The 57,671-nt window shown below is 63.8% G+C and carries 50 protein-coding genes (1 of these 50 running past the window's edge); 28 read left to right on the top strand and 22 right to left on the bottom strand.

Annotated elements, in window-relative coordinates:
- The first annotated feature begins 122 nt into the window (after positions 1-122).
- Together NDK18_RS14905 and NDK18_RS14900 are read left to right on the top strand one after the other, a co-directional pair.
- Positions 123-284 (top strand): hypothetical protein, encoded by a 162-nt coding sequence (locus tag NDK18_RS14905; protein ID WP_250626204.1) that lies wholly within the window; start codon positions 123-125, stop codon positions 282-284.
- 70 nt (positions 285-354) lie between these two features.
- A complete protein-coding gene (locus NDK18_RS14900) occupies positions 355-2,265 on the top strand; it encodes an alpha/beta hydrolase family protein (RefSeq protein WP_250626203.1) in 1,911 nt (636 codons plus the stop codon).
- Positions 2,266-2,287: 22 nt separating this feature from the next.
- On the opposite strand, the gene NDK18_RS14895 is transcribed toward NDK18_RS14900, so the two are convergent.
- Entirely contained in the window at positions 2,288-2,821 is a 534-nt protein-coding gene (locus NDK18_RS14895; protein ID WP_250628218.1) for a gamma carbonic anhydrase family protein, read from the bottom strand.
- A gap of 102 nt (positions 2,822-2,923) precedes the next feature.
- On the opposite strand from NDK18_RS14895, the gene NDK18_RS14890 reads away from it, so the two are divergent.
- The 4 genes from NDK18_RS14890 (at position 2,924) to NDK18_RS14875 (ending at position 6,904) form a co-directional block, all read left to right on the top strand.
- Positions 2,924-4,963, top strand: a complete 2,040-nt coding sequence (locus NDK18_RS14890; RefSeq protein WP_250628217.1) for a M3 family metallopeptidase — start codon at positions 2,924-2,926, stop codon at positions 4,961-4,963.
- 186 nt (positions 4,964-5,149) lie between these two features.
- Positions 5,150-5,431 carry a hypothetical protein gene (locus NDK18_RS14885; protein ID WP_250628216.1) on the top strand — a complete coding sequence of 94 codons (282 nt, stop codon included), beginning with the start codon at positions 5,150-5,152 and terminating at the stop codon, positions 5,429-5,431.
- 39 nt (positions 5,432-5,470) lie between these two features.
- On the top strand, positions 5,471-6,238 hold the full coding sequence (gene xth / locus NDK18_RS14880) for an exodeoxyribonuclease III (protein WP_250628215.1): 768 nt from the start codon (positions 5,471-5,473) through the stop codon (positions 6,236-6,238).
- A complete protein-coding gene (locus NDK18_RS14875) occupies positions 6,239-6,904 on the top strand; it encodes a YecA/YgfB family protein (RefSeq protein WP_250626198.1) in 666 nt (221 codons plus the stop codon).
- A 3-nt stretch (positions 6,905-6,907) separates the two neighbouring features.
- Here the strand turns inward: NDK18_RS14875 and NDK18_RS14870 are convergent, their stop codons facing one another.
- On the bottom strand, positions 6,908-8,122 hold the full coding sequence (locus tag NDK18_RS14870; protein ID WP_250628214.1) for a glycoside hydrolase family 172 protein: 1,215 nt from the start codon (positions 8,120-8,122) through the stop codon (positions 6,908-6,910).
- A gap of 109 nt (positions 8,123-8,231) precedes the next feature.
- On the opposite strand from NDK18_RS14870, the gene NDK18_RS14865 reads away from it, so the two are divergent.
- The 3 genes from NDK18_RS14865 (at position 8,232) to NDK18_RS14855 (ending at position 11,804) form a co-directional block, all read left to right on the top strand.
- A complete protein-coding gene (locus tag NDK18_RS14865) occupies positions 8,232-8,927 on the top strand; it encodes a helix-turn-helix domain-containing protein (protein ID WP_250628213.1) in 696 nt (231 codons plus the stop codon).
- Between the two features lie 92 nt (positions 8,928-9,019).
- Positions 9,020-10,864, top strand: coding sequence for an aspartyl protease family protein (locus tag NDK18_RS14860; protein ID WP_250628212.1), 1,845 nt, complete (start codon positions 9,020-9,022; stop codon positions 10,862-10,864).
- Between the two features lie 106 nt (positions 10,865-10,970).
- Complete coding sequence (locus NDK18_RS14855) at positions 10,971-11,804, top strand: pirin family protein (protein ID WP_250628211.1); 834 nt, start codon at positions 10,971-10,973, stop codon at positions 11,802-11,804.
- Between the two features lie 74 nt (positions 11,805-11,878).
- Here NDK18_RS14855 and NDK18_RS14850 read toward each other — a convergent pair whose 3' ends face one another.
- From NDK18_RS14850 to NDK18_RS14840, 3 genes are read right to left on the bottom strand one after another with little or no spacing between them, the layout of a single operon-like run.
- Positions 11,879-13,729 carry a hypothetical protein gene (locus NDK18_RS14850; protein WP_250628210.1) on the bottom strand — a complete coding sequence of 617 codons (1,851 nt, stop codon included), beginning with the start codon at positions 13,727-13,729 and terminating at the stop codon, positions 11,879-11,881.
- A 26-nt stretch (positions 13,730-13,755) separates the two neighbouring features.
- Complete coding sequence (locus NDK18_RS14845) at positions 13,756-14,664, bottom strand: ABC transporter ATP-binding protein (protein WP_250628209.1); 909 nt, start codon at positions 14,662-14,664, stop codon at positions 13,756-13,758.
- 16 nt (positions 14,665-14,680) lie between these two features.
- Complete coding sequence (locus NDK18_RS14840) at positions 14,681-15,091, bottom strand: GntR family transcriptional regulator (protein WP_250628208.1); 411 nt, start codon at positions 15,089-15,091, stop codon at positions 14,681-14,683.
- Positions 15,092-15,204: 113 nt separating this feature from the next.
- Between NDK18_RS14840 and NDK18_RS14835 the strand changes: the two genes are divergently transcribed.
- A complete protein-coding gene (locus NDK18_RS14835; RefSeq protein ID WP_250626190.1) occupies positions 15,205-15,888 on the top strand; it encodes an HAD family hydrolase in 684 nt (227 codons plus the stop codon).
- A 73-nt stretch (positions 15,889-15,961) separates the two neighbouring features.
- Here the strand turns inward: NDK18_RS14835 and NDK18_RS14830 are convergent, their stop codons facing one another.
- From NDK18_RS14830 to NDK18_RS14780, 11 genes are all read right to left on the bottom strand, one after another.
- Complete coding sequence (locus NDK18_RS14830) at positions 15,962-19,099, bottom strand: discoidin domain-containing protein (protein WP_250628207.1); 3,138 nt, start codon at positions 19,097-19,099, stop codon at positions 15,962-15,964.
- Positions 19,100-19,102: 3 nt separating this feature from the next.
- Positions 19,103-19,924, bottom strand: a complete 822-nt coding sequence (locus tag NDK18_RS14825; RefSeq protein ID WP_250628206.1) for a carbohydrate ABC transporter permease — start codon at positions 19,922-19,924, stop codon at positions 19,103-19,105.
- Positions 19,921-20,799 carry a carbohydrate ABC transporter permease gene (locus NDK18_RS14820; protein WP_250628205.1) on the bottom strand — a complete coding sequence of 293 codons (879 nt, stop codon included), beginning with the start codon at positions 20,797-20,799 and terminating at the stop codon, positions 19,921-19,923. Before NDK18_RS14820 ends, NDK18_RS14825 begins: the two co-directional genes overlap by 4 nt.
- Positions 20,796-22,079 carry a sugar ABC transporter substrate-binding protein gene (locus NDK18_RS14815; RefSeq protein WP_250628204.1) on the bottom strand — a complete coding sequence of 428 codons (1,284 nt, stop codon included), beginning with the start codon at positions 22,077-22,079 and terminating at the stop codon, positions 20,796-20,798. The genes NDK18_RS14820 and NDK18_RS14815 overlap by 4 nt, the downstream gene beginning before the upstream one ends.
- Positions 22,076-23,551, bottom strand: coding sequence for a glucoamylase family protein (locus NDK18_RS14810; RefSeq protein ID WP_250628203.1), 1,476 nt, complete (start codon positions 23,549-23,551; stop codon positions 22,076-22,078). The genes NDK18_RS14815 and NDK18_RS14810 overlap by 4 nt, the downstream gene beginning before the upstream one ends.
- A 128-nt stretch (positions 23,552-23,679) precedes the next feature.
- Positions 23,680-25,200 carry a tryptophan halogenase family protein gene (locus NDK18_RS14805; protein WP_250626185.1) on the bottom strand — a complete coding sequence of 507 codons (1,521 nt, stop codon included), beginning with the start codon at positions 25,198-25,200 and terminating at the stop codon, positions 23,680-23,682.
- Positions 25,201-25,295: 95 nt separating this feature from the next.
- On the bottom strand, positions 25,296-28,334 hold the full coding sequence (locus tag NDK18_RS14800) for a TonB-dependent receptor (RefSeq protein WP_250628202.1): 3,039 nt from the start codon (positions 28,332-28,334) through the stop codon (positions 25,296-25,298).
- A gap of 260 nt (positions 28,335-28,594) precedes the next feature.
- The gene (locus NDK18_RS14795) at positions 28,595-29,635 is read right to left on the bottom strand and encodes a LacI family DNA-binding transcriptional regulator (protein WP_345777084.1); all 1,041 of its coding nucleotides are present in this window, start codon (positions 29,633-29,635) and stop codon (positions 28,595-28,597) included.
- A 215-nt stretch (positions 29,636-29,850) separates the two neighbouring features.
- Positions 29,851-31,392, bottom strand: a complete 1,542-nt coding sequence (locus NDK18_RS14790) for a PepSY-associated TM helix domain-containing protein (RefSeq protein ID WP_250628201.1) — start codon at positions 31,390-31,392, stop codon at positions 29,851-29,853.
- Positions 31,389-31,658, bottom strand: a complete 270-nt coding sequence (locus tag NDK18_RS14785) for a hypothetical protein (RefSeq protein ID WP_250628200.1) — start codon at positions 31,656-31,658, stop codon at positions 31,389-31,391. The genes NDK18_RS14790 and NDK18_RS14785 overlap by 4 nt, the downstream gene beginning before the upstream one ends.
- Positions 31,655-31,927, bottom strand: coding sequence for a hypothetical protein (locus NDK18_RS14780; protein ID WP_250628199.1), 273 nt, complete (start codon positions 31,925-31,927; stop codon positions 31,655-31,657). Before NDK18_RS14780 ends, NDK18_RS14785 begins: the two co-directional genes overlap by 4 nt.
- Positions 31,928-32,133: 206 nt before the next feature.
- Here NDK18_RS14780 and NDK18_RS14775 point away from each other — a divergent pair, with 206 nt between their 5' ends.
- Genes NDK18_RS14775 through NDK18_RS14765 form a run of 3 tightly spaced genes read left to right on the top strand, consistent with a single transcriptional unit; the run spans position 32,134 to position 34,045 of the window.
- Positions 32,134-32,829: a glutathione S-transferase family protein gene (locus NDK18_RS14775; protein WP_250628198.1), complete on the top strand. Its 696-nt coding sequence runs from the start codon at positions 32,134-32,136 to the stop codon at positions 32,827-32,829.
- 33 nt (positions 32,830-32,862) lie between these two features.
- A complete protein-coding gene (locus tag NDK18_RS14770; RefSeq protein ID WP_250628197.1) occupies positions 32,863-33,504 on the top strand; it encodes a dihydrofolate reductase family protein in 642 nt (213 codons plus the stop codon).
- Between the two features lie 10 nt (positions 33,505-33,514).
- Positions 33,515-34,045 (top strand): dihydrofolate reductase family protein, encoded by a 531-nt coding sequence (locus tag NDK18_RS14765; protein WP_250628196.1) that lies wholly within the window; start codon positions 33,515-33,517, stop codon positions 34,043-34,045.
- A 468-nt stretch (positions 34,046-34,513) separates the two neighbouring features.
- Here the strand turns inward: NDK18_RS14765 and NDK18_RS14760 are convergent, their stop codons facing one another.
- Entirely contained in the window at positions 34,514-35,038 is a 525-nt protein-coding gene (locus tag NDK18_RS14760; protein WP_250628195.1) for an MFS transporter, read from the bottom strand.
- Positions 35,039-35,479: 441 nt separating this feature from the next.
- Between NDK18_RS14760 and NDK18_RS14755 the strand changes: the two genes are divergently transcribed.
- From NDK18_RS14755 to NDK18_RS14740, 4 genes are all read left to right on the top strand, one after another.
- Positions 35,480-38,146 carry a TonB-dependent receptor gene (locus NDK18_RS14755; RefSeq protein ID WP_250628194.1) on the top strand — a complete coding sequence of 889 codons (2,667 nt, stop codon included), beginning with the start codon at positions 35,480-35,482 and terminating at the stop codon, positions 38,144-38,146.
- Positions 38,143-40,782 (top strand): beta-mannosidase, encoded by a 2,640-nt coding sequence (locus tag NDK18_RS14750; protein WP_250628193.1) that lies wholly within the window; start codon positions 38,143-38,145, stop codon positions 40,780-40,782. The genes NDK18_RS14755 and NDK18_RS14750 overlap by 4 nt, the downstream gene beginning before the upstream one ends.
- A 30-nt stretch (positions 40,783-40,812) precedes the next feature.
- Positions 40,813-42,189 (top strand): MFS transporter, encoded by a 1,377-nt coding sequence (locus tag NDK18_RS14745; RefSeq protein WP_250628192.1) that lies wholly within the window; start codon positions 40,813-40,815, stop codon positions 42,187-42,189.
- 64 nt (positions 42,190-42,253) lie between these two features.
- On the top strand, positions 42,254-42,853 hold the full coding sequence (locus tag NDK18_RS14740) for a short chain dehydrogenase (RefSeq protein ID WP_250626172.1): 600 nt from the start codon (positions 42,254-42,256) through the stop codon (positions 42,851-42,853).
- Positions 42,854-42,868: 15 nt separating this feature from the next.
- Here NDK18_RS14740 and NDK18_RS14735 read toward each other — a convergent pair whose 3' ends face one another.
- The 3 genes from NDK18_RS14735 to NDK18_RS14725 all read right to left on the bottom strand — a co-directional run bounded on the left by NDK18_RS14735 (position 42,869) and on the right by NDK18_RS14725 (position 47,488).
- Positions 42,869-45,187, bottom strand: a complete 2,319-nt coding sequence (locus NDK18_RS14735) for a CocE/NonD family hydrolase (RefSeq protein WP_250628191.1) — start codon at positions 45,185-45,187, stop codon at positions 42,869-42,871.
- A 132-nt stretch (positions 45,188-45,319) separates the two neighbouring features.
- Entirely contained in the window at positions 45,320-46,177 is an 858-nt protein-coding gene (locus tag NDK18_RS14730) for a LytR/AlgR family response regulator transcription factor (protein ID WP_250628190.1), read from the bottom strand.
- Positions 46,178-46,267: 90 nt separating this feature from the next.
- A complete protein-coding gene (locus tag NDK18_RS14725) occupies positions 46,268-47,488 on the bottom strand; it encodes a carboxylate--amine ligase (RefSeq protein ID WP_250628189.1) in 1,221 nt (406 codons plus the stop codon).
- A gap of 274 nt (positions 47,489-47,762) precedes the next feature.
- On the opposite strand from NDK18_RS14725, the gene NDK18_RS14720 reads away from it, so the two are divergent.
- The 4 genes from NDK18_RS14720 (at position 47,763) to NDK18_RS14705 (ending at position 51,042) form a co-directional block, all read left to right on the top strand.
- Positions 47,763-48,872, top strand: coding sequence for a sensor histidine kinase (locus tag NDK18_RS14720; protein WP_250628188.1), 1,110 nt, complete (start codon positions 47,763-47,765; stop codon positions 48,870-48,872).
- Entirely contained in the window at positions 48,869-49,609 is a 741-nt protein-coding gene (locus NDK18_RS14715; RefSeq protein WP_250626167.1) for a LytR/AlgR family response regulator transcription factor, read from the top strand. The genes NDK18_RS14720 and NDK18_RS14715 overlap by 4 nt, the downstream gene beginning before the upstream one ends.
- A gap of 157 nt (positions 49,610-49,766) precedes the next feature.
- Positions 49,767-50,003, top strand: a complete 237-nt coding sequence (locus NDK18_RS14710; protein WP_250628187.1) for a hypothetical protein — start codon at positions 49,767-49,769, stop codon at positions 50,001-50,003.
- Between the two features lie 124 nt (positions 50,004-50,127).
- Positions 50,128-51,042: a M14 family metallopeptidase gene (locus NDK18_RS14705; protein ID WP_250626165.1), complete on the top strand. Its 915-nt coding sequence runs from the start codon at positions 50,128-50,130 to the stop codon at positions 51,040-51,042.
- Between the two features lie 13 nt (positions 51,043-51,055).
- On the opposite strand, the gene NDK18_RS14700 is transcribed toward NDK18_RS14705, so the two are convergent.
- Positions 51,056-52,141 carry an MvdC/MvdD family ATP grasp protein gene (locus tag NDK18_RS14700; protein WP_250628186.1) on the bottom strand — a complete coding sequence of 362 codons (1,086 nt, stop codon included), beginning with the start codon at positions 52,139-52,141 and terminating at the stop codon, positions 51,056-51,058.
- 62 nt (positions 52,142-52,203) lie between these two features.
- Positions 52,204-52,377: a hypothetical protein gene (locus NDK18_RS14695; protein ID WP_250626163.1), complete on the bottom strand. Its 174-nt coding sequence runs from the start codon at positions 52,375-52,377 to the stop codon at positions 52,204-52,206.
- 413 nt (positions 52,378-52,790) lie between these two features.
- On the opposite strand from NDK18_RS14695, the gene NDK18_RS14690 reads away from it, so the two are divergent.
- The 7 genes from NDK18_RS14690 to NDK18_RS14660 form a co-directional block, all read left to right on the top strand.
- Complete coding sequence (locus NDK18_RS14690) at positions 52,791-53,486, top strand: transposase (protein WP_250628185.1); 696 nt, start codon at positions 52,791-52,793, stop codon at positions 53,484-53,486.
- Positions 53,487-54,019: 533 nt separating this feature from the next.
- Positions 54,020-54,487 (top strand): SPFH domain-containing protein, encoded by a 468-nt coding sequence (locus tag NDK18_RS14685; protein WP_250626161.1) that lies wholly within the window; start codon positions 54,020-54,022, stop codon positions 54,485-54,487.
- A gap of 63 nt (positions 54,488-54,550) precedes the next feature.
- A complete protein-coding gene (gene rsmG, locus NDK18_RS14680; RefSeq protein WP_250628184.1) occupies positions 54,551-55,183 on the top strand; it encodes a 16S rRNA (guanine(527)-N(7))-methyltransferase RsmG in 633 nt (210 codons plus the stop codon).
- Positions 55,184-55,237: 54 nt separating this feature from the next.
- Positions 55,238-56,065 carry a ParA family protein gene (locus tag NDK18_RS14675; RefSeq protein WP_250626159.1) on the top strand — a complete coding sequence of 276 codons (828 nt, stop codon included), beginning with the start codon at positions 55,238-55,240 and terminating at the stop codon, positions 56,063-56,065.
- Between the two features lie 9 nt (positions 56,066-56,074).
- Positions 56,075-56,941, top strand: coding sequence for a ParB/RepB/Spo0J family partition protein (locus tag NDK18_RS14670; protein ID WP_250626158.1), 867 nt, complete (start codon positions 56,075-56,077; stop codon positions 56,939-56,941).
- A 20-nt stretch (positions 56,942-56,961) separates the two neighbouring features.
- On the top strand, positions 56,962-57,492 hold the full coding sequence (locus tag NDK18_RS14665) for a sigma-70 family RNA polymerase sigma factor (protein ID WP_250626157.1): 531 nt from the start codon (positions 56,962-56,964) through the stop codon (positions 57,490-57,492).
- A protein-coding gene (locus NDK18_RS14660; protein ID WP_250626156.1) for a DUF3379 family protein crosses the window boundary here: on the top strand, positions 57,489-57,671 show its beginning. Its footprint extends 552 nt past the window's final position; 183 of the gene's 735 nt are visible here — the first part of the coding sequence; the start codon lies at positions 57,489-57,491; its stop codon lies beyond the right edge, outside the window. The genes NDK18_RS14665 and NDK18_RS14660 overlap by 4 nt, the downstream gene beginning before the upstream one ends.

The following is a 57,671-nucleotide window of genomic DNA, read 5'->3' as shown; positions in this document are numbered from 1 at the left end:
CGCTCCAGCCTACGCGCTACGTCAAGGGATCGATGCTCCGGCGGCGTGAAGGCACACTCACATCGCATTCGCAGGCGCATGTCAGGCCTTTGAAGAAAAATCCTCCGACGCTCGAGGCCTGCATGATGAAGAGCAAACGCGACTACGGAAGCTACGATCCCGCCAGCGCCAAGGCTGCCGCCAGTCGCGGTACGCCGTCGCAACGCCCCGCCCCCATGGCGGCGCGAGCACCGGCGCCGCGCAAGACCCGGGTCCCCGCCGACCGCAGGCCACGCCAGGCCTGACAGAACGGTCTATTTACACACCCCGCCAACCGACCGCTAAAGTAGGCGCATCCGGTACCGGGGGGTCCAGATGTTCGCAACCGTAGCTTTAGGCCTGGCAGCCGCCTGGGCTCATCCTGTCGTGGACGCCACCACGCAGCAGCTGATGCACCGTGCCGATTTCGAACAGGTGGTGATTTCGCCTGACGGCGCGCACCTGGCCGTTGCCTCGCACACCAACGACGGCACCATGATCACGGTGATGAACCGGCAGACGCTGGCGGCGGAGTTCCAGATCAATCCTGGAAGCCGGGGCGAGGTTTCGTCCCTGGACTGGCTGGGCTCGAGCCACCTGATCGTCGCTGCCAGTCGTGCTGACCGGGCCTACGGCGTGGCGCTGGGCGAGCCCACCTTGTACCTGGTCACGATCGGCCAGGCACACCCGATCCGGCTTCCCGTTTCCTTCGCCGGCATGATCGAAGGCAATGACCACGAGATATTGGTGGAATCGTGCGACGGCTACGACGACGGCGAGTGCAAGCTGAAGATCAGCCGGGTGGACATCAACCATTTCACCGCCACGGGCACGACCGTGGCCGTGGCGCCCGCGGGCAGCTCGGATGTGACGCTGGACCACCAGGGCAAGGTCCGCTTCGCCGTTGCCGTCGACAAGGAAGCCAACGAAAAGCTTTTCGTCCATGGCGATGATGACAAGTGGACCGTGCTCAACGACAGCAAGAGCAGTGGCGCCTACGTGCTCCCGATGGGCATTTCCCGCGACAACACCACGGCGTTCCTGATCACCGAACACAAGGACGGCCCGGACAGTATCGACGCCTACGTGCTGTCTTCCGGCGCACGCAAGGAGCTTCTACGCGACAAGGTCTCCGATCCACTCGGAGTGATCTCTTCCACCGACCAGCTCGAGCCGATTGGCACGTGGTTCGGCCCCGGCGTGCCTACGGCGCGCTTCTGGAATGAAGACGACAACGAAGTGAAATGGCGGAAGATGCTGAACCAGGCCTTCCCCGGCATGCAAACCGAGATCACCAGTGCCAGCGAACGCGGCGACGTGATGGTGGTACGGACCACCGGAGACCGGGACCCCGGCACCTACTACCTACTCGACCGCGGAACAAACAAGGCAAGGATCCTGTTTCATGCCAAGCCGTCGCTGGACCTCGCCAGCCAGCTGCCGGCCACGCCAGTCACGGTGACAGCGCGCGACGGACTGCCGTTGCACGGCTTCATCACCCTGCCACCCAAGGGCGCCGCACCGCCGCCGATGGTGGTGATGGTGCACGGCGGCCCGTTCTTCATCCGCGATTCGTGGGGCTACGACGAAGAAACCCAGGTGCTGGCACAACATGGTTATGCGGTGCTGCGCGTGAACTTCCGTGGCTCGTCGGGTTTCGGCAAGCCCTTCATGCAACGAGGCTATGGCCAGTGGGGCACGGGGATGCAGGACGACGTCACCGACGCTACCCGCTGGGCCATCAACCAGGGCCTGGTCGACGGTCACCGCGTGTGCATTTATGGCGGCAGCTATGGTGGGTATGCCGCCCTGATGGGCGCCATTCGCGAGCCCGGGCTCTACCGCTGTGCCGCGGGACTTGCGGGGGTGTACGACTTGAACCGCCTGTATTCCTGGGGCGATATCTACCGAAGCGACTACGGCTTGAAGTACCTGCAGACCGTGCTGGGTACCGACAAGGCACAGCTGTCGCAAAGGTCGCCCAGTGACCACGCGGCGGATATCACCATCCCTGTCTTCCTGGCCCATGGCGACCTCGACGGCCGCGTGCCGATCAAGCATGCGCGCGAGTTGCGCAAGGCCATGACGAAGGCCGGCCACGAACCGCTGTACACCGAATACGAATATGAAGGCCATGGCCTGGCTCTCGAGGCCGATAGAGTCGACTTCTACGGCAAGTTGCTGATGTTCCTGGATGCCAACACGGCGCCCGGCGGCGGCAGCTCGGTGGCGGGCGCTTCGCCCTGATGGGCGCTACGATGCGGCGCCCTCAACCGGCCAGGTAGTCGTCCTTGAGCTTCACGTAGTTGGCCGCGGAGTACACCAGCATCTCCACCTGCTTCTCGGTGAGCAGCCGCACGAAGCGTGCGGGGTTGCCCACCCACAGTTCGCCCTTGCCCACCGCCTTGCCCGGCGAAAGCACCGCGCCGGCGGCCAGGAACCCGTAGTCGCCGACGGATGCCCCGTCCAGCACCGTGGCGTGCATGCCGACCAGGGCGAAATTGCCGATGGTGCAGGCGTGGATCACGGCGGCGTGGCCGATGGTGACGTCGTGTCCGATGATGGTGGGGAAGCCGCCCGGCGTGTAGGGGCCATCGTGGGTGACATGGACGATGGCGCCGTCCTGGATATTGCTGCGGGCGCCGACCCGGATGTGATGGACATCGCCCCGCAGCACGGCGCCGGGCCATACCGAGGCGTCGTCGCCCAGTTCGACGTCGCCGATCACGGTGGCGGCAGGATCCACGTAGACGCGTTCGCCCAGGCGCGGAAGGATGCCGCGGTAGCTGCGGAGATGATTCATCGGGGCATTCTACCGCCGCCGCGGCGCTTGATTTCGCAGCCTGCGGTCGCCACGCTGACCATCCGGGCGCGCGGTGCGCCCCACGGACCGGAAACCCAAGGCATGACCACGGAAAACCCCCTGCTCAGCGACGAGACACTGCCGCCCTTCCCGGCCATCCGGCCCGAGCACGTGGAACCGGCCATCGATGCCCTGCTGGCCGAGTACCGCCAGGCCATCGATGCGCTGGTGCTGGCCGGTGGCGGCAGCTTCCAGGACGTGATGCTGCCGCAGGAGCGCCTGGAGCAGCGCCTTGGCCGGGCATGGTCGCCGGTAAGCCACCTGCATTCGGTGGCCGACACCGAAGCCCTGCGCGAAGCCCATGGCCGCGCGGAAGAAAAACTCACCGACCACGCCATTGAGCTGGGCCAGAACCGCGAGCTCTTCGCCGCGGTACAGGGGGTGGCGGCGCGCGGCGATTTTGCCGGCCTGCCGCGTCCGCAGCGTGCCGCCGTGGAGCACGCGCTGCACGATTTCCACCTGTCAGGCGTTGCCCTGGAGGAACCGGCCCGTTCACGCTTCCGCGAGATCGGCGTGGAGCTGTCGAAGATCACCACCGAGTTCTCCAATGCAGTGCTCGATGCGTCGGAGGCGTGGCAGAAGCACGTCAACGACGAGCGCGACCTCGCCGGCATCCCGCCGTCGGGCGTGGCAGTGCTCCGCCAATACGCCCAGGAGGCCAAGCTCGACGGCTATCTGGTCACCCTCAAGCAGCCCAGCGTGCAGGCGGTGATGACCTACGCCGACAAGCGCGAGCTTCGCGAACAGGTGTACTGGGCCTACCAGACGCGGGCATCGGACCAGGGCCCGAACGCGGGCAAGTTCGACAATACCCAGCGCATCGAACGGATCATGCAGCTGCGTCACGAGGCCGCGCAGCTGCTTGGCTTCGCCAACGCCGCGGAGGAATCGCTGGCCACCAAAATGGCGACCTCGCCGCAGGTGGTGCTCGATTTCCTGCGCGACCTTGCTGCCCGCGCCAAACCCGTGGCCCAGAAGGAGCTGGTGCAGCTACGCGAATTCGCCACGCAAAGCCTGCGCCTGGACGGCCTGGAACCCTGGGACGTGGCTTACGCCGCGGAGAAACTTCGCCAGCAGCGCTACGCACTGGATGAAGAGCAGTTGAAGCCTTACTTCGCCTTGCCCGCGGTGATCGCCGGCCTGTTCCGCCTGGCCGGCGAGCTGTACGGCATCGCGCTGGCCCCGAACGACGACGCGCCCAAGTGGCACGACGACGTCCGCTATTTCGACGTGCTCGACACTAACGGCACGGTGTTCGCCGGCGTCTATCTCGACCTCTATGCCCGCTCGGGCAAGCGCGGTGGCGCGTGGATGGATGTCTGCCGGGCACGCTTCCGGGACGGCGATGAGCTGTCCCTGCCGGTAGCCTTTCTCACCTGTAATTTCCCGCCGCCCACCGGCGACATGCCGGCCTTGCTCACCCACGACGACGTCCTCACCCTGTTCCACGAATTCGGCCATGGCCTGCATCACCTCCTGACGGAGATCGACATCCCGTCGATCGGCGGCATCGAAGGCGTGGAATGGGACGCGGTGGAACTGCCCAGCCAGTTCATGGAGAACTTCGGCTGGAACCGCGAAGCGCTGAACCTGTTTGCCCGCCATTACCAGACGAACGAACCGCTGCCGGACGAACTCTACGAGCGCATGCTGGCCGCCCGGCACTTCCATGCCGGCCTGTTCCTGGTGCGCCAGCTCGAGTTCGCCCTGTTCGACTTCCTGCTGCACCTGGACTACGACCCCGGCCACGGCGCGCAGCCGATGAACGTGCTGGAAAAAGTGCGCCACGAGGTGGCGGTACTGCATCCGCCGGCCTGGCAGCGTTTCCCGCACGCGTTCACGCATATCTTCGCGGGAGGGTATGCGGCCGGGTACTACAGCTACCTCTGGGCCGAGGTGCTCTCGGCCGACGCCTTCGGCAAATTCGAGGAAGCCGGCGTGGTCGACCGCGCCAGCGGCGATGCCTTCCGGCGCGAGGTGCTGGCCGTGGGCGCGTCCCGCCCGGCCCTGGAATCGTTCGTGGCATTCCGTGGGCGAGAGCCCAGGCCCGATGCCTTGCTGGCCAGTTACGGGCTAGCCTGAAAACCCTCCCCGGCGGGACTCAACCCACACGTTTAGGGGGTCAGAGTCATGACTCTGACCCCACACCTGATGTGACGTTCGTCGGTGAAAGCGTTTCGCTGCCGATTTTGCACCGCCCCTTCATCTGACACGGCGTAGTTTTGGCGCCGATACCGCGGCACGGCCGCGGGTCAAGGGAGGGGTGTCATGGCAAGAAACCTGTCACGCGCGGCTACGCTGCTGACGCTGGCCTTCATCGTGCCCATGGTGCACGCGGCAACCCCGACTCAAGGTTCCATCATCCGCGGCTTTGCGGTGGGCCTGCTCGCCTTCGTCCTGCTCGCGCCTACGGCGCTCGGGGTGGCCATTGGCCTGCTGGGCAACCCGCGTGAGCGTTGGCTGCGCGGCGCGTTCCGGGGCGGTGCCACGGGCCTGGGTTCGATGGTGGTGCTGTTGGTGGTGCTTGGAGCGCTGATCCGCGTCACCTGACCCTGCCGTGTTGCCATACACCGCCGCTACAATGCGGCCATGAAAATCGCCTCCTGGAACGTCAATTCGCTCAAGGTCCGCCTGCCCCACCTGCAGCAGTGGTTGGGCGAAAGCCAGCCCGACATCGTTGCGCTGCAGGAAACCAAGCTCGAAGACAGCAAGTTCCCGACGGACGAGATTGCCGCCTTGGGCTATCGCAGCGTGTGCTCGGGCCAGAAAACCTACAACGGCGTAGCGATCCTGGCTCGCGGCGAGATCACGGACGTGGTAACCGACATGGTCGGCCACGACGATCCACAGCGGCGCATCCTGGCCGCCACCGTCGACGGCATCCGGGTGGTCAACCTTTACGTGGTGAACGGCAAGGCCGTCGGCGACGAAAAATACAGCTACAAACTGGATTGGCTGGCCCGGATGCGCGATTTCCTGGCGGCCGAACTGGCGCGTCATCCGAAGATGGTGGTGCTGGGCGACTTCAACATCGCACCCGACGCCCGGGACCTCTACGACCCGGTGGCTTGGGGCGAGGACATCCTCGCCTCGCCGCCCGAGCGTGCCGCACTGAAGGCCATCACGGACCTCGGATTAACCGACAGTTTCCGGATTTTCGAAGAAGATGCGGGACATTTCAGCTGGTGGGACTACCGCCAGGCTGCGTTCCGGCGCAACATGGGCCTGCGTATCGACTTGATCTTGATCAGCGATGCTCTCAAATCACTGGCATCGGCCGCTGCCATCGAACGTACCCCGCGAACGTGGGAGCGCCCGTCCGACCACACCCCGGTGGTCCTGGAGTTGAACGTCTAGATGAATACCTCAACCGATTGGCCCAGTTCGCTGGACGATGCCGAACTCGAGGAGCTTGATCGCTACCTGCGCGCCCACTGCGGCGACGGCGATCTCCTGCTCGATGGCGTCCACGGCATGTTGTCGGCCATCGCCGTCGGCCCGGTCCCGGTCACGCCCACCGAGTGGCTGCCCGAAGTGCTGCACGACGCCTTCGACGACGAAGACGAGGGCAATCGCGTGCTGGCGCTGCTGGCCAAGCTCAACGACTCGATCCTGGCCGAGCTCGAGGTCGACGCCTACGAGCCGATCCTGGGCGAGATCGACCTGGATGCAGGCCCGGTGCTGTCGGCCGCGGGCTGGTGCGAGGGTTTCAGCCGCGGCATCGACATACGCGCGAGCCTCTGGGAAACCCGCCTGGCCGGTGATCCGCAGCTGATGGAACTGCTCGGCCCCGTGATGGCCCTGGCGGTGGACGAGGGCATCCTCACCGCCGATGCGGAGTTCGAGAAACTCACCGACGACGAATACGACGAATGCCTGTCGCAGGTGCCGATGGTGCTCGCCGCGGTCAACCAGTACTGGCGGCAGAAAACACCGACCGAAGAAGAACTGGCCGCAGCGCCCGGTCCGGAAGACGACGACCCGGCCCCGCCCCGCCAGCGCAGCGGCGAGTGGGTGCACTAGCCTCTACGGTTTGACGGTGCTCGTCCCCGCCACCCGCTCGGCCACCGGTGCCAGCGTGGTGCCGGCCGCCTGCCCAGGTGAATCCAGGTAGTAGTACGCCGTCGCCGCGATGTCGTCCTGCCGGTAGTAATTGAGCCAGCCATCGGGTGCATTCGCGGCCGCCGGATCGATCTTGCCGCCCTCGAGCAGCTTGATGAAATGCTCCCGGCCGCCCGGGTCCAGCGTCACCGGCTGCAACGGCACGCCGGCCTTCTTCAGCGCCATCACCTGCTTGCGCGGTCCGCCGCCGATCTGCTGCAGGCGCACTTCGCACTCACGCTCGAACATGATCGGATCGGGCACGTGCAAGCGATAGAACAGCCAGTGGTTGGTCTTCTTGTCGGCAATCGGCGCGCCCTGGTATCGCTGGACGTACGGGCCCAGACCCCAGCCGCTGCCGAGGTAGTCCTCGCTGCCGGTACCAGCAAGCGTGGGATGGTCGGTATCGCCGTCCAGGAACACCTTCACCTCGCCCTCGCCCCACCAGGTGTCCTGGTAAGCCGGGTTGCCCAGCACCGCCACCGACGTGCCCAGGAAGCGCCCGCGGCCGGTCACGCGCGGCATCAGGCGCATGTCCTGGCCGAGCTTGGTCGGGTTCTCGCGGCGCCAGCTGGCATGGAAGTACAAGGCATCGTCGGGCACGGTTTCACGGGTGAAGTCGATGTCGTAGAACACCATGTTCAACGGCACGCCACCCTCGTTGCGCAGCACCACGCGTGCGCCGCGGCGGAACGGCATGGGTACGGTGGCAATGAACGAGCGGCCCTCGGGACTGGCGAACAGCGCATTTTCGAACCGGTGCGGCGCTTCCAGCGCAACGCCGAAGAAATCACCCAGCGGCACGTCCACCGCCGGCGTGTCGGCGCCATCCCAGAACATCTGCAACCGCAAGGCACGCAGCATCCGCGGCGAGCGGTCATCCACCGTCATCCAGACCCGACGGATAACGCCTTCACCGTCGATGCGGCCCAGCTCCAGCACGCCGCCGGCAGCGATGGAATCGAAGGCGTGGCCCTTGGCGCCGTGGTTCTCCAGCGCACCGCGGCCTGGCTCCCCGTTGCGATTCTCCGGGCTGAGCCAGCCGGTCTTCTGCGGCTTGTACTGGTACAGCGACTGGGCCGATGCGGACCCGGCCAGGGCCAGGGCGGCGCAGGCAAGCAGGCAGCGAAGCAGCATCATTGTCTATCCCAGTAGTCACATGGACGGCCACGACCAACAGGCCGATCATCGGCGCAACCACTGATCAATGGAACCCCAAGCCCTTCGCCCATCGCGAATGGACGATCCGATGCACGCCTGCTCCCATCCCTACGCCCACGCACCTGCCGGCCGGCAACGCCACGCGCCGAGCCATTGCCTGGAGCGCCACTGCCATGACACCGCCTTTGCCACGGTGCTCCTGAGCGGTTCCTACCTGGAAGCCGGCGATGAGGGCCGGTACACCGTGCAGGCCGGCGATGTGCTGGTGCACCGCGCGTTCGAATCACACCTGGACTGCTTTTCCGCGCGCGGCGCGGACGTACTCATCATCCCCATGCCCGCCACGGCCCGGTTCCCCGTTTACGGCCGCGTGAGCGACCCCGACGCCCTCTTGCGCATTGCCGAACGTTCGCCCGCCGAGGCGTGGCCGGCATTCGCCGAGGCGTTCGTGGCCGATACATCGGGCCATGACGACTGGCCGGACCTGCTCGCCCGGAACCTCCGTGAGCAGCCGGATATCAGCTTGGCCCAGTGGGCCGAGGACATGGGCCTGCGCGTCGAATCGGTCAGCCGCGGCTTCCGCAAGGCCTACGGCAGTTCACCGAAAGCCTACCGCGCCCAGGTAAGAGCTCGGGCAGCATGGGAAGCCATCCGTGGATCGTCGCTGGCGTTGGGTCGGCTGGCGACGGAACTTGGCTTTTCCGACCAGGCGCACATGAGCCGCGCGGTAAGCGGCCTCACCGGACACATGCCACGCGCCTGGCGCATGGCTGCGGTGGCCTGAACGGCAAAGCGGCCCAGGTCAACTGGATTCAAGACGACACGCGCGATGGGCATCTACTGTCGCAGCCAACCATCCCCCGACCCGGATCAACCATGCGCAAGACCTTCCTCGCCCTCGCTGTTGCGTTCTCCCTGTCACCCTTCGCTGTGCTGGCCGCCGATCACGCGGCGCAGGTGCTCGCGGCCAACGAAACGGCAACCGCCGGCAATCAATGGCAGGCAAAAGATGGCCTGGAGCTTCGCTATGCCTACTCGGGCCAGGGACTCACCGGCCAGGTCACCTCGATACAGGACATCAAGCGCGGCCGTTTCGTCGATCGTTCGGATATTGGTCCAACCAAGGGCGCAACCGGTTTCGATGGCAAGACGGCCTGGGAGGTGGAATCGTCGGGGACAGCCACGCCCCAGGAAGGCGGCGATGTTCGCCAGCTCGCCGTCAATGAGGCCTACCGTGTGCAGAACCTGTGGTGGCGCAGCGACCGGGGCGGTGCCACGGTCACCGATGCCGGGCGCAAGAGCGACGGTGGCAAGGATTACGACGTCCTTAACGTCGTCCCCAAGGAAGGCAAGCCGTTCGATGCCTGGTTCGATCCCGTCACGCACCTGCTGGCGCGTACGGTGGAGGTGAATACCACCCTCACCATCACCACCCACTACTCCGACTACGCCGCCACCGACGGTGTGCAGCTGGCGCACACGGTGGTGATTGAGGATGGCAGCGGCGTATCCGGCCAGCAGACGATGAAGCTGTCGTCGGCGACCTTCTCCGCCGCTTCGAATGACACAAGCTTCGCGCTGCCCAAGACCGACCTGCACGATTTCGAGCTTGCCCCGGGCACCACGCAAACCACCGTGCCGTTCCTGCTCGCCAACAACCATGTCTACGTCAAGGCATCGTTCAATGGCAGCAAGCCGCTGAATGTCATCGTGGATACCGGCGGCCACGACATCCTGGTGCCTGATTCAGCAGCCGCGCTTGGCATCAAGGTGCAGGGCGCGCAAACGTCCACGGGCTCCGGCAGCGCCGTGGCCCTGAGCGGGCTGGCGCGCGTGCAGTCCATCCGCGTGGGCGGGGCCACCCTGAAGGATCAGCCCATCAGCGTGCTCAAATTCTCCAACGCCGCCGAAGGCCTCGACGAGCAGGGCATGATCGGCTACGAGTTCATCTCCCGTTTCATCACGCGCTTCGACTACGCCCGTCACGAACTTACCTTCATCGACAAAAAGCACTTCGATCCCAGCGACGCGGGAACGCCGGTGCCGTTCCGCTTCTACCACCAGTTTCCCGAAGTGCTGGGCAGTTACGCCGGCATTCCTGGTCGATTCGGCATCGATACCGGCGCGCGTAACGTGCTGTCGCTCACCAGCCCGTTTGCCGAACGCAATCACATTCGCGACCTGGAGAAGAACGGCGCCGAGGCGATCACCGGCTGGGGCGTGGGCGGCGCGAGCCGGGGCTATGTGTTCCGGGGCAAGGACCTGAAGCTTGGCGATGTCACGGTGAAGTCGCCGCTGGCCGAATTTAACCTGGACAAGGGCGGCGTCGGCAGCATCGAGGCCTTCCCGAACAATATCGGTGGCGGCCTGCTCAAGCGCTTCGTGGTCACTTTCGATTACGACCACCAGGTGATGTACCTGAAGCCCATCCCCGGAAAGATCGACGACCTGGACACGTTCGACCGTTCCGGCATGTGGCTGAACTCGAGCGGCAAGGGATTCGGCGTGGTCAACGTCGATGACGACGCGCCAGCGGCGAAGGCGGGAATTGCCGCTGGCGACATCATCGTGGCGGTGGATGGCAAGGCAGCGTCGTCCATGCACCTGTACGACCTGCGGCGGCGCCTGCGCAACGAGGCGCCCGGCACGGAAGTGGCGCTGACCGTCGAGCGCCATGGCAAGCCGCGCAAGGTCACCCTGGTGTTACGCGACCTGATCTAACATTGTCCAGCGTCCTTGGCCGGAAACAATGCGTTCGTGCCGGCGGCCTTCCCTGTGGCCGCCGGCAACGGCATCTTGGCCTGATGGACATCAAGAGGGCCTTGCCATGACAGACCGTGAAATCAGCCGCCGCGTCCGCGGCATGGATACCTCCGACGGTGCCGGCGTGAAGTTGAAGCGCGTGATCGGCCAGCCTGCACTGGATATGGTCGATCCCTTCCTGCTGCTCGACGAATTCCGTTCGGACCAGCCGGGCGACTACATCTCCGGCTTCCCCGAGCACCCGCACCGCGGCTTCGAGACGGTCACCTACATGCTCGCCGGCCGCATGCAGCACGGCGACAACCACGGCAACCGCGGCGACCTGGAAGCGGGCAGCGTGCAATGGATGACCGCCGGCCGCGGCATCCTTCATTCGGAGATGCCGCAGCAGGAAGACGGCCTGATGTGGGGCTTCCAGCTGTGGGTGAACCTGCCCGCCAGCGACAAGATGACCGCTCCGCGATACCAGGACATTCCGCCAGGCGACATCCCCACCGCCACGCCGGCGCCTGGTGTCACCGTGAAGGTGATCGCAGGCTCCTTCGATGGCGTGACCGGGCCAGTCTCGGGCATCGCCACGGCACCGGTGTACCTGGATCTGTCGCTCGAGCCAGGCGCGCACGTGGCCGTGCCGCTACCCACCGGGCATCACGCCTTTGCCTACGTCTTCGACGGCAAGGAAGCGAAGGTGGGCGCTCAACGCCTGGCCCGCAGCGAACTGGGCGTACTTACCGAAGGCGACAGCGTGCTGATCGGCGCCACCGATGCCGCCACCCGCGTCCTGCTGGTAGCCGGCAAGCCCCTGGCCGAGCCCGTGGCCCGCTACGGCCCGTTCGTCATGAACACCCCGCAGCAGATCCACGAAGCCATCGCCGACTTCCGCGCCGGCAAGTTCTGACCAACCCCCACTAGGGGTCAGAGTCATAGGTCGATGGCGCCTTAATGACTCTGACCCCTAGTAGTTTCTTGGCATCAGGCTATGGAAGGTCGTAACGCAACGGCAGCTTTTTCGCGCTCGGCAGCTGGATATAGAAGCCAGAGACTGGCCAGGGCCGGTAGGCCGATGGCTGCGCAGGCGATGATCCACGCGGCGCGAGTGCGAGAGCCGATATCCAGGCGCTGCACCCGCCAGCCGGCCAGGACGGCTGCCAACACGCACAGCAAAATCGCCAAGGCTACCGATCCTGCCGGGGGCGGAAGTACCTCCGACATACCCAGCGGAGGCGTCGGCTCGAACAGGTGCTTGGCGACGCGATCGAGCCAATCCATCGCCGGTGACAGCCACCAGTCGGCATACCGGTACCAGGCAGGGAAGTCGTAGGCGAGCGTACGGGTGGCGACATTGGTCACGCCGCCATGGGCATCCACCAGCACAAGATCCTGGTGGCGCGATACCGGATAGAACAGGCCGCCACCGGTGAACGCGAAGGACACCAGCAACCCATCGTCCACGGTGGTGACGTCCACTCGGCCAAGATCCGCCACGCTGCCCGGTACGGGTATACGTGCCATCGGCGCCTGCGGCCACGCTGCGCGAACCAGGGCGTCGGCACGGTCGAATACATACAGTGCACGGCTACCTTGCAGCAGCACGCGCGAACCTTCCACGCTCGGCGCCCCCTGCACGGTTTCGCCGTTGGGCAGGCGCAACCAGGGTTCAGCAGCATTCTCGTCAGCCACGTGGCGGTAGACCGTGTCGCCGGCAATGAAAATCGTGTACTTGCTGGCGATGCCGGCCGGTGGATCGTGCGGCACCGCGATCGTAGGAAAGGGCGCCTGGCTGAGTCCCACGCCCAGTTCACCGCGCGCACCGTGATCGTCGGCAAGGCCGCGGCCAACCATGCGCATATGGTCGTGGCTGAACGTCCATAGCGTATCGGTATGCGTATCGGCCCATTGCAGGGGAACGATATTGCTGAGCTGGCCGCGGACCGGATTGTCCGCATAGGGCATACCCATGGCGATCACACCATCTTCGGTAAGGCCATCACGCCACGCCTTCGCCTGTGGCAGGGTGCTCGCCTGCAGGCCGGCCGACATCAGCGACCGCGGCGTCGCTTGCTGCGCCTTGACCACGCCCCCGTCCGCTGCCCCTCCATTGGTCGGCGAGGTACCGGCGGCCATCCAGGCCATTTGCATCCCCAGGCTTAGCGCCATCCATGCCACGACGTACGTCGCCATCTGTAGCGGCAGGGCCAGCAGCACGGTGGAGACGGGGCCACGAGGGCCATCCAGACGATCAGGCCGGAAGCTCACCGCAACCATCGCTGCAAGCCAGCCCAACGCCAGCAGCTGTACCACGATGTTTGCGGCGCCGTCAGCACGCGCCGTCAGCAACAGCAAGAGAAATACCAGCCCGCTGGCGGCGTGACGCCGGTTGGCGAGCATGCCGTAGGCACCCACGAAGTAACCGCAAGCGGCGATCAGCCATGCCGCCAAAGGGAACCACGCATGGCGGGATTCGACCAGGCGCGCCGTCATCGTCGACTGCCAACCCAACATCCCGAGCACAGGCAGCGACACCGCTACCAAAAGCACGACGCCCCCGGCGCCGAACAGGCCGCCGGCGATGCGCCAGGGCGGTAATGGCCGGTGCAGCAAGGCCAGCCATGTGCTGGGACGCCGGTACGTGCCCATCTGGTACGCGCCCAACAGCACGCCCAGCGCTGCATAGGCGATGGCGATCAACCGATAGATTATGAGCGACGCTTGCGCCAGGTCGGTCAGGCGGGAAAGGAAACCCAGGACCAACAGATGGACGAGCGCTACCAGAAGCGCAGGAAGACGGAAGCGCGCAAGTTCGGCGCGGAAGAAGTCATGCATGGTTTTTACCTTGTCGAATCTTGCTCTCAGGCCGCCTTGGGCATGGCATGGTGGCGGGATAGGAAACCGTTGATGGCGCTGTCCAGACCTACCGGCATGCGCTCGATTGAGCGCGCACCGTGTTCGCGCAGGAACGCAGCGAAGCTGTCGCCCTGGTCGAACACCAGGTAGTGATGCAGCCCATCGATGCGATGGGTGCGAAGCAGCCCAGGTATCAACGCTGGGTCCGGGCCGCGGAACGGCATCTCGGCGATCCAGCAGGCCACGCGGGCGCAGAATTCTTCCGGCGGGGAGACATGCCGCAGCGCACCGCGCTCCATGATTACCAGGTTGTCCGCCACGCGCTCCACCTCGTCCATTTGGTGCGAGCAGTACACCACCGTGCAGTTTTCCCTCTCCTGGGAATAAAGCATGGATTCGAGGAAGGCCCGCTTGGCCACCACGTCAAGGCCAAGCGTGGGTTCGTCCAGGATCAGCAGTTCCGGCGATTGCGCCAGCGCCAGTGCAAGGTTCAGTCCCGCCCTCTCACCGCGGGAAAGTTGCCCGACCTTCTGCTTCGGCACGATGTTGTAGTGACCGGAGACTTCGTCGTACGCGGCCTGGTTCCATCGTGCGTAGTGGCGGCGCTGCATGTGCAGCACGTCCCGCACGGCCATCCATGGCGGCAAGGTGTGCTCTTCGTTGACGAAGCCGATCCGGCCGCGATCGGCGGGTGACAGCGACTGGCTGTCACAGCCCAGGATGCTCGCGCTGCCGAGCGAGGGCTTCTGAAAGCCCAGCAACACGCGGAACAAGGTGGATTTGCCGGCGCCGTTGGCGCCGACGATGGCGTGGACGCTGCCCGGCTCCAGGCGCAGGTCCAGGTGGTCGATGGCCAACTTGTCGCTGTAGCGCACTACCAGCTGGCGGGTATCGATGACGGGGGTGTCGGTCATGGGTGGGAAGTCCGTATCAGGCGGATTTGCGTGGGCCAAGCACACGCAGCGCGATGTCGAGGCGGCCCAGCGCCTCGGCGGGAGTGAAGCCAAGGGCAGCCACTTCGTGGACGAAGCGCGCCACGGCCTCTTCCATGCGGCGCTCGCGTTCGTCTTCGGAAAGCCGCTGGCGCGGGGCCGCCACGTAGAGGCCCAGGCCTTGCCGGGCCTCCAGCCAGCCTTCGGCCGAGAGCTCGGCATAGGCCTTGGCCACGGTGTTGGGGTTGACCGTCAGCTGCTGTGCCAGCCCGCGCACACTGGGCAACTGGTCGCCCGCCTTCAGTTCCGCCGTGGCGATCTTCAGGCGTACCGCATCGACGATCTGCTTGCTGATGGGGCGCGCATCGCCCGGCGCGATCTGCAGGGCGAGGGGTCGGACTCGGGTCATGGTCAGGGCCTTCTGTACTGTGAGTACTAGTACAGTATCAATCCGCACTCCGTGTCAATAGTCCGCAAGGCACGTCGCGTTAGGATGGTCGCTCCCCTGCTTTGGATTCCCCCATGCCACGCAGCAAGACCGCCTTTCTATTCGATCTCGACGGCACCCTTGTCGATAGCGTCTACCAGCATGTGTTGGCCTGGAAGGAGTCGCTCGACGCCGAGGGCATCGACCTGTCCGTCTGGCGCATCCACCGCAAGATCGGCATGAGCGGCGGACTGTTCACCCACATCCTGCTGCGCGAAACGGGCCTGGAGATTACCCACGACCGCGTCGAGCGCCTGCGCATTGGCCATGCCGCGGCCTACGGACGGCTCGCCGCCGCCGGCAGCGTCAAGCCGCTACCCGGTGCGAAAGCCCTGCTGGCGTGGCTCACCGACGCCGGCATCCCGTGGGGCATCGCCACCAGCGGACGGATGGAAACGGCGGCGCACAACCTCGAAGCACTGGGCGTGGATCCGTCGAAGGTGCCCGTGGTGACGCGCGACCAGGTACGCCATGCCAAGCCGGACCCCGATCTCTTCGTGACCTGCGCCGAGCGCCTGGGCATGGACATCCGCGAAGCGGTGGTACTGGGCGACAGCATCTGGGACATGCTGGCCGCGCAACGCGCCCGGTCGCTGGGCATCGGCCTCCTATCGGGTGGCTATGGCGAAAACGAGCTAGAACGCGCCGGCGCATACCGCGTATTCGCCGATCCCGCCGACCTACTCCTGCACATCGACGAAGTCGCCGCGCGCAGTTAACCCCCACTAGGGGTCAGAGTCATAGTGAGAGCGGCGTGCGCGTCGTCACTATGACTCTGACCCCTAGTGGAGGTTAGTGCGTGACGGTGACCTGGGCGGGGAGGCTGTGGAGGGTGAGTTCGCCGTTTTTCCAGGTGGCGGGCTTGCCGTCGACGGTGGTGGCGCCGGGGGTGTCCTTGCCGGGCCAAGGGAACACCAGGCCGCCAGGGGGCAGGTCGATGCCTTCGTCCACTTGCAGGTGCACGCCGTCGCGGTCACGGCGGAGTGTGTAGCCGAGCTGGCCGCGGGTGGTGCGCAGGCCTTGGATGCCGATGCCTTCGCCGTCGAGCCAGCTCATGGGGATGCCGGCGGCGAGCACGATCGACTGGTCCGCATCACGCTCGTAGGCAAACATGTCCAGCACCGAACGCACGTAGTCCGATGCAATCCATGCGTGTGGCATGTCACCGACGAAACGCGGCTTGCGGGGATCGCGGCCAACGACTTCCGCCCATTGGTTCCATGCCGACGGGCGACGCGAGGTGAAGAAGAAATCAAGCAAGCCCTGCACGCGGTCGCGCCAGCCCAGGCGCACGAAGGTAGCGACGGTGCGCAATTCGTACGGCGTGTAGTCTTCCCAAGCGGCCTTGCCGTCGCGGCGCGCCACGAAGCCCTGCCAGTATTTCTCGAACGTGCCGTCCACCAGTGCCTTGGGCAGCCGCGCCTGTTCCCCGCCCGGGGAAATGGCGATGGTGGTGGAGGTGGCGTCGAAATCGCCCAGCTCCGCGGCGCCGGGGATGAAGCCGATGCCGTGCTGCTTCACGGCAAGGTCGATCGAGGCGTGCAAATCCTGGCGGAACGCGTCGCGTGACTGCGCAAAGCGCTGTTCGTCGTCGGTCTTGCCCAGCACGTGGGCCATGTCCACGGCGTCGTCATAGCCCTTCATGGCCCAGAAGTCGTCCCAGTACGAATGCATCGGCTTGGCCGAATAGCCTTCGTGGCTGATCGACGCCGGCATCAGCCCGTACAGCGCGCGCCGGTCGGGCGCGGTGTTGGTGGCCGTACTTTCGCTGGCGCGCAACTGATCCATGTAGACCACCGCGCGCCGGATGTTCGGCCACAGCGATGCCAGCATGGCGTTGTCTCGCGTATAGCGGTAGAGCTCGGCGATGCTGAAGATGAGTTCACCGTGGCTGTCGTTCTCGGGTACCGGATCCGAACCGCGTGCGTCGACGCAGCACGGCACCTTGCCGCTGGAAAATTGATGCGGGGCATACCATTGCACGAAGTCGCGCGCGGTGTCCTCGTGGCCCATGCGCAGCAGGCCCTCGGTCATCATCGCGCCGTCGCGCACCCAGGTGCGCGCATACGAACGCGTGCCCGGTTGCAGGGCCGGACCGTCGCGCGACAGCAGGATGTGCGCCAGCGCGGTGCGGGCGGTATCCACCACCGCCTGCGCATGCGCCGGCACCGTGATCGATACGCGATTGAGTTTCTCGCGCCAGTCGTCGGCCACGTTGCCCAGGGTGTCGTCCAGCCAGCCGTCGGCAGCAGGTGCAGGTGCGTGGGCGGGATCGACGATCAGGCCGATATCCCGGCTTGCTCCAGGCGCGAGCGTGAGCTTGTACAGCAACGCGCCCTGGGCAAAGCCGAAATCGTCGTGCAAGGTGTTGACCTTCGGCTCTTCGCCCGCAGCCAACCGCTCGGCAAGATTGCCGGCATCGAAGCTTGCCGCTACGAACGCGTCGGTCGTTTGCAGGGGTTGCAGGTAGCGGTTGCCGTTGACGGTGAGCGTGCGTCCATCCCAGGCGAAATCGTGGATCGGGCTGGTGCCGCCGGGGGAATTGAGGAACTGCGTGGGCGGGTTCACCTGGAAAGGCCGGGCGAGCAAGGCCAGCGTGACCTCGCGCGCCTGCATCGAGTTGTTGTGCACGGTGTACTTCACGGCCGTGACCGAATCGCCGTCGTCCCTGGCGCCGAAGGCCGTGGTCTCGAGCGAAAGATCGCCGCTGTGCCAGATCACCGTGGGAATGGGCAGGTAACCATCGGCCAGGCTTTGCCGGCTGGTCACATCGGCCCAGGTCACAGCGCCCTGCCCTGTCAGCAGCATCGGTTCGATCGAGAACCCGCCGCGCACCACTTCAAGCGCGCCGTCCTCGGACAGCAAGGCGGAGCTGGTGCTGTCGCCGTCCACGCCGAGCAGAGTCCAGTACGACTGCTCGCCGGAGAAACCCCGCGGATACAGGCCGCGACGCACACCCTTCGCCTGCGCCTGGAAGAAGGCATTGGGCGTGGCGCCCCAGGCAAGGTCTTTAAGCGTCAGGCGTGAAAGCCCGTATGGCTTCGGTCCATCGCCATGGATGGCCACGCGCAGGTAGCGGGCGGAGGTTTCCGGCAGGAAGATCGCATCCTGCCCGCCGTTGCCATCGACCACCGTGCGCCCGGTTCGCCACATGCGCCCGTCGTCGGACACGTCCACGCTATAGCGCGACGCGGCGTGGCCCGGCTCCCAATCCAGCACCACGCCGCCGAAGTCGCGCTGCACGTTGAGGTCGATGGTGTAGCTCGGATCCTTGCCGCGCGAGGGATCGTTCCGCCACGCGGTGCCAAGGCTGCTTTCCAGCGGCGCACCAGCTGGAAATCCCGACAAGGAAGAACTAGCCGTGGCTACGGGCGTGGGAAAGGTGGTGGCCTCGGGCGGCAGCGGCGTAAGCGAGAGGTTGTCGAAGCACACATTGCCGCGGCCGCCGTGCGCGTTGTACACCATCAGTTCCACCGCGGCCGTATGGCGCAGGGTGCGGTCCTTGGTCGGACCCCAGGCGAATTCCACCTGCCGGCGCCGCGCCTGGATGTATTCCCAGGCATTGGCGGGAACGAAATCCTGCCGCTGGTACCACCACACGTTGTCGCCGCTCTCGTCGATCAGCTTCAGCTGCAGGGTATTGGCGGGCATCTGCCCGTGCACCTGCACGGACAGGGCGAAGTTCGGCGGGAAGTCGATCGGCAGCATGCGCTTGATCGAAGCCGACCCCGACACGCCATGAAAATCGAAATCCAGGCACAAGGCCTTGCCGTCCACGCCTTGGTCTTCACGCAGCGACGCTGCGACATCGTCGCTATGCAGGGCCTGCCAGCCGGCCTTGCTTTCGAAGCCATCGAGCAGGCGTTGCGGTGCAGCTTGCGCGCTGCCGGCAACGATAAGCGCGAGCAGCACCGCTTGGCGAAACTTCATCCGTTATCCCTTGACGCTGCCCAGCAGGAGGCCTTCCAGGTAATAGCGTTGCATGGCCAGGAAGAGGGCGAGCACGGGTACTACGGTAACCACGGAGCCGGCCATCATCAACTCCGAATCTTGCACATGTTCACGTGAAAGCGATGCCAGTGCGATGGGCAGGGTGTAGTGCTCCTGGCCCGTCAGCGCGATCAACGGCCACATGAAGTCGTTCCAGGCTGCCAGGAAAGTGAAGATGGCAAGCGTCACCATGATCGGCTTCAACAGCGGCATCACGATCTGGATGAAGATCCGCGCCTCGCCCGCACCGTCGATGCGCGCGGCCTCGAGCAGGTCGTCCGGGATGCCACTTGTGTACTGTCGCACGAGGAAAATGCCGAAGATCGTGGCCAATGCCGGCACGATCACCGCACCATAGGTGTTGATCAGGCCGATGTATTTGAGCAGCAGGAACAGCGGCAACATCGCCACCTGCGCGGGAATCACAAGGCCCCCCACCAGGGCCTGGAACAGCCGCTGCCGGCCGGTGAAGCGCAGTTTGGCGAAGGCATAGCCCGCCATCACATTGATCAGCACCGAGAACACGGTGATCGCGGCCGATACCAATAAGCTATTGGCGAAGTACCGGCCCATACCGGCGTGCACGAACAATTCCCGGTAGTTGTCGAAGGTGAAATGGCGCGGCAGCAGCGGCGGCGGCAGCGAACTTGCCTCGCCCGGCTGCATGAACGACACCGACAACATCCACACCAGCGGGAACAGCGCCACCACCGCGCCGCCCAGCAGCAGGCCGTTGACCAGCGCCTTGGCCATGCGCGGGCTCATGCAGCCACCTTGCGCCGGGACAGGCGCAGCATGCCGGCGGTGACCACGAACATGATCACGAACAGCAGGAAGGCCACGGCCGAGGCGGAACCTAAGTTCCACCACTTGAAGCCTTCCTCGTACATCAGGTACAGCACGCTGGTAGTGCTCTGCAGTGGGCCGCCCTCGGTCATCACGTAGGGCTCGGCGAACAGCTGGAAGTAACCGGAGACGGTAAGGATGCTCACCATCAGAAGAGTCGGCGCCAGCATCGGCAGGGTGATGTGCCGGAACTGGCTGGGCACCGAGGCGCCGTCGATGCGGGCGGCTTCGTAGAGATCCGCCGGGATCGCCTGCAACCCCGCCAGGAAGATGATCATGTTGTAGCCAAAATTCTTCCATACGGCGAAAAGGATGATGGTGGGCATGGCCCAGTGCGGGTCTCCCAGCCAGTCGATCGGATCGATCCCAAGCCCGCTGAGCCCATAGTTGGCCCAGCCGTACTTGGTGTTGAACAGGTATCGCCAGATCACCGCCACCGCGACCACGGTGGTCACCACCGGTGCGAACAGCGCGGTTCGGAAGAACGGTTTGAACCGTGCCAGCGGTGAATTAAGCAGCAACGCCGCGCCAAGCGAGGTAGCGATCGACAGCGGCACGCCCACGATCACGAAATAGAACGTGTGGCCCAGCGCCGACCAGAACAGCGGCCGGTGCAGCAGATCCCAGTAATTGGCCAGCGCGACGAAACGCAGGTTGCGCACGTCCGCCAGGGCATAGAGGTCGTAGTCGGTCAGGCTAAGCAACAGCGCCGCGATCACCGGCAGCAGGAAGAACAGGCCCAGGACGATCAGGGCGGGAGCCAGGAACCACCAGGCGGCGTTCTGGCGGCTCACGGGGCATGCTCCCTGGCGTGGTCCAGCACCCAGCGGCGCTTTTCCAGGATGCGATCAGTGCGGCGGTCGATCTCGGCGGCGGCATCGTCGATGGAGATCTGCCCGGCCACCGCTTGCGCCGCCACCAGTTGCATCTCGGTGGCGATGCGCTCCCATTCGGGCACGGCGGGCGACGGCACCACGCGCTCGAGTTGGTCACGGAAGGCACGGGCCTTCGGATCGTTGGCGAGCGTTCCGCCTTCCCACGACGAGCGCCTGGGCGGCATGTCGCCCAGGAGGTCGTAGAACTGTCGCTGGATATCCGGCCTTGAGAGAAATTCCACCAGCTCCCAGGCTTCTTCCTTGTGTTTTGAGCTGCGGAAGATCACCAGGCTCGAGCCGCCGGCGTTGGATGCCCCCGGGCCGTCTATGCCGGGAAGCGCCGCAGTGGACCAGTCGTCCTGGTCCTTCGCATCGATGCGCTTGCGGAACTCACCGATGTTCCAGGGCCCGGAGAGGTAGAACGCGTACACGCCGCGACCGAATTCCGTCCAGGGGTTGCCCGCCTCGACATTGGTGATGGTCGGCGCCTGCTTCGCCTTGAAGGTATCGACGTAGAAGGCGAGTGCACGCTTGAATCCCTCGCTGCGGAAATTCCCGTAGCGGCCGCCATCGCGCAGCAGCGGCTGCTCCGATTGCAGCGCAAGCGACATCAGGGGTTCGTATTCATTGGTGGGAAGCAGGACGGCAAAACCCTTGCCATCGCCTCGCGCACGGATGGCCGCCAGCTGGCGGCGCCATTCGTCCCAGGTACGCGGCGGACCGTCGAAACCGACTTCTTTGAGGATATCCACCCGATAGAACAACAGCCGCGTATCCACGTACCACGGCACGCCCCAGAGCTTGCCATCGATGGTATTGGTGGCCCAGATGCTGGGGAAGTAGTCGGTCTTGTCCACGACCTTCGACGCGGCCACATAGCCATCGAGCGGCTCGATGGCGTTCAGCGCCTGCATTTCCGGTAGCCAGGTATTACCCAGCTGCGTGATATCCGGCATCGAGTTGCCGGCGAAGGCGGTGAAGAGTTTCTGATGGGCAGCGGTGAGCGGCATCTGCTGCACGTGCACGCGAATGCCGGGGTGTTCGCGTTCAAAGGCGGGAACGAGTTTGGCCATCGCCTCGCCTTCGCGGCCGATGGTCCAGAAATCGATATCCACCACGCCGGCGCTCTTGTTCGCGCAGGAAGCCAGCAGCACCGCCGCCAGCACGACCCATGCGCGATGGCCGGGGGCGAACCTCACTTTGCCCCGGTGGCCGCGCCGTCAAGCCAACCGCCGCGGAAACCGGCGCGCTCCAGGCCCTTGCGGATGTAGGGGTTCTTCTTCATCACATCCCAGACGAAGTTGCTGCGATAGTTCTCGATCATCAGCAGCATCGGGCCCTGGTCGATGCCGATGTGCACGGTATCCACCCAGCCCACGCCCGGTACCAGTTTACCCGTGCGCAAGTCGGTGGGCGTCTGGAAAGTCAGGTTGAAGGCGTCGACGAACCCATACTTGTTGTAGATGTACTTGCCCCAGCGCTTCTTCATTTCCTCGAGCGCCGGAATAACGATCTCCGGGGCGAAGGCGATGGAAGCGCCCGCGGCCATGGGCACGATGGTGCCATCGTCGGAGATGTAGTCGCGGCCGGCGCCGCGCGCGGTATAGCCGTGGAATTCCCGGTGCTGGTCGCCGCCTTCCACGATGATGCCGCCCGGGCCGTTGCTGGCCGACAGGCCCCAGACATTCTTGCCGTAGCCTTCGAATTTGCCGGGATTGGCGATCGCGTAGGCCTGCTGTGAATACGCGGCACGCCGGCTGTTCTCGAAATAATCCAGGTTCTTCTCGCGGTTCCAGTCGTCGCGGATGCCGCGCATGTCCACCCACACCTGGCTGAACTGATGGCCGAAGAGCGGTGCGAAGTTCAGGAAGGTCTGCCCGTAAAACTCTCCCCAGGTGGCGTCGTACGTGTGCGTCCAGGCATTCCAGGCGCCATCGGCCACCGGGTGCGTGGGCGAGCCCAGCGCAAGGATGTACACCAGCGAACCTTCGTTGTAACCGCGCCAGTCGCTTTCGATGAACTTGCCGCCCGGTGTCCAGCCCATGCTGATGAGCGGGGCGTGGTTCTGCATCCAGGGCCAGTCGACGTTGCGGTAGAGCTTGTCGGCCAGTTCGCGGATCTGCGCTTCCTGCGGATTGTCGCGGTCGTAGTACGACTGCGCGAACAGCACGCCGCCCATCATCAGCGTGGTGTCCACGCTGGACAGTTCCACCCAGCGCGAAAAACGCTTGCCGGTTTTCATGTCCAGGAAGTGATAGAAGAACCCGTGGAACCCGGTGGCACCATCTTCGCTGTCGTCCTGGGTGGCCTCATCGAAGAACTTCAAGGTGGCGAGCGTGCGCTCGGCCGCCTGTTCGCGGGTGATGTAGCCACGTTCAGCGCCGACGCCGTAGGCGGTCAGGCCGAAACCCACCGAGGCGATGGAAGCAAACGAATCACCAGGGTAGTGGTCGGGTACCAGACCCGTCTTCGGATCGGCCGCATCCCAGAACCAGGCAAAGGTACGGCGTTCAAGATCGTCAATGCTCGCAGGCACTTTATTGACTTGCATAAGCTTCGAATCGGCCTTGTGAGCCTTGGCGGGATGGTTGGCCGGGGCGGCCGTAGCGCCCGCGCAAGCCACCAAGGCGGTGAGGGCGAGGACAAGCGTAGAGGACTTCAGGATCGACATGGGGGGGAACCTTCTTCGGGGCGCTGCGTCGGGGAACGTCGAACCCATGAAAACGTTTACATCAGCAGTGTGAATATAGCCTCTTAAGGCCTCCACGGAAACTGCAAGTTATGACGCAGGCCGACCGCTCAAGCCACTTTTTCGGCAGGGCAATGCTGGGCGATGAATTGTGAATGCATGGGCATCGCGTCGGCGCACTGTCCCACCACGTTCTCGATGCTGGCCATGAAGCCGGCAAGGTCGCTATCGGGCATCTGGTCCACCAGGGGATGATGCGTGCGTGGCACGATGCCCTGCCCCACCATCACCTGCACCCAGCTGACATCGGCGAACATTTCCTCGGCGTTGCGGAAGAAACGGCCACTGTCGGCGAAGAGGTTGATGTTGTCCTGCAGGCTTTGCGGGATATCCATCGTGCGGCACTGGTTCCAGAAATCGGTGTCGGTGCGCTCGGTGGCCTTGTAGTGCAGGATCAGGAAATCGCGGATGCGTTCGGATTCGAACGTCACCTGATCGTTGTAGCGGTCGATCAATACCTGCGAGAAATCCCGTTCCGGGAAGAGTTTCAACAGCCGCGTGATACCCGACTGGATCATGAAGATGCTGGTGGATTCGAGCGGTTCCATGAAACCGCTGGCCAGGCCAATCGCCACCACGTTCCTGTTCCAGGGCTTCTTGCGCAAGCCGGTAACGAAGCGCAGCGGGCGTGGATCGGCCAGCGCCTCGCCATCCAGGCGCGAGAGCAGTTTTGCCGCGGCCTCGTCGTCGGAAATGTGCTTGCTGGAGTACACATAGCCATTGCCCGTGCGGTGCTGCAGCGGAATGCGCCACTGCCAGCCGGCCTCGCGCGCGGTGGAGCGCGTATAGGGCGTGGGTTCGCCGACATTCGCGCACGGCACTGCCATGGCGCGGTCGCAAGGAAGCCACTGGGTGTATTCGTCGTAGCCTGTTTTCAGCGCCTGTTCGATCAACAGGCCGCGGAAGCCCGAGCAATCGATGAAGAGCTCGCCTTCGATGCGCTCGCCGCTTTCAAGCTTCACCGCGTCGACGAAACCCGAGATCGGGTTCAACTCGACGCCCAGGATCTTGCCCTCCGTACGCTTGACGCCCAGCAGCTCGGCGTAATTGCGCAGGTATTTTGCGTATAGCCCGGCGTCGAAGTGATACGCGTAGGCCACGCTCCCCAGGGGCGAATTGGCCGGTACATCAAGCCCGGGAGCCATGAACTTGTTCTTCACCGCCGCCATGGAATTCACCGAATACGGGCCAAGATTCGTCTTCGCCATGCCCTTGTGCATGGCCTTGATCCAGTATTGGTGGAACGGCATCAGGCCAACCTCATGCCCCATGCTGCCGAAGCCATGAATGTAGCTTTCGCCCATGCGCAGCCAATCGACGAACTGGATGCCGAGCTTGAAACTGCCGAACGTCTTGCGGACGAAATCCGCCTCGTTGATGCCCAAGAGGTTGTTGAAGAGCTTCAGGTGCGGGACGGTGGCCTCGCCCACGCCGATGATGCCGATCTCGTCCGATTCGATCAGGCGGATCGATACGCTCTTGCCCAAGGTGCGGGAAAGCGCGGACGCCGCCATCCAGCCGGCCGTACCGCCGCCGACGATGACGATATTCCTGATGGCCGGATCAGTCATGGCATGAAGTCCTTCGGGAGAGACGGTTACATGGTGCCACTTAAAACGAGGCCCGCGCGATGGCGGGCCTCGTCCTTAAGCGGTTGTCGCGGCGTTTAGAACTTCAGGCCCACGGTGAACCTCGCCGTGCGCGGCACGAAGACGATATTGCCGTGCTTGTCGTAGGTCACCGGGTTGCTGTTCAACACACCGTTCGAACCGTAGTTGGTAACCACCGCGGCAGGATCGAAGTTCTTCCAGTTGAACACGTTCAAGATGTCGAAGCGCATATAGGCCGCAACATCGCCCCAGATCTTGAAGTCCTTGGTGGCCTGCAGGTCGACGTCGCGGTAGCCGAAGATATTGCCACCGAACAGGAATTTGCTGCCACCGGGGACGAAGGTCTTCGGGATGCCAGCTTCGCCGTTCGGTCCGATCAGGCCGTAGTTGGCAACGGCGTTATACGGCGTGGGCGTGGCCAGCGTGAGCTTGGCCGAGAAACTGAAACCCCACGGGCCGTCGATCGCGCCGGTAGAGACAAAGCGATGCTTGGGCGCCGCGTTCGACAGGATGAATGGATAATTGCCGATAAGCTCTTCGTCGAACGAGTAGTGCTCGTTGATGTCCCGGTTCTGGTAGGCGCGGGTGTAGGTATAGGCGAACGTCGTGCTCCAGCCCGACTCCTTCGTGTACGGCTTGCTGGCCGACAGCAGCACCTGGGTAGTACGGGTACGGATGCCGTTGTTGCCGATGATCAGGCTGCCGAAGCCCGGCACACCGTTGTTCCACGGCTGGCCACCGTTCTGGAAGAACGAGCCATCGGGGAAGCGGTTGCCCAGGGTGAAGGCGAAACCGTCGTAGCTGAGCACGCGGGTGACGGTGGCGTCGGTCTGCCAATCGCCTACCTGGTTGCTCATGCCCAGGCTGTACTGGTCGGAGTACGGGGCCTTGAGCTTGTTGTTCATCATGTCGATCTCCTGTCCGGTGTTGGACGAGGAGAACTGCGACTGCAACAGCTGCAAGCCATTGGTGCCCAGGTACGCCGGGTTCCAGGCAATGCAGTTGGACGCCGTGAGGTCGCACGGGCGCTCGGCGGTGTTGAAGTTCACCTGCTGGATGGGAATGGCCGACTTGGTCTGCTCCAGCTGCAGGTAGTCGTACAGGTTGCGGTCGTACGAACGGCCCGCACCGCCGTGGATCACGTGCGCCTCGTCACCGAAGAGGTCGTACGAGAAGCCCAGGCGCGGCTGCCATTCCTTGTTGTAGGGATGGCGATTCTTGCCGTTGCTGATGTAGTCGTTGATGTTGACGCCACCCTTGGCCAGGGTCTGCGCGTAGGTCTGGCCGGGGAACTGGCCCTGAGCCGCCGGGTCGAGCTGGTTGAAGGCATCGACGACGTTGGCCGGGGTCACCCAATCAACGTAAGACGGCGTGCGCTCCAGGTCCCAACGAACGCCAAGGTTCAGGGTGAGCTTGTCGGTAACCGCCCAGTCGTCCTGGATGTAACCACCGTACTGCTTGCTCTTGGTTTCCGAGATCGGGTTAAGGCCAGCCACCGGGTTGGAGAAGTTCACCTGGTACGGATCAGCCTGCGTACCCGTGTCAGTCACGTCGTAGGAGAACTGCGGATTGACGTTGCCGGCATCCTGCGCGTGCAGGGTCACTTCCTTGTACTTCCAGCCCAGCTTTACGGTGTGGTCGCCGTGCCACGACAAATCATTGAAAGTGATGTCGTCGGACAGTGACGGACCTTCCTGTCCCTTGATCTGGGTGGCCAGCGGACCGGCAGAGCCCGTATTGAGCACGCCGTTGTTGTCGCCTTGGGGGCGATAGTTGTACACCGCGCCGTTGCCGAAGTTCAACGGCGTCGGATCGTTGGAGGCATTCTCGTAGGTGGCGTTCAACTCGTTGAAGTAGTTGTCGCCGCTGTGCTGCCAGCGGAACAGGCCGCGGGTGTCGTGGTTCTCGGTAACGATCGAGGCGGAGCGGGCCTGGCCCGTGCCGATGTTGTCGGCCTGGTCCTCGCGGCGCACCTGGGTGGAGATCTCGATACGGTCGCGATCGGTCAGCTCCCAGTCGATCTTGCCGAAGTACAGCTTCTCGTTGAACGGCAGGTCAGCCGGTCCGAGCTCGGCGGCGGCGGAAGCCGGCAGCAACTGCGCGATATTGGCCGGCGCCTGGCCGCCCGGCGTGACAGTGATGGGCGTATCGAATTTCTTTTCTTCATAGGCGATGAAGAAGTGCATCTGGTCCTTGATGATCGGACCACCAAGGGCAAAGCCGTATTCCTTCTCCGAGGAACGAGCCTTGTCGGCGCCCGGGGCCTCTTCGCCCGCGGTGCGGCTGCGGTACTTGTCGGAAGTGTAGGTGTCGAACACCTCACCGTGGAATTCATTGGTGCCGGACTTCGTCTCGGCGGTCACCGCGGCGGACGACACCTGGTCGTACTCGGCCTTGTAGTTGGTGGTGATCACCTTGTACTGGCCAATCGCCAGCTGCGGGAACGGGTTACCCTGGCTGTTGATCTGGCCGGACACGCCGCCTTCCTTCACGTAGCTCTTCTGGCCAACACCGTCGATGAACACGTTCACCGAGCTGTTGTTCATCGCGCCGCCACGCAGGCTGGTGTGGCCGGCGGAGTCGACGTTGAACGCCATGCCGGGCACGGTATCGGCGAACTCCAGGAAGTTGCGCGACACCTGCGGGATGGTCTGGATCTGGTGCAGCGAGATGGTCTGGCCCACTTCCGGGGTCTTGACCTCGTTGAGCGTGCTGGCCGAAACGGTCACGCCCTGCAGGCTCGTGGCGTTGGCGGCACCAGGAGCTGCGGCAGCTTCCGCGGTGAGGTTCAACGTGGCGGTGGAGGCCACCGTCAATGTCACCTGCTTCTCGGTGCCCGGGCCGGCATCCACGGTATAGGTGGCCGGCGGCAGGCCGATGATGCCGTAGGAGCCATCCGCGCCCACCGTCGCTTTGCGCACCAGGCCCGTGTCCGGGTTCTTGACCGTTACGGTCGAGCCCGGTGCGGCCTTGCCGCGCAGGTTGGCGGTGGCCGTCTGCGCGAAGCCGACGGTCGGCGCGATGGCGATCGCGGTCACGGACGCGGCGATCACGCTGGCCAGGATCTTCTTGCGGAACTTAACTGCGGTGCTCATGGCTCCCCTCCCAAAATGGCGATACTTGAAGTGTCTTGTTGTCTGGCCCAGGTCGGGCGGGTATCAGGCATCGGCGCCAGTCCCGTCGTCATCGACGGCGAACGCCTGTTTGTTGTTGTGTCTTGCTGCCTCATGCCTCGGTGCCCTCCCCATGCCGCGGGTCAGTGGTACGTCGGTCCTGTCGGTGCTGCCGGTCCTTTATTTCTTGTCTTACTGAATTCAACTGGCGGCGCTGTCCCGTTAAGGGATGCGACGCCCGGTCAGGCGCCGGTGGGCGGTGCGTGTCGTCGTCGCGACGGCGCCGAACCGCCGCACGAGGCGCGGACCACCAGCTCGGTGCCGGCCACGTGGCGCGGCGGCACCACCATGTCCTCACCCGATTCGATCATCTGCGCCAGGCGCTCCATAGCCGTCTCGCCGAGCTCGGCGATGCGCACGCGCACCGTGGAGAGCGGCGGCGATACATAGCGCGCCATCGGGATATCGTCGAAGCCGCCCACGGCGATGTCGCCGGGAACGTTCACGCCGGCCTCGGCCAGGGCGGAAAGGCAGCCGATGGCCATCATGTCGTTGGCCGCGAAGATCGCGTCCGGACGGGGATTCATGCCCAATATCGCCTGGGCGGCGCGGAAACCGGACTCTTCGCTGAAATCGCCGTTGATGATCAGCTGGTTGGCGCCCAGGCCATTGGCCTCCAGCGCCTCGCGGTAACCGTTCTCGCGCTCGCGCACATCGTTGTTGGCCTCGGGGCCGGCAATGAAAACGATGCGGCGGCGGCCGTGGTCCACCAGGTGCTGCACCATCGCGCGGGCACCGCCGCGGTCATCGATGTCCACCACGGCGTGCCGATGCCCGGGCACGTGGGTATTGATCAGTACCGCCGGCGTGGGCGTGGGCATGTTCTGTTCGATGAAGGCTTCATCGGCGTGCGGCGTCATCACCAGGAAGCCATCCACCCGTCCCTGCATCGCGCGCAAGGCCGTTGCCGCTTCCTCGGCGTCGCCGTGGGAGCTGGAGACCAACAGGTGCAAGCCCCGGGCGCGCGCGGCGAGGTCAATGCCGCGGATCAGTTCGGAGAAGAAGGCGCCGTGCAGATCCGGCAGCAACGCACCGATGGTATGGGTGCGGCGGGTAATCAGGCTGCGGGCGGCGCTATGGGGTACGTAGCGCAGGCGCGCAGCCACTTCACGGATGCGCTGCTGGGTTTCGGCGGTGACGCCGCCATGGCCGTTCAACGCGCGCGACACCGAGGCCACGGACACGTTGGCCATGCGGGCGACATCTTTGATCGTCACACTCACGCGTTCGAAACCCCGATGCGACCCTATCCGGGTGCTGTGGCGCGGAACGTAAACGTTTTCATGGGGGTTTGTAAAGCAATCGAAAAATGGCCGTTGGTGCGTTGCCACGTAAACGCTTACATGGACCTGCAAGAACCTGCAGGTTTAGCGATAACTGTCTGATTTGAATGATGTATAGGGCACGTGAAAAGGCTGCTGCACTGCAACGCGAAATGTTAGCCGGCAACAGCCCACACACTGTTCATATCGCCGCTTCGCGCACGTCGCGCGGTGGCCCGGGCCAGGCTTGCGAAACCCACGGCCATGCCGATGCAAGTGATGTTCACCGCCAGGGCCGCCCCGCCGCCTTCCACGCGCAGGCCATGCAAGGCGATATCGGCAATGGCCACTGCCAGGCTCAGGGCGGCCGTCAGCCACAGCAGATCCACTGCCGCGCGTGCGGGCCGTCGCCACAGCGTCCATCCGAACGCGGCGGCCAGTGCCACGAAAAACACCGGCTTGACGATCATCGTGGCGTCGGCGCCAGAAGCTGCCGCCACCAGGTTGGCGCAGAACGTCACCGCGATGGCTGCGCACGAGCCCAGGCACAGCCCCACCGTAGCCGTCGCCATCGCGCGCACCTTCAGCGGCTGATCGGCTGAGCGGCGCTTGCGCCGCGATTCGATATACAGAAGGTTGCCCGAGTAGAACAGGAAGGCACCGGCCAGCCCCAGCAAGAAGTACAGCCACTTCACCGCGGTGCCGCCGAAGGTGCCGAAGTGCAGGCCAAAGATCGCCGCATAGGTCGCATGGTTGGCGTCGCGCGCGCCAGTCACCTGCACGCGCAGCACGCGTCCGTCCACCGCGCTCAGGGCCACGCTTCCGTATTCGCCCAACGTTTTTCCTGAGCGTCCGCGCACTTCCACCGCTGCGTTGCGATCGCCGTACTGCAGGTAACGCATGTAATCGGGATCGAAGCCTTCCGCCCCCGAGGCCAGCGCCACGGCGCGCGCCTTCTCCACGGCCACATGCGGTGGCAGCATCGGCGCTTGCACCTTGCTGGCGGTGATCGTTGGGCTGGCGCCTGTAAGCGAATCTTCCAGCGGCACGAGCTTGCCGTCGAAGGCCATCACGTTGAAGGCCACCATGGCGATGGTCATCAGGCAGATCAGCGCGCCGGTGATGGCGAAGATCACATGGAAGGGCAGGCTAAGGATGCCGATCACGTTGTGGGCGTCCTGCCACAGGCGTTTGAGGTTCCTGCCCGGACGCAACGCGAAGAGGTCCTGCACCAAGTGCGGCAGATGGATAAGCACGCCGCTCAGCAGCGCCACGCCGTAGACGATGGACACCAGGCCCATCAGGTAGATGCCAAGCTCCGGGATGCCCAGCGTGTAGTGCAAGGAATAGACGAAGTCGGCCAGTCCTTCGCGCTCATCGTCCTCGCCTCGCGGCTTGGCATCGTCCAGGCCCTGAACGTGCCAGTCCTTGTCGAACCAGTACACCGCCACTTCGTGCGAAGGATGATCGCCGGGCAAGGTCATGCCGATCTGCGCGCGCGCGGCCGGATGTTCGTCCACGATCTTCGCCATCAGCGCATCGCCGCGCGCGACCAGGTTGGTGGACACCGCCGGCGGATGCGGCACCGCCCAGGTATCGATCTCATCGTGGAATACGCTCAACGCACCTGCGTAGAACGCGATGAACAGCGCGAAGCCCGCGATCAGCCCGGTCCAGGTGTGCAGCTCCGTCAGCCGACGGCGCGTTTCTGCCCTCACGAAGGCAGGCCCGGCAGCGTGCGCTGGGCGATCCACAACGCCGCGAAAGCCGCCAGGTTCGCCACAGCCATCCAGCCCCAGGCGCGCGAGGCGGTGCGATACAGGAAGGCGGCCAGGATCAGCACCATATAAAGAGGAAAGAACACGACCACCGCCGGCACCAGCACGCGGATGCTGCCGCCAGGCCAGCACAGCACGGCAAGCCCGGTAAGGGCGATGGCCAGTGTCAGGCCCAACAGGACGCCGGCGAGGCTGCGGCCGATCACGGTTGCCGCTCCCGGGCGGAGGCGGGTTTAAGCCACCACGCCACGTAGGGAAGGGTGATCCCGCCGAGCATCAGCGCCGACAGGGCGCCGAAAATGCCGGGAAGGGTGTCGATGGAGGCGATCGCCAGCGCCAGCGCCGCCACGGCAAGGACCCAGCCGGCCATGCGCGCAGCCCGCCCGGCACGCCGGGCCAGCAGGCGCTGCTGGGTGCTGGCGATGTACCAGAAGGCCGCGGCCGAGGAGGCCAGGAGGATGGCGAAAATGATCATAACGAGAATTATTCTCGTTTAGAGGTCGCTTTTCAAGAGCACGGCCCCTCGAAAGCGCGTCGGCGGCCCTTCGGGACGACTGCCCCACAACTATTTTGCTTTGCCTGTCGATCCAGCGCTCTGCCGTTCGACGTAAGGACAGAACCCGCGCTCCAGTCCATGGGCATGCGGAGGTGGTACCCACCGCTACAAACTGGGATGGACTTATGTCGCAACGTGAGTCACTGAATCGGGCCGCATCAGCGAAGGATGGTGAAGCGATCACCGTCTTCGGCGAAGGACGGGGGTTCCGGGTCGTCTGGCTGCTGGAGGAGATGGGGCTGCCGTACCAGCTCAGGCCGGTGGATCTGTTGGCCGGCGTCGAGGATGACGCAGAGTTCCTGGCGATCAATCCCGCCGGCTTCATTCCAGCGATGCGGGACGGCGACGTCACGATGGTCGAGTCCATTGCGATCATGGAATACCTGATGGCCCGCTACGGGCCGACGCCACTCGCACCCGGACCGCACGACCCTGCCTTCCCCGCTTACCAGCAATTCCTTCACTTGGGCGAAGCCGGTCTCGCCGCCTCCATCTACTTCGTCGTTGGCGCGCGCAATTTCGCGCCAGCGTCCGAGCGGCAGAACTGGAGCGCTGGCCAGGCGCTGGAAGTTTTCGAGAGCCGGTTGATGCTGGTCACGCAGCAGCTTGCGCGCACGCCCTATCTTGCCGGCGAGACGTTCACGGCGGCTGACATTTCGGTGGCCTATGCCCTGGGGTTGGCCCGAAGAAGTGGAGGCATCACCCTCGGCGAGGCAGAGCAATCCTATATGGCCCGCATGAGCGCACGCGAAGGCTACCAGCGGGCCATGAATACATGTCACGCCACGAGGGCGTGGCTTGCTCAAGCGCCCATTCAATGATGTGAAACACGACAGCCAACCTTGGAGACAACCATGAGAAAGCTAGTGCTGAAGATGTCCATATCCCTGGACGGCTTTGTCGCCGGACCGAACGGCGAGCTCGACTGGATGTTCCGGTCGTCGGCCCCCGATTCCAGGGCGTGGACCCTCGGTACGCTTGCCGAAGCTGGCGCACACATCATGGGCAGCCAGAGCTACGGCGACATGGCGGCGTTCTGGCCCTATGCGGAAACGCCGATGGCAGCGCCGATGAACGACGTCCCCAAGGTGATTTTTTCGAAAACGGGAATCAAGGACGGTGCGCTGGCGGATCGGCTGACGAAGACGTTCGCCGAAGCTAAGGCACTCAGTGCGAAGCAGCATGGCGTTACGCCAACAGATGCCGTTCTTAAGTCGTGGACCGAACCCACGGTGGCACGTGGCGATCTCGCGGAGGAAATTCGCCGGCTGAAGGAACAGCCGGGCAAGATCATCCTTGCCCATGGAGGCGCCCGCTTCGCGCAAAGCCTCGTCGCCTCCGGGCTGGTTGACGAGTATCGACTGGGCATTCATCCCATCTTACTGGGCCAGGGCTTTCCACTGTTCTCCAAACCGCATAGCCCGGTCGATCTGAAATTGATCAGCATGACCACTTTCAGCACGGGCGTTGTGGGGGCAATCTACCGGCCGGCATAGGAGAATTTCCATGGCTAAACTTATCTACGGATTGAACCAGTCCCTGGATGGCTACATCGACCACCAGGCATTTGCGCCGGGTGCGTCGCTCTTTCGCCACTTCATAGAGCAAGTGCGCAACCAGACCGGCATGGTGTACGGCCGCGGCATGTACGAGGTCATGCGTTACTGGGACGAAGACTTGCCCGATTGGGATGCGGCGGAACGCGAGTTCGCAGCGGCGTGGCAAAGCAAACCGAAATGGGTCGTGTCACGCTCGCTTAAGTCAGTCGGCCCGAACGCCACCCTTGTCGCCGATGACGTCGAGGCGGCGATGCGGCGGTTGAAGACAGAACACCCCGGGGAGATCGAAGTCGCCGGCCCAGACCTGGCGCGAAGCCTGGGCGATCTTGGCCTCATCGACGAGTATCAAATCTACCTTCACCCCGTCGTGGTTGGCAGCGGCAAACCGTTCTTCGCAGGCCCTAGGCCGCCGCTGCGCCTCGTGGCCAACGAGTTGATCGTCGAGAACGTGATCAGGCTGACGTACGTTCCTGGCTAGTGGCGCGGCATCGGCTACTTTTGAGCATCATCCGATCGGCTTTGCCATCCAACTTTGAGACCATTCGGATGGAACTGCGCCTGATGTTTCTGGGATCATTCGTGGGTTGCCAAGACATCGGCAACCGGGTGTAGAAACCCATCACCAAGTCGGGCCCCGCAACTTCGGTTGCGGTGTTCGATTATTCCGTCATTTGGCGGGCGACCAGGCGGGCGTAAGCCCGGCCGGACTTGGTGCGGTTTTCTACCCTGGCTCGCCCGCCGCCCTCACCCTTAAAGCAGGCAAGATGCGTGGCGAGTCATTGAGGGCGAATGGACGCGCCTGGCGTGCTCACGCGTGCTCTGCACCACCGGTAACGTTCGACACCAGGGGCACTGGTGCGACGCCGGGCGCGTTCATTCGCCTGATTCGTTGGGATAGCTAGAACAATGTCGACCAGCCGCCAAGGAGACGTAAAGATCATGCACCTTACGCCTTCCTTCCGACGAGTTGAATCGACGCGCATACGCGGTTCCTGTTCAACAGAAGAGGAACGAACGCGAAAGCCATTCCAAGAAATGCCAAGGCAAGAACCACTAGCGAGTCGACGCTCACCAGAAGTAGCGCCGCCAACGCGGCGCCCAAGGGGTCGGCTCCCCAATTGACGAATCTCGACGCCGACGCAACGCTTCCAACCATATGCTGCGGGGATCGCTCCTGGCGAAGAGTGGTCTCTGCAATGACATTCACCAAAATCGCCACTTCCCATGCCACGAAAGTCACGCAGATAAATGCGGGCGCGTACCTCGGGACGAAGGCAGCAATAATCAGCGGAATTCCAGTTGGGAGCAGACTGGTCATGGACCATATCGCTGCTTGATAGGCGCCATAGCGACCAATAACAAATGGCGCGACGAATGCCCCCATGCTGCCACCAACTGCTGTGATGAAGAAAATCGCAGCGACGCCGGCAACGGAAATACCCGGCACTTTCAGTGCGTAGAAGGTGAACACCGCGAAGAAGGCCGCAATTGTAGGCGGTCAACCGGTACGCGATTCAGGTCGGAATGCTGCTTCAAATAGCTTCCTTGAATGCCACGGCGGATTTGCGATGCAACACCTGATGCGTACGGCAGCGCGACTATAGATCGATCTAACCCTCGATCTGCTTATGCCGCAATGCAACATGTGAAGCGCATGTATATGTGCCGAAAATCAATAACCTGACTACGTCACATTTAGTTTATCTCGTGGCAAAAAATCGTTGACATCGTTGTCATCGGCCCGGAAGAATCGACTCATGGGGTGGCCGATAAGGGGCTCCCGGGGCCTGTTCCGTCGGCGTCCCCACGACCGGGCGGCAGGCAGGCAACACATCACGCAAGACCGATCGACGCGACCACTGGCGACTTGAAGCCCGTGCGCTCTCGTTCGGCCCGAAAAACGGAGATCCACATGCGCCTTCGCTACAACGCCCTTTCCCTCGCCGTCGCCGGCCTCCTCGCCTCGGGCGGCTCGTTTGCCCAGGACGCCACCAGCCAGCCGGTGCCAGCGCCCGCCTCGTCCAGCACCGCTCCAGTTCCGCCGGCGGCCAGCCAGGATCCGAACGCTGCCAAGGGCGCCACCCCAGGCCAGGCGCAGACGCTTTCCACGGTCACCGTCACCGGTATCCGCGCCAGCTTGCAGAAGTCGCTGGAGCTGAAGCGCAACGCCGACTCGATCGTCGACGCCATCTCCGCCGAGGACGTAGGCAAATTCCCCGACACCAATGTCGCCGAATCGCTTTCGCACCTGCCGGGCATCAGCGTGGACAGGAATTTCGGCGAAGGCGACAAGGTAAGCATCCTGGGCACGGACCCCGCGTTGAACCGCTTGCTGCTGAACGGACAGACGCTCGCTTCCACCAACTGGACGAGCGATCCGAACAACCCGGACAGCCGCAGCTTCGATTACAGCCTGCTTACTTCGGAAATCATCGGTAACGCGCAGGTCTACAAGACACCGCAGGCGAAGATCGACGAAGGAAGCATCGGCGGCACGGTGATCGTGAACACGCGCAAGCCGCTGGACCTCAAGCCCAACACGCTCACCGGCACCGTGAGCTACGGCTACAACGACCGCGCCGATACCGGCAAGCCGAATGCATCGGCGCTCTATAGCTGGCACAACGACGAAAAAACCTTCGGCATCCTGGGATCGGTGATGCATTCGGACCGAATCATCGACCGCCAAGGCACGGAAGTTTTCGGCTATCAGAGGGTCAACGACCCTACCGATACCAATCCTGACCATCAGTTCGCACCAGGCGTGGTGGCGCCGGGCGCCACGGGCGTCTATCCCACGGCGATCAACAGCGCCTGGTTCCAACAGGAGCGCAAGCGCGATGGCGTATCCACCGGCATCCAGTGGAAGCCCAACGAAGGTTTCGAGCTGAATTTCACCGGGCTGTATGTCACCGAGAAGTTCAACAACTACAACCAGAGCCGCTACGGCGACTGGTCCGGTAGCGCGCCCGCCGCCACGGCGCTTGGCATCACCAACGGCGTGGCAACCAGCGGCACGTACGGCGCCACCGCGCCCACTTATCTGGATGGTTACGAGCGCGAGTCGAAGGTAAACACCGGTACCGCGCAATTGCGCGCCGACTGGTACGGCGATGGCTGGACGGCCTCGAGCCAGGTGGGCTACACCGGTTCCACCGGCGGTTCGCAAGGCATCTATAACGTGCAGTTCCAGGGCATGGGCGGCTACAGCTGGAACCTGGACGGCCAACACCCGCAGATCAACTACAACACGCCGCCCACCGATGCGAACGCGATGCTCGCGCACGGCGCGGGCTTCAGCTATGCGCCAAGCTACGATCGCGAACGCTATTTCCAGGCCGATTTCAGTCACGACGTGTCGTGGGGACCGATGAACCAGGTGGAGGTGGGCGTGAAGGCGTCCAACCACTACAACGGCCAGACCGGCTACGCCGCCACCATTCCCTCGCCTGATGGCAGCGGCGTGACCCTGGGCGACGTGGCGGGTAGCGGCACACCCGATGGTTTCCTGGATGGGCTGGACGGTACGCCTTCCATGAAGGACTGGACCACCATCAGCAAGCTTGGCCTGAAGCACTACGTGCAAAGCCTGGGCACCGATGCGCCGATGGACCCGAAGGCCACCTATAGCATCCAGGAACAGAACCGCGCCTTCTACCTGCAGGGTGATTTTGCCGGCGATAACTACCGCGGCAACATTGGCGTGCGCTACTACCACACGCGCGACACGGTGAACGGCTACAACAGCATCGGCGACAACACCTACGCCCCGGTGGACAAGCACAGCGCGTACAACGGCTGGCTGCCCTCGTTCAACATCGCCTACGATCCGATCGAGGATCTGACCCTGCGTTTTGCCGCTTCCAAGGCCATCGCCCGGCCGCGCTACCAGGAGATGACACCTTATGTCGCGCTGGACGACCGCACGCTCACGGGGTCTGGCGGCAACACGGACCTGAAGCCCTACAAGTCGACCAACTACGATGCCTCGGCCGAATGGTATTTCTCGGAGAACAGCCTGGTGTCGGCTGAATTCTTCTTCCGCCGGATCTCCGGGTACATCCTGAACACCAATGTGCCCGAGGTGTTCTTCAACCACACCAACAATGTCAACGACACTTACCAGATGGAGATCCCGGTGAACGCCGGGGTGGCCAAGGTGAAGGGCGTGTCGCTCACCTACCAGGGGAATTTCGGTGGCGGTTTCGGCATGTTGGCCAACTACACCTACTCCGATGCCAGCACCAGCAACGACTTCCCGCTGCCGTACAACTCGAAGAACTCGTTCAACCTGAGCCCCTACTTCGAGCAGGGTCCCTGGAGCGCGCGGGTGACCTACAGCTGGCGCTCGGCGTACTTCACCCAGATCGCCCAGTTGCAGTCGCAGCAGATCACGGGCATCTTCCGTGAACTGGATGCTTCCATCGGCTACCAGGTAAACGACCACATGCGCGTGTCGCTGGACGGCACGAACCTGCTGGACGAAACCTACTTCGTGTACAACAACACGCCGGCCCAACCGCTTAACGCGTACAAGAATGGACGGACCTATATGCTGAGCCTTGGCTTCAAGCTATGAGATCCCACAGGGGGACGCTACTGCTGGCATGCATGTGGCTGGTCGGGGGACCGGCCCTCGCCGACGGCGTGACACGCCAACCGCTGGACCAGGGCTGGCAATTTCGTCTGGCCGCAAGCTCGACCGCAGCCAAAGACCACGCCGACGCCACGACCTGGATGCCCGCGCAGGTCCCGGGCAGCGCGCAGACGGACCTGCTTGCCCTGGGCAAGGTGCCTGATCCTTACTACCGCGACAACGAAGCCGCCCTGCAATGGGTCGGTCTAACCGACTGGGATTACCAGCTCACCTTCGACGCAGGCGCCAAATCCGCTGCCGGTGAGCACGTGGAACTGGTGTTCGACGGGCTGGACACATTTGCCGACGTCGAACTCAATGGCAAGCCGCTGCTCAAGGCCGACAACATGTTCCGCCAGTGGCGGGCGCCGGTGGAGAAGTCCCTGCACCCCGGGTCGAACACGCTGGTGGTGCATCTGCATTCGCCGATCGCACGCCTGCTGCCGTGGCTTCTCAAGCAGCCTTATGCCCTTCCCGGGGAATTCGATACCGCCTTCGGTGACGAGCCGAAGGGCAAGCAGACCTCCAACTACGTTCGCAAGGCCAACTACCAGTACGGCTGGGATTGGGGCCCGCGCTATGTGACGGTGGGCATCTGGCAGCCGGTGTGGCTGGAGCGCTGGCAGGGATGGAAGCTTGAAGACTTCCACGTGGCGCAGTCCCGGGTGGATGCGGATGTTGCCGAGCTTCAGGCCCAGTTTGATGTCCGCGCCGACAAGGCCGGCCCGGCCGAAGTGCATGTGGCATGGACGGCACCGGACGGGACAAAGGGCGAAAATAGCCAGCAGGTGATGCTCGTTGCCGGCCAGAACCACCTGTCCATGCCCGTGCATATCGACCATCCGCAACGCTGGTGGCCGGTAGGTTACGGAGCACCGAATCTCTACCACTTCGATGCCACCGTGTCGGCCAACGGCAAGGAAGTCACCTCCGTGTCCCGCGACACCGGCCTGCGCACGATCGAACTGCGGCGCGACAAGGACAAGTGGGGCCGCGGCTTCGCCTTCGTGGTGAACGGCGTGCCCATTTTTGCCAAGGGCGCCAACCTCATTCCGTTCGATAGCTTCCCAAGCCGCGTCACCGATGCACGCATGCAGTCGGTCTTGCAGTCGGCCGTCGATGCCAACATGAACATGTTGCGCATGTGGGGCGGCGGCACGTACCAGAGTGACGCCTTCTACGCGATGGCCGATCGCATGGGGTTGATGATCTGGCAGGACTTCATGTTCGGCGGCGCCATTCCGCCTTATGACAAGGCTTTCCGCGACAGCGTGCGCATCGAGGCCACCGAACAGGTGCGTCGCCTGCGCGACCATCCCTCCATCGTCTTGTGGGCTGGCAACAACGAAGTACAGACCGGCTGGGAATCGTGGCCCGACCGCGAAGAGCTGCGCAAGGCCATCCCCAAGGAAGAAACCGCGCGCATCGAGAACGGCATGCGCGAGCTCTTCGACCATACGCTGCGCGGCGTGGTGACAGACTTAAGCCCAGGTGTGCCGTACTGGGCGAGCTCCCCCAGCACTGACTACGAAGGCAAGGCCAACGTCGAGACCGACGGCGATTTCCACTCCTGGGAAGTGTGGTCGGGTTCGAAACCCATTGCTCATTACCTGGATGCCACGCCACGCTTCCAGTCCGAGTACGGCCTGCAGTCGTTCCCGGTGATGGCCACGCTTGAGAGTTTCGCCAAGCCCGAGGACATGGCCGCCGAATCCACCGTGATGCGCGCGCACCAGAAGTTCGACAAGGGCAACGGCAACCAGCGTCTTCTTCTTTATATTCGCCAGGAGTATGGCGAGCCGAAGGATTTTCCCTCTTTCGTGCATTTGAGCCAGCTGATGCAGGCCGAGGGCATCGAACTTGCCGCCGAACACCTGCGTAGTGCACGGCCACAAAGCATGGGTTCGATGTACTGGCAGCTCAACGATGTCTGGCCCGGGGCATCGTGGGCGAGCGTCGACTACTTCGGCCGCTGGAAAGCGCTTCAGTACCGCGCGCGGCATTTCTATGCGCCGGTGGACGTGGTGCCCATCCGTCGTGACGGCAGCACCCAGGTATCGGTGGTGTCCGACCGTACGGAGGTTTTCGATGCACAACTGCGCACGCGGGTGATCGACTTCGATGGCCGCGTGTTGCGCGACGATACCCGGCCCGTGCACGTTGAGAAGCTGGCCAGTACGCCGGTAACTACTACTACCGACGCTGGTTTCCTCGGCAAGGCCGATCCGGCACGCACCGTGGTTTCCTTCGATCTGATCGAGCATGGCACCGTGGTTGCGCACCATCTGTTGTACTTCGGCGCCGCCCGCGAACTGAAGTTGCCCAAGCCGGATATCGAAGCGACGCTTCACAAGGATGGCGGATCGATCGTCGTGACCGTACGCGCCAAACGCCTGGCACGCGGTGTATGGATCGATTTCGGCGATCTCGATTCACGACTGTCAGACAACGCCTTCGATCTACTGCCTGGCGAAAGCGCAGATATCCGCGTTTCAGGTAATGGAGACCTTGACGCGCTACGGCGAGCGTTGAAGGTTGAATCGGTAGTGGACTGGACCAAAGGCGGCGCGTCGCACTGAACGACGCCGGCGCCAGACAAGGCGACCGGCATGACGGACAAGCAGGTTTCGATGGCATGGGTGACCGCCGCGGCGAGCTTCGGCTTCGCCCTGGTGCAGCTGGATGTCTCCATCGTCAACGTGGCCCTGCCGCACATGGCGAGCGACCTTTCAGCTTCGACCGCCGGGCTGCAATGGGTGGTGGATGCGTATGCACTGCCCTTCGCCGCCTTTTTGCTGACGATGGGATCGCTGGGTGACCGCGCGGGCGCTCGAAAGGTGTACTTGGCGGGATTGGCCGTGTTCGCCGCGGCGTCGGTGGCCTGCGCGCTGGCGCCCACGCTGGCATGGCTGGTGGCAGGACGCGCGTTGCAGGGTGTTGGGGCGGCCGCGATGCTGCCTACGTCGCTGAGCATGGTGAACCACGCTGCAAAGGGCGACCGCAAGGCGCGCGCCAGGGGCGTGGCGTTCTGGACGGCTGCCGGCGCCGTGGCCATTGCCGCCGGTCCGCTGGTGGGCGGCCTGCTGGTGGGTACCGTGGGCTGGCGCGCGATTTTCCTGGTGAACCTGCCGTTCTGCCTGCTGGGCGCGTGGCTTACATGGCGCGTGCCGGCTGTGCCAGGAGATGGCTCGCGCGGTATCGACCTGAAAGGACAATGGCTGTCGATCGTCATGCTCACCGCGGCGATCACCGCGATCATCGAGTCGCGGCCACGCGGCGTACTGGATCCGCTGGTACTGGGTTGCGCTGTGGTGGCTGTGATGTGTGGGGTTATCTTCGTCCACGTCGAGCGCCGCGCAAAGGAACCGATGTTGCCGCCTTCGCTGTTCAAACGTGCGCAGTTCAACACGGCGATCGCGTTCGGGTTCGTGGTGAACCTCACGTACTACGGCGTGGTATTCATCCTTAGCCTTTACCTGCAGCGTATCCATGGATACAGCCCGATTCGCGCAGGCCTGGCCTATCTACCCCTCACCGCTACCTTCGGCGTTGTGAACATTGCCAGTGCTTGGTTGATCTCGTCGATGGGCCCACGCGTGTTGCTGACCGTGGGCGCGCTTCTTGATGCCGCGGGCTTCGTGATGCTGGCGCTGCTTACCGGCGACAGCAGCTATTGGGCGATGTTGCCGGGCTTCCTGTTGCTGCCTGCGGGCATGGGACTGGCGGTGCCGGCCATGACCACCAGCGTGCTGGAAGCGGTCGACGCGGCTTCCGCTGGCGTTGCCGGCGGTGTTCTCAACGCGGTCCGGCAAACCGGCGGCGCGATGGGCGTGGCCATGTTCGGGGCCCTGGCCGGGTCCGGCACCGAGCATCTGGCCGGTGGCCTGCGCCAGGCGTCGATCGTGTCGGTGGTGATGCTGCTGGCGGCGGCGGGGTTCGCCGCACGATACATGCGCCATGACGACGGGCAGAACGCAGCCAGGTAGCAGCACGGCTTGCCTGGTGTCAGGATGGGAGCCTTGTTTTCTTCCGTGGGATAAAGGAGGACTCATGAAAATCCTGCTGGTAGGTGCAAGCGGCACCCTGGGCATGGCGGTACGCAAGGAACTGGGCAACCGGCACGAGATCATCGCCGCCGGTCGCTCGTCTGGCGACGTTCGAGTGGATCTCACCGACGAGGCAAGCATCAAGGCCATGCTGGACAAGGTCGGCACCGTCGACGCCATCGCCAGTACCGCGGGCCATGTCACCTTCGCCCCGCTGGCTGAACTCGATGCCGCGGCGTTTGCCGTGGGCCTCAACGACAAGCTGATGGGACAGGTGAACCTGGTCCGGCATGGTGTTGCGCATCTTGTCGACGGCGGTTCGTTCACCCTGATCGGCGGCATCCTGTCGGAGCATCCGATCCTTGCCGGTGCGTCGGCAAGCATGGTGAACGCGGCCCTGGAAGGCTTCGTGCGCGCCGCCGCGATCGAACTTCCGCGCCGCATCCGCATCAACGTGGTGAGCCCCACGGTGCTGGTGGAATCGATGGACACGTACGGGCCGTTCTTCCGCGGCTTCGAGCCTGCCCCAGCGTTCCGCGTGGGGCTGGCTTACAGTCGCAGCATCGAGGGCGCGGCTACCGGACAGGTGTTGAAAGTCTATTAGGCCTCGGGCGGCTCGTCATTTGTTTCGCACTGGCACTTCGATGTAGCTGGTGGTCAGCCAACGAATGGATAACGGCGCGCCGGAATCCCGGGCGGTTTCGTCACTGACGTCCATGCCGGTGCCGTAGTTGATCTGTCGGCCGCTGTCCTTGATGACACTCAATACCATCACCAGGCGGCTCCCCGCCTGGAGTTGACGGCTCATCAAATGATTGCCCTCGACGATGAGATGCTGCTCCTGTCCGGGTATCAGAAGCTGACGATGCGTGCGATCCGCTGCATAGCTGGCGCGGGTCCAGAATTGGCTGAGCTGTACGTAACGGCCTTGTGAGGTGAGTTCGTACAGATCAATTTCGACGTCAAAGTCCTTTTTGTTGGTGATGAAGTCGAGCCGACCGGAAAAAAGGCCGCTCAGTTCGGTTGGCGCATCCAATGGCTGGCTGGTGAATGCAAGGCCGTTGCGCGTGTCGATGGCGGTGTCCACCACGCCGCCTCCCATCGGCGGCGGCTGCAGATCGCTTCGGTCGGCGAGGTTCACGGTAAGGGGGATGGCCTCGCCCTTTCCGGAAGGCGCCTTTTCATTGAGCGCGAGGCCATGGTCGTCCGCCGCGCCGTCGGCAAGATAGAAGCGCAGCTTGGCATTGCCCATGGCCGACAGGGATGGCGCATGTTTCCAGACGTTGGCGCCGGTCACCTCATAGTTGACCTTGTCTCCAAGCAACGCGGGCCTGGGCGCTCGCTTGAACACATAGTCGAACCACGCGTAGCGAACTTCGTACATGTCCAGCTGTGCCACCGGGTCGACGCTCAATCCTGCAAGGGTGTCGATCAGGTTGCCCTGCTCGTCCAGGACACCGTACTGCGCACCCAGGTGGTGATAGGGGCCGATCAGCAAATAGTGCTCCGACGTTGGCGCGTACTTCTCCAGCTGCTGGAAGTAGTAGATCGCAGCTCCCGGTCCGCCGTAGTAGTAGCCGGCTACTAGCAACACGGGAATGGTGACGCGCGAAAATTCCTTCCGGTACGGAATCATGCCCTGCCAGTAGCTGTCGTACGACGGGTGCGAAAGCCATTGGTTGAAGGTGGGGTTTGGCGACCCGTCGATTTTCTGCAGGTCGCGGTAGGCCCGGCCGCTTGCGTACCAGGCCTGGTCCAGATGCCGCCAGCGTTTGGTATCGCCGTAGACCGCCTGGTCGTTGAATTTCCCGTCGAGCGTGAAAAACGGCCACGGGTAGACGAAGCTCCAGAACACATTGCCTTCCATGGGAACGTCGATGCCGGGCCCAACGGGGGCGCTGGGCATGATGGCCTTCAAGGCCTTGGGCATGCGCTTGGCGGCCGCCCACTGGGTAAAGCCGTTGTAGCTACCGCCGTACATGGCCACGCGGCCGTCGCTCCACGGCTGGGTACTGATCCAGTCGATCAGGGTGCTGGCATCGTCCGCGTCCGTCAGGTAAGCCGAAGCCTTGCCGGGACTGCACACCTTGCCGCGCGTAAAGCCCGCGACGCCGACATAGTTATGCGCCGCCGACAGGCGTGCCCTTCCACGGATGGCTTCAGGGGAGGACGCGTAAACAGTGAACTCAAGCAGCGCCGGCAGTGGCCCTGCCTTTTTGGGGCGCATGACGTAGGCACAGACGCTGGCGCCGTTGCCTTCCTTGATCAGTACGTTTTCCTGCGTGACGTATCGGCGCGCGTCATCCTCCTGGATAAGCGCAGGCACGAGCGGTAAAGCCTCCCTGAAAACCGTGGCGGCCAGATAATCGGTTATCAGGCGAATGGCATCGGCTTGCTTGAGCGCTGACTGGCTCTTTGTCGCCTCCAGGTCCTCCTGAAAGGTCGCCTGGAGCTCCGCCGGATCCGTTACGGTGAACGTGCGTGCGACTTCGGCAGACGGCCAGTCGTCCAGCGTGGCGAAATGATCGCGGAATGCCTTGCTGTACGCCTGAGCGTGCTCAAGATGGCCGGCGGCCTCGTTCAGGCGGGCATCGGCATGAATCTCATACGGCACGGTGACCCATGCCGCGCGCGAGGGAATGACCTCCTGGCGGTGCAGCCGATCACGCAGATCCGCCATGCTGCGTAGTGCCTGTTCGTACCTGCCGGATACCAGTTCGATCCGGTAACGGCGGTCAAGGTTAGCCAGGCCGCGGTCGTCCGGAAGGTCGCGCAGCACCCGGGACGCCAGGTCTGCCATGTCCTTTTGCAAGATCGCCGGATCCGGCGCCGGCTTTGCCGTCCATGCATACGACTGCGCAAACGCAGGCAGGGGCATGGCCAGGGCGAGAACCAGCAGGGCCCTGGCAAGCGGCTGGGGCAAGGCAAATACTTTCATTGGATGATTGTCCCGGAGGTTCACATGCCCAGCCGGTGGCCGGGCCTGATGTCTAAGCCAGGGGAATCATTCCGGAGAGCCAGGGAAAATGGCCGGAAAATCGGCGAATGAACACGCCGGATCGGCGAACGGTCAAATGACGCGGTCGCGTAGCAGCCTGGCTCCCGTCCGGCTGGTGGAAATGGTCTGTCCGGTTTCCATGTGCAGGAGCAATCGTCCCCCGCCGGCGGGCTCCGCCCGGGCGATGCGATCGACGTTGACGATCCACGAGCGATGGACCCGGGCGTACTTGGCCGGATCGAGCGAGCGGGTGAAGTCCGCCAGAGTCATGCGGACCAGGTGCTTACCCGAAAGGGTCTGGACTTCGGCATAGTCGTCCGCACCAGCAATGCTCACCACGGTATCCATGTCGATCGGGCGAAGTTCGTCCCCGATCCGGACGAAATAGCGTGAAAGTTCAGGATCGGCACGGGTATCGCCGGACGGCGCATGCCATGGGGCATCCTCGGGCTGGGGAGTCAGCTCCGCGGCGCCGGGTGCCGGCGCTGCCAGCGAGGGCGTGAGGGGCGCCGTATCGTGACGCCCGCGTTGGGCCTGCAGATAAGACATGGCTGCGATGAGCGCATAGGTCGTTACGTTCTCCAGTGATTGCCACGCCAGCCCGCCTGGCGAGAACGGCTTCACCAGGAAGCCGGAAGGCCCCCCACCGTTGAACAAGCCCAGCAGAACGATCAGCAGGCCATAAGACAGCGTGGAGAACGCGGCGCAAAGGGGAAGGTGGGCCAACAACTGGATGGCGGCGGGCTTCCCCATGAGTTTGCCCAGGATGATGCGGCGAACCATCGCTCCAAAGATCACCACGGGGATCGTGTTGGCGACGCCACCAAGCAGGCTTTCGCGCACGTCCAGCTGCAAGGCCAGCCGGATCGTAATGGAGTAACCCACAAAGACGCCGGCAATTGCCAACAGGTCGAAATGACGCTGCTTCATCCTCTTACCCGGCCTTGATCCTGGATCTCGACGCGGAGCGTGCAGCGTTACGGTCCTGGCATCAAGCTTTCGAACGCCCGGCCTGGTCCATCAGGCGCGCGAACCTGCCTGCCAGGGTACCGCCGCGTGCATCCGTCCAACGGTGCGTGCGGCAAGTTCGCCGACAAAATGCAGGGCAGGGCCCGGGTCGTCGAAACGGAACGAGTGGTAGTGCGCACCGGCCCACTGCGCCAGCACGGTGTGCCATGGCCAGCGGCCTTGCCCGCGTTGCGCCCACACGGTACCGATGTCGCGGTACAGGTCCACGCAGCCCTTGCCCAGGGGATAGGCTGGACTGGCAGCGGACACGGGCAAGCCCATGGCATCGGCGTACGCCATGGCGCACACGTTCACGCCGCATCGCGCGGCGAATTCCACATACGTCCACGCCCGCGTATTCACTTCCAGCATCCGGTGCGTACCGTCGCGTCGGTCATGCTTGAACTCCGCGCTGAAGATCCCGCGGTAGTCCACGTGCGCCAGCAGCCGCTTCACGTCCTGCACGGCGTCGGGAATATCGCCCAGCGCGATGGTGTGGCAGTACGAGCTGTTGCCGAAGTCCGGGGGAGAAATCCTCACCCTTCGGCGGGCGAACAAGGCCGTGATGTTGCCCTGCGCATCGCGGAATCCGTCGACGAACACATGGGCGTCGGGGGGTCCTGGAACGTATTCCTGCACCATCACCCGGAAGCCCATGCCATCGAACCGCCGCCAGGTATCGAGCAGTTCCGCGCGCGTGGCCACCCAGAATCCCTTCGCGCCGGTCATGTCGCTGAAGGCTTGTGAATTGACTGGTTTGACGAAGACGCGGTCCAGTTGCTCGAACGGCACCTGGTCGAGATCCGCCTCGACATCGATGCGATACGTGCGCGGATGGGGCAGGGCAAGTTCGCCGGCCAGCGCCGCGAAACGGGATTTGTCCTGCAGCAGGGCCTGGGTGGCGGCCGAGCTGTTGCTGGTGGGGAAGCGGGCGGCAAGGTCGTCGGGAAGCGTGGTCAACCAGAGCGCCGCATCATCGGCACCGGGAATGATCACGGCCTGGTCCAGGGGCATCTGGCGCAGCGCGTTCCATCCTTCCTCACCCAGCTGTCCTTGCCAGGGCTTAGGCCCGGGCGTGGGTTGAAACCAGCGTGAATGAGCCACGTGGTCGCCCGATGGCGCGGCGACAGTGCAGGGTATGCCTGCCATGCGGATGCACCTGAGCATGCCCAGGGCCGTAGGGCCACGGCCCAGCACGATCGCCGGCACGCGTTGCGGTTGAATCCCTGCCATCTCACACCCCCGCCAGTGGGCCTTGCAGCCGGCCCGTACGCTTCCCCGCCTGGCCGCAGGGCCATCGCAAGTCGCGACACCAGCTTATCCATTGCCCACGGCGGCGCCCTTACACCTGAAGCGCTAGAAAATTTTGCGTCCCCCTGGCCGAACGGCCTGTCCCGTCGAAACCCGGCCGAAAGGCAATCGCGCGGCGACCGGTGACCACCGGGCCATGCGCACGGGGTGTTTTCCGGTGCATGCTGCGCGCCTATCGCTCCATGGAGCACGCAGCGTGGCCGACGGCACCGACATCATCAGCCTGGTTTCTCCCCGGCCCCAGTCACGGTGGCGGCCGTGGCTGCTGTTGTTCGGGTTTTGGACCGTGATAGCGCTCTTCAGTGCTTTGAGCATGTACCTCAATGCCCTGAGTGAAGACGAGAAACGCAGCCTGCGGCAGTCCTTGGCCTACAGCCTTCCGGAATTCTGGCTTTGGTTCATGCTCACGCCGGTGGTGGTGTTCCTTGGCAACCGCACCGCACGTGCAAGCTGGGGCCGGTTCGCCCTGGTCCACGTGCCCGCCAGCCTGGTGCTTGGCCTGGTGCATGGCGCCACCACGCTCACCGTGCTTTACCTCACCGCCGGCCGGCCGCCGTCGCCCACGTGGACGCTTCCCCACCTGTTGAAAGTGGAACTGATCTACCAGGCGCATTTGGCCGTGCTGATCTACTGGGCGGTGCTGGGCGTATCGCGTGGCGCGGATTCACACCGCCGCCTGCGCGATGAACGCCTGCGCTCCACCCAGCTCGAACAACAACTGACGCAGACCCAGCTGCAGGCCTTGCGGGCGCAGCTGCAACCGCACTTCCTGTTCAACACGCTCAATGCGATCTCCGCGCTGGCGCTGAGCGACCCGCCGCTGGCGCGGGTGATGATTTCCCGCCTGGGGGATTTCCTGCGCCTGACGCTCGAGGACGACCAGCAGCAGCACGTGCCGCTGCGCCGGGAGCTTGAGTTCCTGGATTGCTACCTGGGCATCCAGCGCGTGCGTTTCGGTGATCGGCTGGTGACGGATTTCGCCATCGACCCGGATACGCTCGATGCCTGCGTGCCGCACCTGATTCTTCAGCCGTTGGTGGAAAACGCCTTGCAGCATGGCCTTCTGCGGCTTGCCGAAGGCGGCACCCTGCGCGTGGCCGCGCGGCGAGATGCTGGGCAACTGCACCTTACCGTCGAGGACAACGGCCAGGGACTTCCACTTGGCGCCATCCGCGAAGGCGTGGGACTGGGCAATACGCGCGCACGCCTTGAGGCGTTGGGCGGCAGCGCGCTGGGGATGCGCAAAGGCGCCGATGGCGGCACCTGTGTCGAGATGAGCCTGCCCTACCGGGCGGCCACTGCATGACGCCGCTGCGCTGTCTTCTCATCGACGATGAAATGCTCGCGCGCCTGGCCCTGCGACAGGCGCTGGAACCGCACACGGATATCACCGTGGTGGGCGAGTGCGGCAATGCCGAGGAGGCTATCCTCGCCGTCGATCGCCTGCACCCGGACCTGGTCTTCCTGGATATCCACATGCCCGGCATGGACGGCCTGGAACTGGCGTCGCGACTGCCCGCGGGCGCGCTGCCGTGGATCGTCTTCGCCACCGCTTACGACACCCATGCCTTGCGTGCCTTCGATGCCGGTGCCATCGACTACGTGCTCAAACCGATCGACCAGGACCGCTTCGACCACTGCATCGCGCGCCTGTTGCAGCGATGGCGGCAGATGGAAGCGCCACCCACGCGCTTCCACGCCCTTGCCACTGCTGCGCGGCGCATGAGCGTGCGCGTGGGCGAGCATCACCGGGTGATCCGCGTCGCCGATATCGACTACGCGAGCGCTGAAGGCAATTACGTGTCCCTGCATGTGGGCGGGGAGTCGATCCTTCACCGCGAATCGATGAAGAACCTGGAGCTGGAGCTTGGGCCTGAGCAATTCCTGCGCATTCACCGCCGGACGCTGGTGAATGTCGACCGCGTCCGCGAGGTGCATCCGCTTTTCCATGGCGATGCCGAGATCGTGCTGCGCGACGGCACCCGGCTGACCCTGAGCCGCCGGTTCCGGGACGCCGCCAAACCGGTGCTTGGCTTGCGTTAGGGGTTAGCCAAGGCCCATTTCGACGCGGGTGCCGTGGGCCGTTCGTGCCCGGTTGGGCGCCGTTCGTCGCGCCTTCGGCGCCATCCATCCCAAACGGGGTGCCCCCGGTTTGCCGCCGGGACTAATGTCCTGGCTGACCGAAGAGGAGTGACCCGTCATGCGCATTCGTCTTAACCCCGTAGCCTGCCAATCCATCGTGCTCGCCGTCTGCCTCGGCATGCCGATGCCGCTGATCGCCTCCCTGGCCAACCATGCCAATGCATTGCCCCAGGCCGAAGCGGCCGCTACCAGCCCCGCCACCTCCGCCGCCGCAGACACCGCCCCGGCCGCCGTCCTCGGGAGCGTCATCTTCGACAGCCGCGTCATGACCACAGGCTCCATCGTCGGCTGGTAACCGCGACCCCTCATAAGGGGTCAGAGTCATTACCCGGCGACACCCTTGTGGGCCCCGATCCACCATCCAGTAGCTTCTCGTTAAAATGAGTGTTCTGATCCCCGGGCACCGGAGCGAGTCGCGCATGACCATCCAGAACTTCTATCCGATCGGCAGCCCAGGCGTAGCTTGGGGTCCTGCGGAGACCGCTGCGTGGCTTTCCCGGCAAAGCCGGCAACGCAGCTACGAGGCGGATGTGCTGCGCGCGGTCGACGAGCTGCGCTCGCGCTTTGATGTGGTGGAGTACGGTCAGCTGGATTACAGCCCGGACCATTACCCGCTCGTGGCTATCAAGAGCCGCCCTTGGCGTGATGAGTTGCCCGTGGCCCTGGTGACAGGCGGCGTGCATGGCTATGAGACCAGCGGCGTACACGGTGCGTTGCAGTTTATCGAGCAGCACGCGTCGGCTTATGAGGGCAAGATCAATCTGATCGTTGCGCCGTGCGTCAGTCCATGGGCCTACGAGCGCATCCATCGCTGGAACCCGCAGGCGGTGGATCCGAACCGCTCTTTCCGCCAGAACAGCCCAGCGCCGGAATCGGCGGCGCTCATGGGTCTTGTCGAGCCGTTCGATGTGCTCGTGCATATCGATCTGCACGAGACGACCGATACCGACGAAACGGAATTTCGGCCGGCGCTGGCGGCTCGCAACGGCATGGACTTCGAACCGGGCACGATTCCCGATGGCTTCTATGTGGTGGACGACACGGAGAATCCGCAGCCGGCGTTTCAGCAAGCCATCATTGCGGCGGTCGCCAAGGTCACGCACATCGCGCCAGCCGACGGGAAAGGCCAGATCATCCGGTCGCCGGTGGTCGCTCCCGGGGTGATCAACTATTCTCTGAAGAAGCTGGGGTTGTGCGCAGGCATGACCAACGCACGCTACACCACGACGACCGAGGTGTATCCCGATAGCCCGCGCGCCACGCCGGAGCAGTGCAATGCAGCCCAGGTGGCGGCGGTGTGCGCGGCGCTGGATTTCGTCCTGGCGCACAGGTAACGGCGCATGCTGTTTACTCCACCGTGTACAACGTGCGTTCTGGTGGCGTCTCGCTCACGTTATCGCGAAGCTGCAAGAAGCGGTCCGAGCGCCAGAACGCCTTCATCGATACCGGCTCGATGCTGTCCAGTGCATAGTCCGTGCGCCCACTGACCAGCATCGCGGTCATCGCCTGGAGAATCGGCCAGGCAGGCAGCATTTCTTCGACGAAGAGAAATTGACCTGCCTGGTTGACTTCAAGGAAGTGGAATCCGCCGTCCTTGTCGACCACCAGGTCAATGCAGCCGAAGACAATGCCCAGCTCCGCCATCAGGGCGCGCAGGCGATCTTCGAGGGAGCTTGGCAGATCGATGCCTTCGGCTCGTAGCTCGGGATTGCCGGCATGTATTCGCCAGTCCACGAAACCACCGCTGGAGGCCTTGCGCAAGGCCAGCGAAAACATGCGGTCGCCGATGACGGTGACTCGCACATCACAGGCTTTTTCGATATAGCGTTGGTAGATGCCGGGACATACTGCGATAGCTTCCGCGGGCAATTCGCTGTCGCCATCTAGCAAAGTCACGCCGACCGCGTGCATCCGGCCATTGTCGCGCTCCTCCCAGTGGTGGACCAGGAAGCTCTTGAAGACAATGCGACCCCAGCGGGCGCGTAGCGCATCGACCTCCCTTGCATCCGTGGTCACTACCGTCTCTGGAAACGGGATGCCCAGGCGGCGACAAACACTCAGTTGCACCAACTTGTTCTCCGCGTTCCTCGCCGCCTCAATCGGGTTGACCCAAAGCGGGTGCGAAAACACGCTGCCTATGCTGAACACGCTGCGCTGGAACATCTTCCATTCCCAGGCGGCGAAGTTGCGGTCGGCTTCTGCGCAATGCGGCGTGGGCTCGTGGAGACGACGGTTCCAGACCGCGCCGATCCGATCGGCGGGACTGCGCAACGATTCGTCGTCGGCGTCGATATGGAAACTGTAGTGCAACCCTGGTGCCGTCGGCAGCGCCGGCCACCAAAGCGGCTCAACGCCTTGCTTTTCGATGGCCCACACAAGCGCACATGCATGCGGATCGCTGTGCGGCGCGAGGATGAGCGGACGCAGCCCCATGGTAGCTCCTGCGAAAATGAATGCGCCCCGCGGTGAGCGAGGCGCAAGTGAGTCCCAGCGGATCAGCCGCTGATGATGCCGATTTCCGGCTCAGGTCGGTCCGGATCGGTGAAGATCGTGAGGAATACATTGCCTCGATTCTCTTCCTTCAGCGCGGGAGTGACTTCCGTGGCATGGACACGCGCAAATGCACGGGGCGTTGAAAAATCATGGGACGGCGAAGTGTTGCTGGTCATGGCAAAACATCTCCTTTGAGGGATCGCACGTTGGGTCGATCTACGGCCACGCCGAGTCACGACGTGGCAAATCGATACTAGGAGATACCACGCGCATGATCGTCGATCGCGTCACACACCACGCATCCGGCAGCTTTTTACGAAGCGTCATAAGCTGTTCTTCTTTATTCCTTTTCAGAATTTTTGCCGGAAAAGCTTGGCGAAAGAGCCTTCTTCCGAACGACCTTCCGAGGAATTGCCATGGTCATTCGCAAGTGAACCCCCCTAGGGGTCAGAGTCATAGTGCCTGCTACTCGACAGGCTCAATCACTAGGGGTCAGAGTCATTAGCCGACCAGATTCCCAACCATTGCCTGATGTGCAGCGCCAGCATGAACGAGGAATCTGAAGCGCCCTGCCAAGGACGCAGTGACGATGCCGCGCCAACCCCGGCTTTTCTACGACCATGTTCCCCAGCATGTCATCCAACGAGGGAATAACCGCCAGCCTTGCTTCTTTGCCGATTGCGATCGGCACCTTTACCTGAAAATGCTCAGTGAGGCCTCTCGAGCAAATGTATGCACGGTGCATGCGTACGTGTTGATGTCCAACCATGTGCATCTACTGGTCACCGCAGCGCATGCGTGCAGCATTCCGAAAATGATGCAAACGCTCGGCAGGCGTTACGTCTACTACATCAACAAGACCTACAAACGTTCCGGAACCCTGTGGGAGGGGCGCTACAAGGCCTGTCTGGTCGGTGATCCACGTTATGTCCTTACCTGCTACCGATACATCGAACTCAACCCTGTCCGGGCAAATCTGTGTTCGTGGCCAGGTGGTTATCGCTGGAGCAGCTTCCGGGAAAACGCCCTGGGCGAGTCTTGCGGCCTCGTTACCCCGCACATCGACTTTCTATCGCTCGGGACAACCGATGACGTTCGGCGGTCGCGCTACCTGGAGTTGTTCGAACACGCGATGGATGCTCAATCCGTTGACGACTTGAGGTCGCACACCCAGCAACAGCGCGCCTACGGCCCACCGGATTTCCAGGCCGTGCTGGAACGACGCCTGGGCCGCCCGGTTGCCGTTCGTCCGCAGGGATGGCCAAAGCCATCGCGCCCCGGCTAGCTCTAAATCAGGGTGCACGGTCCACCAACATGGACTCTGACCCCTAGTGAGAAAGCAGGGGGCCTATGACTCTGACCCCTAGTAAGGCGCCGTTGAGGGCGGGAGTTGCTATGACTCTGACCCCTAGCAACCTAGCAACCTCGTGCGGCGCTGGATTTTGCTTTGGTCAAAAAGTGACCATCGAACGTGGCGGAGACGTTCTTGGTCCACTTCCAGGCTTGCCCGTATCGAAAGATACGTCCCGTATCCTGCAGAAATTATCGACAAAACAATACATTACCAGATTGGTAACGCGTTGGCAGGAGCTATGCATACAAAAACCCACGGAGCAGAACGGGGGTTTTTGGACGCATTGGAGGAGAAAAGCGGGGGATTCAACTTCCGCCGGAATCGGCCGATAGACCTAAACGTTTGTAATACTTGCGTTAAATAACCCTGTTAAATTAGGATTAATCCTGCACTCATCATGGCGATGTAAGATCTTCTCGACACATCGTTAACGATAGTCTGCCAAATAGCTGAAATATATAACTATGTTCACTTCCGCCTTCATTCTGCTGTCGATCGTCCTCGCTGCCTTTGCCGCGCTGTCGATCCGTCACATCCCCGAAGGCCAGGTGCATAGCCTCTATCGTTTGGGTAAGCCCGCCCGCCTGTTGGGCGCCGGAACCCACTTCGTACTGCCGCTGGTTGACCGGGTGGTGCACAAGATCCAGCTCGGCGGCCAAACCCTCAAGTTCACCGACCACGTCGAGGCCGACACGGCCGTGCGTGACGTCGAGGGCACGGTGTACTGGCAGGTGCTGGAGCCCGAGCGCGCCGATTGCGTCATCGACCAGGCCGACGAGCTCATCCGTGAGCGCCTTCGCGATGCCCTGCGCACCGACGCCGCGAACGACGCCGATTTCCGCGCCATGAATGCCCGCCTGAAGCTGGCCGCCAACGCTTTCCTGCGCGAGCGCGGCATGCTGGTGACCCGCGTCGACCTCTCGATCGCCTGATCGCTGGCGTCGGGGCCCAAGGCCCCGGATACTTGGCGGTCGTTAGTCCAGGCCAGGCCCTCCATGGAAAACCGCGACGCGCTACGGCGCCTGCTCGAACAAGGCGTGGCCGCGCTCGGCCAGTCGCTGGCGCCTGCCACGGTCGAGGCCCTGCTGGATTACCAGGCCCTGCTGCAACGCTGGAATACCGCCTACAACCTGACCGCCGTGCGCGACGCCGAGGGCATGGTCACTCGGCACCTGGTCGATTCGCTCGCCATCGCGCCCTACGTCACCGGCCAGACGCTTGCGGACCTGGGCACTGGCCCGGGCCTGCCGGGCATCCCGTTGGCGCTGTTGGAACCGGCGCGCACATGCCTGCTGGTGGATTCCAACGGCAAGAAGGTCCGTTTCCTGCGCGAAGCCATCCGCAGCCTGGGGTTGGGCGGCCGGGTAACCGCCACCCAGCAGCGGGTGGAAGACGTCGAAGGCACGTTCGACTGCATCACCGCGCGGGCCTTCGCATCCCTGGCCGACATGCTGGCCTGGGGCGGCCATCTGCTGGCCCCGGGCGGCACGTGGCTGGCAATGAAGGGGAAATACCCGACCGAAGAACTTCCGGGGGTGCCGGCAGGTTTCGTTGTGCAGGCCATCGAGAGGCTCGCCGTGCCCGGCGCGGATGGCGAACGCCACCTGGTGGTGCTCCGCCGCGCCTGAAAACCTTGCGGCGATGGTAACCTAGCCCACTTTCCGCGCACGGTTCCCTCGAGCATGGCCCGCATCATCGCTGTCGCCAACCAGAAAGGCGGTGTCGGCAAGACAACCACATCCGTGAACCTTGCTGCCGCGCTCGCCGCGGCCAAGCGCAAGGTATTGCTGGTGGATCTCGACCCGCAGGGAAATGCCACCATGGCTTCGGGCGTCGACAAGCGCGCCGCCAAGCCCAATGGCTGCGAAGTGCTGCTCGATGAAGTGGCGATCGAAGACGTGATCGTGCGCACCGAAGCCGGCTACGACCTTATGCCCGGCAACGGCGACCTCACTGCCGCCGAACTTAAGCTGATGGACGCGATCGCCCGCGAGACGCGCCTTAAAGACCAGCTCGCCAAGATCAGCGGCAACTACGACATCATCCTGGTCGACTGTCCGCCCTCGCTGCACCTGCTTACCCTCAATGCGCTGGCGGCGGCCGATGGCCTGCTTATTCCGGTGCAGTGCGAATACTTTGCGTTGGAAGGCCTGTCGAGCCTGCTCGACACGGTCAAGGCGGTGCGCCAGCGGCTCAATCCCAAGCTCGAAATCGAAGGCCTGCTGCGCACCATGTACGACGTGCGCAACAACCTCGGCAACGAGGTATCCGCGCAGCTCACCCAGCACTTCGGCGACAAAGTGCTGCGCTCGATCATCCCACGCAACGTGCGCCTGGCCGAGGCGCCCAGCCATGGCCAGCCGATCCATCTGTACGACCGCGGCTCGCGTGGCGCCATCGCCTACATTGGCCTTGCCGGCGAAATCATCCGCCGCGAGCGCAACGGCGGCATCGAGCCGTCCGGCGCGGCGCTGGTCGTCGACGCCGGCCCCGACGCGGCGGCAAGTTAAGGAGATTCCATGGCGGCGAAGAAACGAGGACTCGGGCGTGGTCTTGACGCCCTGCTCGGCAACGACGACACCGGTCATTCGGTGATCGAGCAGGAAGGCCAGTTCAGGATGATCCCCATCGGTAACATCCAGGCCGGCAAGTACCAGCCCCGCCGCCACTGGAATGACGAAGCCCTCGACGAACTGGCGGCCTCGATCAAGGCGCAAGGCTTGATCCAGCCAGTCGTGGTCCGCGCCATCGGCAAGGATAAATACGAACTGATCGCCGGCGAACGCCGTTGGCGCGCCGCGCAGCGCGCCCAGCTGGGCGAACTGCCGGCCATCGTCAAGGACGTGCCGGAACAGTCCGTGCTGGCCATGGCGCTGATCGAGAACATCCAGCGCCAGGAGCTCACTCCGTTGGAGGAAGCCCAGGCCCTGGGCCGGCTGATCGACGAATTCGACCTCACCCACCAGCAGGCCGCCGATGCCGTGGGCCGCTCGCGCGCCTCGGTGTCGAACCTGCTGCGACTGATGGATCTGCCTGCGTCCATCAAGCAGATGCTCGACGAGGGCAAGCTGGAAATGGGCCACGCGCGTTGCCTGCTTACCCTGCAGGCCTCCATTGCCGAACCACTGGCCCTGGAAGCGGCACGCAACGGCTGGACGGTGCGCGAGCTCGAAGATGCCGCACGCCGCGCACAGACGGCGCCGGTGGGCAAGGCAAAGGCAGCCACCGCCACGCGTGACCCGAACGTCGCCAACCTCGAACGCGAGCTGGCCGAACGCCTGGCCGCTAAGGTGGAAGTGGCCCAGGGTCGCGGCGGCAAGGGGAAGCTGGTAATCCACTTCCACAGCAACGACGAGCTTGAAGGCATCCTAGGCAAGATTCGCTAGCCCGATGTAAGGTTTTCTCCATGGCCCCGGTCTCCAGGAAGGTGAATCCGAAACAGCGCCAGTACGAAGCCATGGTTCGCGCCTGTAGCAGCGATCTGTATCGCTTCGCCTTCTGGCTCTGCCGGAACGATGCCCTGGCCCAGGATCTGGTCCAGGAAACCTTGCTGCGCGCGTGGAAAAACATCGATGCCCTGCGCGAAGCCGATGCAGCCAAGCCGTGGCTGTTCACCATCCTGCGGCGCGAACATGCGCGGATCTACGAGCGCAAACAGTTCGACACCGTGGAAGTGGACGACACCTTGCCCGATGAATCTGCGTGGACCAGCCCCGAACGCAGCAACGATGCCCTCGCCGTGCGCGAAGCGATGATGAAACTGCCCGGCAAATACCGAGAACCGCTGGCCATGCAGGTGCTTGGCGGGATGAATTGCAACGAGATCGCCGCGGAAACCGGACAGGCCGCCGGCGCCGTGATGACGCAACTCTTCCGTGCCCGGCAGAAACTCAAGAGCCTGTTGCAGGGCGGCGCCGCGGCGCAGGGGGTGCCATGAATCACCTGGACTTCCGCCGCCGCATTGCCACCGAGCCGATGTCGCACGACGCCGACCTCCTGGCCCACCGCGACAGCTGCCCCGAGTGCATGGCAGTGTGGCAGCGTGCACAGCGCTTCGAGCACGTGCTGGGCGAGGCCATGGCCGTTCCCGTGCCCCAGGGCCTGGCCGAGCGCGTC

The sequence above is a fragment of the Pinirhizobacter soli genome, from assembly GCF_015905305.1.
Classification (GTDB): Bacteria; Pseudomonadota; Gammaproteobacteria; order Xanthomonadales; family Rhodanobacteraceae; genus Pinirhizobacter; species Pinirhizobacter soli.
Note: the sequence above shows the minus strand (reverse complement) of the source record. Positions and strands in the feature narration are given on the sequence as shown.

Bases quoted from the DNA above. Each gene is read 5' to 3' on its own strand.
- NDK18_RS14905 (WP_250626204.1), top strand. From the start codon at position 123: ATGATGAAGAGCAAACGCGACTACGGAAGCTACGATCCCGCCAGCGCC.
- NDK18_RS14900 (WP_250626203.1), top strand. From the start codon at position 355: ATGTTCGCAACCGTAGCTTTAGGCCTGGCAGCCGCCTGGGCTCATCCT.
- NDK18_RS14895 (WP_250628218.1), bottom strand. From the start codon at position 2,821: ATGAATCATCTCCGCAGCTACCGCGGCATCCTTCCGCGCCTGGGCGAA.
- NDK18_RS14890 (WP_250628217.1), top strand. From the start codon at position 2,924: ATGACCACGGAAAACCCCCTGCTCAGCGACGAGACACTGCCGCCCTTC.
- NDK18_RS14885 (WP_250628216.1), top strand. From the start codon at position 5,150: ATGGCAAGAAACCTGTCACGCGCGGCTACGCTGCTGACGCTGGCCTTC.
- xth (WP_250628215.1), top strand. From the start codon at position 5,471: ATGAAAATCGCCTCCTGGAACGTCAATTCGCTCAAGGTCCGCCTGCCC.
- NDK18_RS14875 (WP_250626198.1), top strand. From the start codon at position 6,239: ATGAATACCTCAACCGATTGGCCCAGTTCGCTGGACGATGCCGAACTC.
- NDK18_RS14870 (WP_250628214.1), bottom strand. From the start codon at position 8,122: ATGATGCTGCTTCGCTGCCTGCTTGCCTGCGCCGCCCTGGCCCTGGCC.
- NDK18_RS14865 (WP_250628213.1), top strand. From the start codon at position 8,232: ATGCACGCCTGCTCCCATCCCTACGCCCACGCACCTGCCGGCCGGCAA.
- NDK18_RS14860 (WP_250628212.1), top strand. From the start codon at position 9,020: ATGCGCAAGACCTTCCTCGCCCTCGCTGTTGCGTTCTCCCTGTCACCC.
- NDK18_RS14855 (WP_250628211.1), top strand. From the start codon at position 10,971: ATGACAGACCGTGAAATCAGCCGCCGCGTCCGCGGCATGGATACCTCC.
- NDK18_RS14850 (WP_250628210.1), bottom strand. From the start codon at position 13,729: ATGCATGACTTCTTCCGCGCCGAACTTGCGCGCTTCCGTCTTCCTGCG.
- NDK18_RS14845 (WP_250628209.1), bottom strand. From the start codon at position 14,664: ATGACCGACACCCCCGTCATCGATACCCGCCAGCTGGTAGTGCGCTAC.
- NDK18_RS14840 (WP_250628208.1), bottom strand. From the start codon at position 15,091: ATGACCCGAGTCCGACCCCTCGCCCTGCAGATCGCGCCGGGCGATGCG.
- NDK18_RS14835 (WP_250626190.1), top strand. From the start codon at position 15,205: ATGCCACGCAGCAAGACCGCCTTTCTATTCGATCTCGACGGCACCCTT.
- NDK18_RS14830 (WP_250628207.1), bottom strand. From the start codon at position 19,099: ATGAAGTTTCGCCAAGCGGTGCTGCTCGCGCTTATCGTTGCCGGCAGC.
- NDK18_RS14825 (WP_250628206.1), bottom strand. From the start codon at position 19,924: ATGAGCCCGCGCATGGCCAAGGCGCTGGTCAACGGCCTGCTGCTGGGC.
- NDK18_RS14810 (WP_250628203.1), bottom strand. From the start codon at position 23,551: ATGTCGATCCTGAAGTCCTCTACGCTTGTCCTCGCCCTCACCGCCTTG.
- NDK18_RS14805 (WP_250626185.1), bottom strand. From the start codon at position 25,200: ATGACTGATCCGGCCATCAGGAATATCGTCATCGTCGGCGGCGGTACG.
- NDK18_RS14800 (WP_250628202.1), bottom strand. From the start codon at position 28,334: ATGAGCACCGCAGTTAAGTTCCGCAAGAAGATCCTGGCCAGCGTGATC.
- NDK18_RS14780 (WP_250628199.1), bottom strand. From the start codon at position 31,927: ATGATCATTTTCGCCATCCTCCTGGCCTCCTCGGCCGCGGCCTTCTGG.
- NDK18_RS14775 (WP_250628198.1), top strand. From the start codon at position 32,134: ATGTCGCAACGTGAGTCACTGAATCGGGCCGCATCAGCGAAGGATGGT.
- NDK18_RS14770 (WP_250628197.1), top strand. From the start codon at position 32,863: ATGAGAAAGCTAGTGCTGAAGATGTCCATATCCCTGGACGGCTTTGTC.
- NDK18_RS14765 (WP_250628196.1), top strand. From the start codon at position 33,515: ATGGCTAAACTTATCTACGGATTGAACCAGTCCCTGGATGGCTACATC.
- NDK18_RS14755 (WP_250628194.1), top strand. From the start codon at position 35,480: ATGCGCCTTCGCTACAACGCCCTTTCCCTCGCCGTCGCCGGCCTCCTC.
- NDK18_RS14750 (WP_250628193.1), top strand. From the start codon at position 38,143: ATGAGATCCCACAGGGGGACGCTACTGCTGGCATGCATGTGGCTGGTC.
- NDK18_RS14745 (WP_250628192.1), top strand. From the start codon at position 40,813: ATGACGGACAAGCAGGTTTCGATGGCATGGGTGACCGCCGCGGCGAGC.
- NDK18_RS14740 (WP_250626172.1), top strand. From the start codon at position 42,254: ATGAAAATCCTGCTGGTAGGTGCAAGCGGCACCCTGGGCATGGCGGTA.
- NDK18_RS14735 (WP_250628191.1), bottom strand. From the start codon at position 45,187: ATGAAAGTATTTGCCTTGCCCCAGCCGCTTGCCAGGGCCCTGCTGGTT.
- NDK18_RS14730 (WP_250628190.1), bottom strand. From the start codon at position 46,177: ATGAAGCAGCGTCATTTCGACCTGTTGGCAATTGCCGGCGTCTTTGTG.
- NDK18_RS14725 (WP_250628189.1), bottom strand. From the start codon at position 47,488: ATGGCAGGGATTCAACCGCAACGCGTGCCGGCGATCGTGCTGGGCCGT.
- NDK18_RS14715 (WP_250626167.1), top strand. From the start codon at position 48,869: ATGACGCCGCTGCGCTGTCTTCTCATCGACGATGAAATGCTCGCGCGC.
- NDK18_RS14710 (WP_250628187.1), top strand. From the start codon at position 49,767: ATGCGCATTCGTCTTAACCCCGTAGCCTGCCAATCCATCGTGCTCGCC.
- NDK18_RS14705 (WP_250626165.1), top strand. From the start codon at position 50,128: ATGACCATCCAGAACTTCTATCCGATCGGCAGCCCAGGCGTAGCTTGG.
- NDK18_RS14700 (WP_250628186.1), bottom strand. From the start codon at position 52,141: ATGGGGCTGCGTCCGCTCATCCTCGCGCCGCACAGCGATCCGCATGCA.
- NDK18_RS14695 (WP_250626163.1), bottom strand. From the start codon at position 52,377: ATGACCAGCAACACTTCGCCGTCCCATGATTTTTCAACGCCCCGTGCA.
- NDK18_RS14690 (WP_250628185.1), top strand. From the start codon at position 52,791: ATGCCGCGCCAACCCCGGCTTTTCTACGACCATGTTCCCCAGCATGTC.
- NDK18_RS14685 (WP_250626161.1), top strand. From the start codon at position 54,020: ATGTTCACTTCCGCCTTCATTCTGCTGTCGATCGTCCTCGCTGCCTTT.
- rsmG (WP_250628184.1), top strand. From the start codon at position 54,551: ATGGAAAACCGCGACGCGCTACGGCGCCTGCTCGAACAAGGCGTGGCC.
- NDK18_RS14675 (WP_250626159.1), top strand. From the start codon at position 55,238: ATGGCCCGCATCATCGCTGTCGCCAACCAGAAAGGCGGTGTCGGCAAG.
- NDK18_RS14670 (WP_250626158.1), top strand. From the start codon at position 56,075: ATGGCGGCGAAGAAACGAGGACTCGGGCGTGGTCTTGACGCCCTGCTC.
- NDK18_RS14665 (WP_250626157.1), top strand. From the start codon at position 56,962: ATGGCCCCGGTCTCCAGGAAGGTGAATCCGAAACAGCGCCAGTACGAA.